This window comes from Kitasatospora sp. NPDC048545, from assembly GCF_040651155.1.
Classification (GTDB): domain Bacteria; phylum Actinomycetota; class Actinomycetes; order Streptomycetales; family Streptomycetaceae; genus Kitasatospora.
This window is the reverse complement of sequence record NZ_JBEZIQ010000069.1, coordinates 1-49,136: the sequence shown is the minus strand read 5'-3', so window position 1 is coordinate 49,136 and position 49,136 is coordinate 1. Positions and strand designations below refer to the sequence as shown.

Annotated in this window: 55 protein-coding genes; 36 read left to right on the top strand and 19 right to left on the bottom strand. The window is 72.8% G+C overall.

All coding sequences use genetic code 11. From position 1 onward, the window contains the following. Positions 1–641: 641 nt before the first annotated feature. The 6 genes from AB0D10_RS39955 to AB0D10_RS39930 form a co-directional block, all read right to left on the bottom strand. On the bottom strand, positions 642–992 hold the full coding sequence (locus tag AB0D10_RS39955) for a type II toxin-antitoxin system PemK/MazF family toxin (protein ID WP_360265933.1): 351 nt from the start codon (positions 990–992) through the stop codon (positions 642–644). Beyond that, positions 989–1,234: a hypothetical protein gene (locus AB0D10_RS39950; protein ID WP_360265930.1), complete on the bottom strand. Its 246-nt coding sequence runs from the start codon at positions 1,232–1,234 to the stop codon at positions 989–991. The genes AB0D10_RS39955 and AB0D10_RS39950 overlap by 4 nt, the downstream gene beginning before the upstream one ends. A 504-nt stretch (positions 1,235–1,738) precedes the next feature. Further along, positions 1,739–3,334, bottom strand: coding sequence for a replication-relaxation family protein (locus AB0D10_RS39945; protein ID WP_360265927.1), 1,596 nt, complete (start codon positions 3,332–3,334; stop codon positions 1,739–1,741). A 469-nt stretch (positions 3,335–3,803) separates the two neighbouring features. After that, positions 3,804–4,229: a hypothetical protein gene (locus AB0D10_RS39940; protein WP_360265924.1), complete on the bottom strand. Its 426-nt coding sequence runs from the start codon at positions 4,227–4,229 to the stop codon at positions 3,804–3,806. Positions 4,230–4,837: 608 nt separating this feature from the next. After that, positions 4,838–5,833, bottom strand: coding sequence for a hypothetical protein (locus AB0D10_RS39935; RefSeq protein ID WP_360265921.1), 996 nt, complete (start codon positions 5,831–5,833; stop codon positions 4,838–4,840). A 200-nt stretch (positions 5,834–6,033) separates the two neighbouring features. Further along, on the bottom strand, positions 6,034–7,308 hold the full coding sequence (locus tag AB0D10_RS39930; RefSeq protein WP_360265918.1) for a hypothetical protein: 1,275 nt from the start codon (positions 7,306–7,308) through the stop codon (positions 6,034–6,036). Between the two features lie 519 nt (positions 7,309–7,827). Here AB0D10_RS39930 and AB0D10_RS39925 point away from each other — a divergent pair. Beyond that, the gene (locus tag AB0D10_RS39925) at positions 7,828–8,025 is read left to right on the top strand and encodes a hypothetical protein (RefSeq protein ID WP_043478193.1); all 198 of its coding nucleotides are present in this window, start codon (positions 7,828–7,830) and stop codon (positions 8,023–8,025) included. A 155-nt stretch (positions 8,026–8,180) separates the two neighbouring features. Here the strand turns inward: AB0D10_RS39925 and AB0D10_RS39920 are convergent, their stop codons facing one another. Continuing rightward, positions 8,181–8,408, bottom strand: coding sequence for a hypothetical protein (locus tag AB0D10_RS39920; RefSeq protein WP_360265915.1), 228 nt, complete (start codon positions 8,406–8,408; stop codon positions 8,181–8,183). A gap of 103 nt (positions 8,409–8,511) precedes the next feature. Here AB0D10_RS39920 and AB0D10_RS39915 point away from each other — a divergent pair, with 103 nt between their 5' ends. Next, positions 8,512–9,198 carry a hypothetical protein gene (locus AB0D10_RS39915; protein WP_360265913.1) on the top strand — a complete coding sequence of 229 codons (687 nt, stop codon included), beginning with the start codon at positions 8,512–8,514 and terminating at the stop codon, positions 9,196–9,198. Positions 9,199–9,406: 208 nt separating this feature from the next. Here the strand turns inward: AB0D10_RS39915 and AB0D10_RS39910 are convergent, their stop codons facing one another. From AB0D10_RS39910 to AB0D10_RS39860, 11 genes are all read right to left on the bottom strand, one after another. After that, complete coding sequence (locus AB0D10_RS39910) at positions 9,407–9,850, bottom strand: helix-turn-helix domain-containing protein (protein ID WP_360265910.1); 444 nt, start codon at positions 9,848–9,850, stop codon at positions 9,407–9,409. Beyond that, the gene (locus AB0D10_RS39905; protein ID WP_360265907.1) at positions 9,850–10,446 is read right to left on the bottom strand and encodes a hypothetical protein; all 597 of its coding nucleotides are present in this window, start codon (positions 10,444–10,446) and stop codon (positions 9,850–9,852) included. The genes AB0D10_RS39910 and AB0D10_RS39905 overlap by 1 nt, the downstream gene beginning before the upstream one ends. A gap of 996 nt (positions 10,447–11,442) precedes the next feature. Then, complete coding sequence (locus AB0D10_RS39900; protein WP_360265905.1) at positions 11,443–11,607, bottom strand: hypothetical protein; 165 nt, start codon at positions 11,605–11,607, stop codon at positions 11,443–11,445. Then, positions 11,604–11,855, bottom strand: coding sequence for a DUF6213 family protein (locus tag AB0D10_RS39895; protein ID WP_360265902.1), 252 nt, complete (start codon positions 11,853–11,855; stop codon positions 11,604–11,606). Before AB0D10_RS39895 ends, AB0D10_RS39900 begins: the two co-directional genes overlap by 4 nt. A gap of 130 nt (positions 11,856–11,985) precedes the next feature. After that, a complete protein-coding gene (locus tag AB0D10_RS39890) occupies positions 11,986–12,528 on the bottom strand; it encodes a helix-turn-helix transcriptional regulator (RefSeq protein ID WP_360265899.1) in 543 nt (180 codons plus the stop codon). 90 nt (positions 12,529–12,618) lie between these two features. Next, entirely contained in the window at positions 12,619–15,099 is a 2,481-nt protein-coding gene (locus AB0D10_RS39885; RefSeq protein WP_360265896.1) for a helix-turn-helix transcriptional regulator, read from the bottom strand. Positions 15,100–15,722: 623 nt separating this feature from the next. Then, positions 15,723–17,204 carry a replicative DNA helicase gene (gene dnaB, locus AB0D10_RS39880; RefSeq protein ID WP_360265936.1) on the bottom strand — a complete coding sequence of 494 codons (1,482 nt, stop codon included), beginning with the start codon at positions 17,202–17,204 and terminating at the stop codon, positions 15,723–15,725. Between the two features lie 122 nt (positions 17,205–17,326). Continuing rightward, a complete protein-coding gene (locus AB0D10_RS39875) occupies positions 17,327–18,481 on the bottom strand; it encodes a hypothetical protein (protein ID WP_360265893.1) in 1,155 nt (384 codons plus the stop codon). A 572-nt stretch (positions 18,482–19,053) separates the two neighbouring features. Beyond that, positions 19,054–19,803 carry a glycosyltransferase gene (locus AB0D10_RS39870; protein ID WP_360265890.1) on the bottom strand — a complete coding sequence of 250 codons (750 nt, stop codon included), beginning with the start codon at positions 19,801–19,803 and terminating at the stop codon, positions 19,054–19,056. Continuing rightward, complete coding sequence (locus tag AB0D10_RS39865; protein WP_360265887.1) at positions 19,800–20,567, bottom strand: glycosyltransferase; 768 nt, start codon at positions 20,565–20,567, stop codon at positions 19,800–19,802. Before AB0D10_RS39865 ends, AB0D10_RS39870 begins: the two co-directional genes overlap by 4 nt. Next, positions 20,567–21,379, bottom strand: coding sequence for a GntR family transcriptional regulator (locus AB0D10_RS39860; RefSeq protein WP_360265884.1), 813 nt, complete (start codon positions 21,377–21,379; stop codon positions 20,567–20,569). Before AB0D10_RS39860 ends, AB0D10_RS39865 begins: the two co-directional genes overlap by 1 nt. Positions 21,380–21,752: 373 nt before the next feature. On the opposite strand from AB0D10_RS39860, the gene AB0D10_RS39855 reads away from it, so the two are divergent. The 34 genes from AB0D10_RS39855 (at position 21,753) to AB0D10_RS39690 (ending at position 45,598) form a co-directional block, all read left to right on the top strand. Beyond that, positions 21,753–22,298, top strand: coding sequence for a hypothetical protein (locus AB0D10_RS39855; RefSeq protein ID WP_360265881.1), 546 nt, complete (start codon positions 21,753–21,755; stop codon positions 22,296–22,298). A 164-nt stretch (positions 22,299–22,462) separates the two neighbouring features. Continuing rightward, on the top strand, positions 22,463–22,885 hold the full coding sequence (locus AB0D10_RS39850) for a hypothetical protein (RefSeq protein WP_360265878.1): 423 nt from the start codon (positions 22,463–22,465) through the stop codon (positions 22,883–22,885). Positions 22,886–23,109: 224 nt separating this feature from the next. Then, a complete protein-coding gene (locus AB0D10_RS39845; RefSeq protein ID WP_360265875.1) occupies positions 23,110–23,262 on the top strand; it encodes a hypothetical protein in 153 nt (50 codons plus the stop codon). A 120-nt stretch (positions 23,263–23,382) separates the two neighbouring features. Then, a complete protein-coding gene (locus tag AB0D10_RS39840; protein WP_360265872.1) occupies positions 23,383–23,640 on the top strand; it encodes a hypothetical protein in 258 nt (85 codons plus the stop codon). A gap of 127 nt (positions 23,641–23,767) precedes the next feature. Then, a complete protein-coding gene (locus tag AB0D10_RS39835) occupies positions 23,768–24,025 on the top strand; it encodes a hypothetical protein (protein WP_360265869.1) in 258 nt (85 codons plus the stop codon). 44 nt (positions 24,026–24,069) lie between these two features. Next, positions 24,070–26,175, top strand: coding sequence for a hypothetical protein (locus AB0D10_RS39830; RefSeq protein WP_360265866.1), 2,106 nt, complete (start codon positions 24,070–24,072; stop codon positions 26,173–26,175). Positions 26,176–26,409: 234 nt separating this feature from the next. Beyond that, positions 26,410–26,946, top strand: a complete 537-nt coding sequence (locus tag AB0D10_RS39825; RefSeq protein ID WP_360265863.1) for a hypothetical protein — start codon at positions 26,410–26,412, stop codon at positions 26,944–26,946. After that, positions 26,943–27,179: a hypothetical protein gene (locus AB0D10_RS39820; protein WP_360265860.1), complete on the top strand. Its 237-nt coding sequence runs from the start codon at positions 26,943–26,945 to the stop codon at positions 27,177–27,179. Before AB0D10_RS39825 ends, AB0D10_RS39820 begins: the two co-directional genes overlap by 4 nt. 129 nt (positions 27,180–27,308) lie before the next feature. Next, on the top strand, positions 27,309–29,549 hold the full coding sequence (locus AB0D10_RS39815; RefSeq protein WP_360265857.1) for a hypothetical protein: 2,241 nt from the start codon (positions 27,309–27,311) through the stop codon (positions 29,547–29,549). Between the two features lie 3 nt (positions 29,550–29,552). Beyond that, entirely contained in the window at positions 29,553–29,981 is a 429-nt protein-coding gene (locus AB0D10_RS39810; RefSeq protein ID WP_360265854.1) for a hypothetical protein, read from the top strand. 83 nt (positions 29,982–30,064) lie between these two features. Next, positions 30,065–30,187: a hypothetical protein gene (locus AB0D10_RS39805; RefSeq protein ID WP_360265851.1), complete on the top strand. Its 123-nt coding sequence runs from the start codon at positions 30,065–30,067 to the stop codon at positions 30,185–30,187. A 15-nt stretch (positions 30,188–30,202) separates the two neighbouring features. Next, complete coding sequence (locus AB0D10_RS39800; protein WP_360265848.1) at positions 30,203–31,024, top strand: hypothetical protein; 822 nt, start codon at positions 30,203–30,205, stop codon at positions 31,022–31,024. After that, positions 31,024–32,505, top strand: coding sequence for a transfer protein (locus AB0D10_RS39795; protein WP_360265846.1), 1,482 nt, complete (start codon positions 31,024–31,026; stop codon positions 32,503–32,505). Before AB0D10_RS39800 ends, AB0D10_RS39795 begins: the two co-directional genes overlap by 1 nt. 68 nt (positions 32,506–32,573) lie before the next feature. After that, a complete protein-coding gene (locus AB0D10_RS39790; protein ID WP_360265843.1) occupies positions 32,574–32,768 on the top strand; it encodes a hypothetical protein in 195 nt (64 codons plus the stop codon). Between the two features lie 48 nt (positions 32,769–32,816). Then, positions 32,817–33,164, top strand: a complete 348-nt coding sequence (locus AB0D10_RS39785) for a hypothetical protein (protein ID WP_360265840.1) — start codon at positions 32,817–32,819, stop codon at positions 33,162–33,164. An 82-nt stretch (positions 33,165–33,246) separates the two neighbouring features. Then, positions 33,247–33,987, top strand: a complete 741-nt coding sequence (locus AB0D10_RS39780; RefSeq protein ID WP_360265838.1) for a hypothetical protein — start codon at positions 33,247–33,249, stop codon at positions 33,985–33,987. Positions 33,988–34,131: 144 nt separating this feature from the next. After that, positions 34,132–34,773, top strand: a complete 642-nt coding sequence (locus tag AB0D10_RS39775) for a hypothetical protein (protein WP_360265835.1) — start codon at positions 34,132–34,134, stop codon at positions 34,771–34,773. Between the two features lie 124 nt (positions 34,774–34,897). Continuing rightward, positions 34,898–35,278 carry a hypothetical protein gene (locus tag AB0D10_RS39770; protein WP_360265832.1) on the top strand — a complete coding sequence of 127 codons (381 nt, stop codon included), beginning with the start codon at positions 34,898–34,900 and terminating at the stop codon, positions 35,276–35,278. A gap of 103 nt (positions 35,279–35,381) precedes the next feature. After that, a complete protein-coding gene (locus AB0D10_RS39765) occupies positions 35,382–36,323 on the top strand; it encodes a hypothetical protein (RefSeq protein WP_360265829.1) in 942 nt (313 codons plus the stop codon). A 37-nt stretch (positions 36,324–36,360) separates the two neighbouring features. Beyond that, entirely contained in the window at positions 36,361–36,756 is a 396-nt protein-coding gene (locus AB0D10_RS39760) for a ferrous iron transport protein A (protein WP_360265827.1), read from the top strand. Positions 36,757–36,773: 17 nt separating this feature from the next. Further along, positions 36,774–37,985 carry a DNA polymerase III subunit beta gene (gene dnaN, locus AB0D10_RS39755; RefSeq protein ID WP_360265824.1) on the top strand — a complete coding sequence of 404 codons (1,212 nt, stop codon included), beginning with the start codon at positions 36,774–36,776 and terminating at the stop codon, positions 37,983–37,985. An 89-nt stretch (positions 37,986–38,074) separates the two neighbouring features. Next, positions 38,075–38,818 carry a hypothetical protein gene (locus tag AB0D10_RS39750; RefSeq protein ID WP_360265821.1) on the top strand — a complete coding sequence of 248 codons (744 nt, stop codon included), beginning with the start codon at positions 38,075–38,077 and terminating at the stop codon, positions 38,816–38,818. Positions 38,819–38,856: 38 nt separating this feature from the next. Beyond that, positions 38,857–39,090 (top strand): hypothetical protein, encoded by a 234-nt coding sequence (locus AB0D10_RS39745; RefSeq protein ID WP_360265818.1) that lies wholly within the window; start codon positions 38,857–38,859, stop codon positions 39,088–39,090. Positions 39,091–39,179: 89 nt separating this feature from the next. Next, positions 39,180–39,419, top strand: coding sequence for a hypothetical protein (locus tag AB0D10_RS39740; protein WP_360265815.1), 240 nt, complete (start codon positions 39,180–39,182; stop codon positions 39,417–39,419). A 149-nt stretch (positions 39,420–39,568) separates the two neighbouring features. Next, on the top strand, positions 39,569–39,808 hold the full coding sequence (locus tag AB0D10_RS39735; RefSeq protein ID WP_360265813.1) for a hypothetical protein: 240 nt from the start codon (positions 39,569–39,571) through the stop codon (positions 39,806–39,808). A 125-nt stretch (positions 39,809–39,933) separates the two neighbouring features. Then, on the top strand, positions 39,934–40,416 hold the full coding sequence (locus tag AB0D10_RS39730; protein ID WP_360265810.1) for a hypothetical protein: 483 nt from the start codon (positions 39,934–39,936) through the stop codon (positions 40,414–40,416). Then, on the top strand, positions 40,416–40,880 hold the full coding sequence (locus tag AB0D10_RS39725; protein WP_360265807.1) for a protein kilB: 465 nt from the start codon (positions 40,416–40,418) through the stop codon (positions 40,878–40,880). The genes AB0D10_RS39730 and AB0D10_RS39725 overlap by 1 nt, the downstream gene beginning before the upstream one ends. Before the next feature lie 114 nt (positions 40,881–40,994). After that, entirely contained in the window at positions 40,995–41,486 is a 492-nt protein-coding gene (locus AB0D10_RS39720) for a hypothetical protein (protein WP_360265804.1), read from the top strand. A 35-nt stretch (positions 41,487–41,521) separates the two neighbouring features. Next, positions 41,522–42,037, top strand: a complete 516-nt coding sequence (locus AB0D10_RS39715) for an AAA family ATPase (RefSeq protein WP_360265802.1) — start codon at positions 41,522–41,524, stop codon at positions 42,035–42,037. 113 nt (positions 42,038–42,150) lie between these two features. Next, complete coding sequence (locus AB0D10_RS39710; RefSeq protein ID WP_360265799.1) at positions 42,151–42,486, top strand: hypothetical protein; 336 nt, start codon at positions 42,151–42,153, stop codon at positions 42,484–42,486. Positions 42,487–42,529: 43 nt separating this feature from the next. After that, positions 42,530–43,279 (top strand): hypothetical protein, encoded by a 750-nt coding sequence (locus tag AB0D10_RS39705; RefSeq protein ID WP_360265796.1) that lies wholly within the window; start codon positions 42,530–42,532, stop codon positions 43,277–43,279. Positions 43,280–43,381: 102 nt separating this feature from the next. Then, positions 43,382–43,825: a hypothetical protein gene (locus AB0D10_RS39700; RefSeq protein WP_360265793.1), complete on the top strand. Its 444-nt coding sequence runs from the start codon at positions 43,382–43,384 to the stop codon at positions 43,823–43,825. Between the two features lie 250 nt (positions 43,826–44,075). Beyond that, positions 44,076–44,813 carry a ParA family protein gene (locus AB0D10_RS39695; protein ID WP_360265790.1) on the top strand — a complete coding sequence of 246 codons (738 nt, stop codon included), beginning with the start codon at positions 44,076–44,078 and terminating at the stop codon, positions 44,811–44,813. Then, positions 44,813–45,598: a hypothetical protein gene (locus AB0D10_RS39690; protein ID WP_360265788.1), complete on the top strand. Its 786-nt coding sequence runs from the start codon at positions 44,813–44,815 to the stop codon at positions 45,596–45,598. Before AB0D10_RS39695 ends, AB0D10_RS39690 begins: the two co-directional genes overlap by 1 nt. Positions 45,599–46,020: 422 nt before the next feature. Here AB0D10_RS39690 and AB0D10_RS39685 read toward each other — a convergent pair whose 3' ends face one another. Further along, entirely contained in the window at positions 46,021–48,612 is a 2,592-nt protein-coding gene (locus AB0D10_RS39685; protein ID WP_360265786.1) for a Helicase associated domain protein, read from the bottom strand. Positions 48,613–49,136: the final 524 nt, after the last annotated feature.

The following is a 49,136-nucleotide window of genomic DNA, read 5'->3' as shown; positions in this document are numbered from 1 at the left end:
CGTGACCTGACCTCCGGTCAGGTCGGCCCGGCTTCGCTCGGGCCCGTCGGTCACTCCGCTTCGCTCCACTCCCTCCGGGACGGCTGATGTCGGATCACATGCCTGAACTGGGTTTTTGGTTGATCTCACTACAGGCTGACTAGGGGGAGGGTGCGCTCCGGGGGTGCGTGCGGGTCGGCTTCACTCCTGAACTGACGAGGGGTCAGGGGTTCGCGCGGTGGACCGAGGGGCGGGCGGCTAGTCTCGGTCGAGTGACTGACAAGATCGAGTGTATCAGTTCTGCTGCGCTGGAAGATCCCGCCGCAGGTGCCGTATGGACCCGCCGATCGCGGGTCTTTTCGCAGTGCTATTGGGCGACCGGAATTGCCGCTCTCATTCTAGCATTGCGCTTTTTCTGGCGCTCCGAATTTGCGCCTTTCGGAGCGCGCGGAGGTGTTTCGAAATTCGGTTGCTGGAGAATCCCGCCGGTTCGCTGGTGTGGCTTGGCGGGGTCCGGTCGCCACCGTCGGCCCGGTCGTGACGGCGGCCGGTAGCCCTGCCCGGGTCGGCTTCCTGGCGGCGCCGGGGTCCCGGCAGGCGCGCTGCGCTTTCGGTCGGCCTTGCCGGGCGGGCCGCCCTTCGCCCGCTCGCCCGGGGCCCGGTCAAATGTCGAGCATGAGCCGCAGGTAGGTGCGGATGTCGGCGGCTTCCTTGTCGGTGACCGTGCCGAGGGGCCGGCTGCCGGTGAGGCGTTGCTCGGAGATGGTGCGCACGTCGTCGGTGCGGGCCCAGCTGGGGCGGTTGAGGCCGGACTGGGGGGAGGTGACGGGGACGTGGTGGGGCAGGCCGCGGTGCTGGGTGGTGAGGGGGACCACGATGGCCATGGCGGTGGGGAAGGCTGCGAAGAGCGAGGAGGAGACGACCACGACGGGGCGTCGGCCTGCCTGCTCGGAGCCGATGACCGGGGAGAGGTCGGCCATCCAGACCTGCCAGGGGGCGGACTTGCGGCTCACACCTCACCGGCCAGGCCGTCGTCGGCGACGCCGTCCCACTCGTCCAGCTCGTTCTCGTAGTCGGCCCATGCCTTCGGGTCGGCCTCCAGGCGGGCGTAGGCGGTGAGGATCTGCGCCTTGCGGTGCTCGGTCAGCAGGTGCTCCAGGGCCGTTCCCAGGGTCACCCCGCCGAGGTCGTCGGCCGCCAGGCGCGCGAGTTCGTCGCGGACCTCGGCCTGCACCTTTATCGTCGTCATCGTCATACCAGCCAGGATACCCAGAGGTATACCAGAGGGCATCCAGGCGGCGGGGGTGGCCGCCCCGGCACCGGAGCGCCCCGCCACGCCCCATGAGGCCGCAGGCCCGCCCGCCCGGCCGCGAGGTAGAGGAAAGAGGCACAGCGCAGCGTCGGCGGGCCGACGTGCGCACCCGCCCCCATCCCTCCCACCACTTCGTTCAGCAGGGCAGGGGGCGCACAGAGGTAAGTCGGCGTCGGGATGGCGGAACTAACCGGGCCTGAGCTGTACGAATGCCATGCAGAGGGCAATGGGGGGTGTCTCTAAACGAAACCAGAGACGAAACCAGATACGAAACTAGAAAGGGAACCAGAGACGAAACCAGATACGAAACAGTCGGGTGCGAGGCCGCGAAGGCACTTCTCCTTTCGACGTCATCAGGATGTGCGTTCCGTTCGGCCTGTTCTGGAATGCCGGAAGGGCACCGCGACCGGGTGGTCGCGGTGCCCTTCCGGCGGGTGCCTGCCTGGCCTAGTTGGAGCTGCGGACGGGCCATTTCTCGGCGTGGAGCAGGCGCATTTCCCACCAGGGATCGTCCGGGGTCTGCTTCTTGGCTTGGCGCCGTTCGCTGAAGGTGGGCTTGGGCAGAAGGAGTCGGCCAAGTCCGTTGTTGCGGCGGTCGATCTCGCAGGAGGGGCACTCCAGGGCTTCGGCGGGGGCTTCCTCGGTCAGTTCCAGGCCGGAGTCGAACGCGCCGCCGAGAGGGCCCTTGCAGGTCCAGCAGGGCCAGCGCTTGGCGTGGGCGTCACGGACGGCCTGCTGCTTCTTCTCGGCCGCGTCGGCGGCGGCCTCCTGTCGGCAGTCCCGGCAGGGCTTGGTGCCGTCGCTGGCGCATCGCTGGTCGTCGAACTCGTCCGCGCGGCGATCGCAGGTGGGGCAGCGGGTGGCCTCCAGGCGCTTTTCCTTGGCGTTGTGGGCGTCCTGGGCTTCGTCGTCGAGGCGGGCCTGGACGCGGGCGCGGTACTCGGTGTGGGCGAGGGCGTCGTCGAGGGTCTGCCACTCGTTGGCGCCGAAGCGCCACCAGATCTCGGCGCGGGGGCCGTGTTCCTTCAACTGGTCGAGGTGGCAGGCGAGGATCGGGATGCTACCGGTGAAGTCGAAGGGGTCGCCGTGGCTCCAGCGGTCCAGGCTGGTGGGCCGCCAGTGCTTGCGGGTGAGGTCCTTGACCTTGTCGATCAGGTTGTTCAAGCCCCGGGGTCCGGCGCCGGCCAGGACCAGGGCGATGGGCGGCAGGGAGTCGGGGCCGGCCATCGGGTAGCGGCGGCGCCAGGTCGGGAGCTTGTCCGCTTCGCAGTGGTGGCCCTCGTGGGTGGGGTCCTTGTAGGTGAGGGCGAAGTACTCGGCGTACCGGTCGAACTTCTCCGCGATGAACGCCGGGGTCTCGTTGTGGAGGTCGACTTCGACCAGGAGCAGCGGGATGCCGTCGGTGGGGGCGGTGAGGACGGCGTCGGCGAACTGGGTGCGGTCGCCGGGCAGCGGGTGCGGGGCTTCGGTGACCCAGTCGGTGATGGTGCCGATCGGGGTGCCGGGGGTGGCGGGGCTGGTGAAGGCGACGATGGTGTCGTTGACGGCCATGGCGTGTGGGGCGCCGGTGGCGCGGCCGACCGAGCGGGCCCGGCCGCCGACCTTCCGCGAGGACGGGAGGGTGGACTTCGCGGCATCCAGGCCGAGATCGGTCAGTCCCCAGATCACCGCCCCGGCTCCGACGGGGCGCACCGGCTTGCGCTTCGGCGTGCCCTTCGGTCGGGCCGACTTCGGCTCCGGTGCTGGCGTCGGGCCGGTGTCGGACGGGTCCGGCTTGGACGGCAGCCCGGAGGTGGTGCCGCGCTGCTCGGTCAGCTTGTTCTTCATCAGGTCGCGCAGTCCGCCGGCGACCGTGTTCGGGTGCTCGTGGTCGGGCTGGGCCAGCAGCCAGGTCTGCTTGACGGTGGCGACCTTCAGCACGCCGAGCACCTGGAGGATGCTGTGGCGCAGCGGGCCGGTGGAGCCGTTCTGGTAGGCCTTGGCGCGGACGAAGTGGACGCGCTTCTTCGGTGCCGGCTGCTGCTCGTCCTCGTCCTGGCTCATGCCGGTGCTCCCCGTGGTTGGTGATCTTCCGGGTTCTTCGATACCTCATGCCACCGACAGCCGGGCCCGCCGCCCGCCCTCGCCGCCGCCCCATCACCCAGCCCGATCACCGAGCGGGCAGGCCGAGAGGCCGAAGAGACGGGAGGGCCACTCAGCGGCCCTGGAGCGCGCAAAACACCGCACGCCCCAGAACCGCCAACCACAACTACCAACAGACAGGGGCACAGAGGGGTTGCCGGGGTTTCGGCGGACCTTGGATTCGGTGCCTGACCTGCAAAAATGTGCCGGTTCCGGTGTTGACCGGTGGTCGGGGAGGTAGAGGGGGAGCAGGTCGGGGAACTGGAGGGGGAGTCCAACGTCCTCCGAGGGGCTCCAGCGGGGCGAAATCACCGCTGCCGGGCTCCTGGTGAGCGTACCCGTGCCGGGGCCGGCGGACACCGGATTCCGCCGCGCACCACCCGCGGCCGGGTCAGGCGAGCAGCCGCCCAGTGCCGGCCACCGTCGGGTCCGGATCCGGGGCGGGTGCCGGGGCCGGGCGCAGCCGGGTCGGCGGGGCCGGTGGGGTGCGGGCTGCGGCGAGGTGGTGGGGGATGACGGCGGCCAGGCCTTCGGCGGCCTCCAGGAGGAGGGGGTCCTCGCCGGGTCGGTCGAGGAGGGCTTGGGCGAGGTGGAGGGCGGCTTCGAGGACTGCGGCGGGGGCGCGGACCATGCGCAGCGCGGCGATGGCGTCTACGGCCCGTTCGGCGGGCTGCTGGGCGTCGGGGTGGTCCGGGAGGTCGGGCAGGAGTGCGGGGAGGCTCCAGGGCGGCGGCTGGCGGCCTGGGGAGCGCTGCGGGCCGAGGGCGCGGCCTGCGCCGGGGCCGAGCGCGCGCCGGGCGGGCGGAGGGGTGCTCACGCGCGGTTCAACGAGTCGGGTTCGTCGCGGTGGCGGCCGGCCTGTTCGCGGGCATCAACCGGGCCGTACGGGCCCCGGGGTACGGCTTCGCTGCCGCCGGGGGTCGCACAGGGAAGTTGTCGGTGCTTGCGGGGCCCCTTGTCCACGGCTGTGACCTGGGGATTCGGCGCCGGTCCGCTGGTCGGGAAGGGAACCTGAAAGAGAACCTGAAACGGGACCTCAAAGAGGACTCCGAACGGAACCTCAAACGGCACTCCAAACGGAACCGGGCCGGGACTGCGGCCGGAACCGTCCGGCCGGCTCGACCGCGGCGTCGGCACCAGGGCGCCCGCCGGCCGCCCGCGCGCAGCCCTCCACACCACCGGCCCCGGGCGTACAGGACACCCTGAGTACTGCTTCGCTCTCGTGCCGAAGACCCCGTGCAGAGAAGTAGTCGGCGTTGCGGAGAGCGGTTGTCCGCCTGCTCTGACCTGCGGCATCAAGGTGTCCGGGGGACTATCTCGACGCAACCTCCGAAGCAACTCGTGAGGCAACCTCCGGAGCAACGTCCGGGGCAACCTCCGACGCAACCTCCGGAGCAACCAGCCGTGCGGCGCCCTGGCGGGTGGTCAGCGCGGGTTCGGGTGCTGCCAGGCGCCGACGGGCAGGGCCTTGGGGTCGCGGTCGCGGTGGGCGGCCCGGAGGGCGGCGATCGCGGCCAGGGCGGTGGGGTGGAGGGCGACCTGGTCGTGGCGGGGCTCGCGGACGAAGCGGTCCGGACCGTCGGGGCCGCCGTGGAGGACCGCGGCCCACTGGGGGACGTCGTGGATGCCGGCCTCGACCCAGCCGACCGGGCGGCCGTGGTGGAGCAGGACGTGGACGGGGCGGGCTTGGGGCCGGGCGGCGTCGGTGTCGCGCCACATGGTGCGGGCCCAGCCGTCGGTGAGCGGGCGTTCCCACTCCCACGGCCCGTACCGCTCCACCGGCCGGGCGGGCACCTCGGCTTCGCGTGGGCGGCTCATCAGCTCGCGCCAGCGGTCCTCGGCCGTCTGCTCCGGTGAGTGGCCTCCAATGCTTTGACCTGCGTCGGCAAGGTTCGCCGGGGGCGGTGCGTCACGATCGGCGTCACGGTCTTCGTCACGAATACCGGGCCGAGGAGCAGCGTCGGCGGGCAGGCCGGCGGCGGGCTCGGGGCCGGCGACGGCGCCGTGGTGGCGGTGGTGGAGCTCGGCCTGCTGGAGGATCCGGGCCAGGACGTCGGGCAGCACCTGGTGGAGCAGCGCGAGCGCCTGGTCGGCCTCGGCGGCGGTGCCGGCCTGGACGGTGTGGAGGTAGTCGTGGACGGCGTCGTCGATGTCGGCGGCCAGGCGCAGCAGCTGCTCGGCCGGCGCGCCGGTGGAGGCGGCGTCGGGCGGCACCGGGAGCAGGGCCGGAGCGGTGGTGGCCGCCGTGGCAGCCGCCAGGGCCGGGGCGGTGGTGGTCTTGCGGCGGCGGTAGGCGGCGCTGCGGCAGTTGGTGTTGCAGTACTGCGGCTGGCGGCCGCGCCTGCCGGTGGTGGGGGTGAGTTCTCTGTCGCACGCCAGGCAGCGCGGGATGTCGGGCGGGCCCGGCTGGTCGGGGATCACGCGACAAGGCTAGGCGCGGGTGGTGGACATCGTGACGCCGCCGCCGACCTTTCGTGACGCCAACCTTGGAACAGCCCTGTCACCAGGAAGAACGCGGGGCGACCTGGCGCCCCGGCGTCACGGAATCACGATTCACGCCGGGCCGGCGGCCGGGCCCCGCAGCCCACCTTGATGGCCGCCCCGCGGCCCGCCGGGCCGGTTCAGGCGCGCTGCTGGTCGAGCGCGGCCACGAGCAGGGAGACGGCGTAGGTCGCGTCCCGGGAGAGCCAGGGATCGCCGTCGACCGCGTCGATGACCAGGCTGCCGTCGATGTAGCTGCCCCAGGCGTCGCCGGCCCTGGCGACCCAGCCCACCAGCTGGCGGTTCGGGCCCCGGACCGCGAACAGGTCGGGGGCGGCGGCCCAGCCCTCCACCACCAGGTCGCTGTCCGGCAGCCTCCAGGAGTCGCTCGGGGCGCCCAGGCCCCGGGCGAGCGGCGACACGGACGTACGCTCCGCGGCGAGCGCCAGCTGCAGCTGCTCGGGAAGAACCGAGGCCTGCTCACCGTCCGGGTCGACCGGGGCGGCCGGGGCCGGCTGCTGCACCAGCCGGGCGGCAGCCGGCACTGCGGAGTGCAGCGCGGCCGGGGCACTGCGCACGGGCTCGGCGAGGGGGCGCAGCGTCTGCGCGGTGCCGAGTGCGGGTCCGCTGGTTTCGACGCGCGGGGAAACAACGAGCCGCGGCCCGGGCGGTGCGGCAGCGGGATCGGGGACAACCGGCGGGGCGGCGTCGAACGTTGCGGGGCGGTCCGGGACAACCCGCTGTCCGCCGGGGACAACGTCAGCAACCGACGCGGTTGATTCGACGCGCGACGATTCGACCTGATCGGCGGAGCCGGTGGTTTCGACGCGCGACGAATCCGCCGAGAGGGCAGCGGGTGCAGCGATCGGTGCCGGATCGGCGAGTGCAGCGGCGGCGGCTTCGCGCTGCGCCCGGCCCCGGGCGGAAACCATCTCGAAGCGCAGCACGTGGGCCTGGCGCAGCAGGCGCTGCGTCGCGCCGGTGACGTTGGCCTCCAGCAGTTCCAGCGCGCGGCCTGCGCCCGGGTCCTCGCCGCCCTGGCGGGCCTGCTCCAGGCGCTGAAGGTAGCGGGCCGCGCCGCGCTGCACGGCGGCGGCCAGCTCCAGGAACTCGCGGGCGGCGGTGTCCGGTGCGGCCGGGATATCGACGCGCGAGGTAATGAGGGCGTCCGCGACGGCGTCCTGCTGGTCCTCGGCGCGGCGCCGCCGGTACGCCTTCGACGAGCACGCCCGGCCGCAGTAGACCGGCCGCCGGCCCGGTCCTGTGGCGCGCAGCGGCGTCGCGCACTCGGGGCAGGTCGGCGCCTGCGGCTCCGGGTTGATTCCTCGCGCGTCGGTTCCACCCCCGACCGCGATTCCTCGCGCGTCGGTTCCGTCGAGGTCGCCGTTTCGTCGCGCGTCGAAAACCTGTTCCATGATCCGGATCGTAACGGGCGGCGCGGACAGGCCCTCCCCGGGGCGCACCGCACCGGTCGTACGCGCGTGCGCAGAGCACCTTGCGCACCCCGTTGCGCAGCGCACCGGCCGGTTGCGCAAGACCCGCCCGGGGGCGGTTGCGCAGTCACCCTCCCGGGGAACTGCGCAACCGCCGCGCAGTCACCCCGCCCGGCGCGTACGCACCGCGCGCTGCGGACCGTAGGGTCCGCGCCGGGCGGTCCGGCCCCGGATGCGGCCGTGGAAGAGCGAGGCGGCCGACGGGCAGGAGGACCAGGAGCTCCATGGCCTCCCAGTGCGTAGCGGCCCGCACCACCCGTGACCTGCGATGGGGAGTTTGGACTGTGAAACTCACCGGTGCTCCCGCACCGAACTCACCGGCCCTGGCGGGCGGTGCGTGAGGCAACTGCGTGCCCGCGCGCAGTTCCGCCGGACACCGAGTTCGGCTGCGATCAGTGGCGGGTAGGGCTGTGCGTGTCCAACGACCGGGAGGGGAACGCAGTGAGCGAGAACGAGCGGCTCAAGTCGCTGATCATCAGCGCGGCGCAGGAGCTGTGGGACGACAAGGAGGCGCTGGGGAAGTTCCTCGGCGTGGTGCGGCGCGGCGACGGGTGGACACAGCTGGCCGACGAGCTGGAGAAGAACCGGCCGGCGAACGCCACGTTCTACGGCGTGAAGAGCGCCGAGTTCCAGGCGTAGCCGTCCAGCCGGTGGCCCGCCGCTCCCCGTCCAGGGAGTGGCGGGCCACTGCCGTGACCTGCGGTGGGGAGTTCCGGCGGGCGAAACTCACCGGTCGAACCACCACCACCGAGGGCGTTCTCACCGGCCATACCGGGGTGCCCGCAGGCTGAAGGTCAGTTCCGGTCATCCGATACCGCGGAGACGGCCAGGCCGCCGGGCCCGAGCAGCCGACGACGGGAGGCCGGCACCGCGGGCACCTCGGGCACCTCGGCGGCGGCCGGCTCCAGGAACGGGGCCCGCTCGACCGCGAGGAGCCGGGCCCCGCCGGACGGCTGGACGGCGGTGTCGGTGGCGGGCTCGGAAAAGGGCTGCCACAACGGGCGCCGGTCGGAGGAACTCATGATCGCCAGTCTTCCAGGTCCACCCCGCCCGGCCACACCGAACAGGCCGCCCCACCGCATCAGCCCGGGCACGATGGAGACAGGAACCGGCAAGGGAGCAGCGATGCGCACCGCAGACGTCGTGGTCGGCGAGACCTACATCGCGAGCATCCCCCAGCGACTCCCGGAGGAGCTCCGGCGCCCGGGAGACACACCCGAGCAGTGGCGGGCGAACATGCAGCTGCACCTCGTCCGCGGCCGGCGCATCACGGTGACCGTGACCGGCTTCGGCGAGGAACCCGGCACGGTGCAGGTCAGCCGTAACCTCCCGGCCGGGCGCGTCGCGCTGCGCCTGACCGCCGAACAGGCCGCCGCCCTCGACCTCGCCGAGGGCCAGGAATACGAGATCACCGGCGTCGTCACGGACGCGGACGGCGAGGCCATCACCTTCTCCGGCGCGGTCGTCCACACCATCCCGGCCCGCTGGCTGCGCCCGCCCGGCGAGCGCCTGGTGCTCCGCCCGGACACGGCCCACTTCCATCGCGCTCTGGTGTGCCGGGACGCGGACGGGATGACACCAGCGGAGATCGACCGGGCTGCGGGAAAGGCGCTGGAGCAGCTCCACCACGTCCGGGGCCTGGCGCTGGAGGACCCGAACGTCGACCATTCGGTGCTCACCGCCGAGGCCGACCACCAGGAGTGGCTGCGGATCGCCGAACAAGTGGGAAAGGCCGGCCGTGCCGTCTACGACCCGCGGACCGATCCCGACGCGGTGGAGCACCCACCGCTGATCCGCTTCCGGCAGAACTGAAACGGCCAGGCGGCGGGTTGTCCCACCCATGTCCCAGGTCCGGTGCGCAGCACCGCCACCTGCGCAAACGTGGGTGGCATGTCCTAGGACCGTCCCAGAAAATCGGGTCATACCGGGCATGCTGGGACAGGGGTGTCTCAGCCTTGCCCCAGGCCGACAGGTTATGTCTGGCGATAACTTCTGTGGGCTTCCAACCCCCACTCGTTGGTCAGCCGGTGGCTGCCAGGCCTCCACGCCCGCCGCGGGGTGGCCTGCGGTGGTAGGCCGGGAGGATCACCTCGGGGACGTCGACCGGCACCTCGGAGAGCGCCTCGACCCACTCCTCCTGGCTGCCCTTGAAGGCGATCCTGGGGTTGATGCGGTGCAGGCCGTTGGAGACGCGCCAGATGAGGCCGAGCTCGGCCAGGCGCCCGAGAGCCGGCGAGATGTTGCTCTTCTTGGTGCCGAGCCGATCGGCGATCTCATCCAAGGTGAGGGGGACCCAGCCGCCGTCCGTCATCTCACTGAGCACCGTGTGCCAGACGTCGTACTGCAGAGTCGTCAGCCGGTACAGGGGGAGGGCCCGCGAGAGATCCTGCGCTGTGAACACCGAGTCCTCGGCAGTCAGGAAGGTCGCGGTCTCCTGGTCCTGGTCGTGGTGTTCGGCGGTCATCACAGCGACTCCAGCTTAGGTCGACGGGTGCGGCGCGGCGGGCGGACCTCGCCCTCGGGCAGACGGATCTCGGGGATGCTGTCGGGCATCAACGCCAGCGCGCGCTGCTGCTCGGCACTGCTGCCCCAGAACGCGATCCGCGGGTTGATCCGGTAGCGGCCGCGCTTCTCCAGCCACATGAAGCCCATGTCGAGAAACTTCGCCAGGGCCTCCCCGGCTTCCTTGCGGCCGATGCCCAGGCGCTCGCCGAGCTTGATGACCGTCGTCAGGACGATTCCACCCTTGAGCTGGGCGCCGAGCATGGTGTGCCACACGTCGTACTCGGTGGCGGTCAGGCCGATGAACGGCAGCTTCGCCGACAACTCCTTGGAGGCCATGTAGAAGGTGTGCCCGAGGAAGTCGAAGTCCTCACGCCGACCGGCCGCCAGCTCCGGCGCTGGAGCCGGGTTCACCGACACGGACTCGCCCGGCTCCAGGCGGATCGCGACGACGTTCTGCCCGCCCGCGGTCTCGGGCGGCGGGGGCTTGGCGGGCTGCCTGCCCGGCCGGGACGAGGGAAGGCGCACCACACGGCCGCCCGTTGAGGGACTGATCACCACCAAAGGTTATCCCAGGAGATAACTTTTGTGGGTCTAGGACCCTCATTCGGCGCGTCGAATCCGGAGTGTGGGGCTACAACCCTCAGTTACTCGCCAGTAACGGGGGTTATGACCCCACATTCGTTCCACGTTCCCCCAGGTCAGAGCGCTGCACCTCTTTACATACCCAGAACCACCTGCCGCCCATCACGCTCTCCCATCGGGCTCCGCCCGATCCTGCTGGCTGTGACGCCGGGCACCAGCAGTGGATCTACCGCCGAGCCTCCGGCGGGCTTGCTGCCCGTGCCGCTCCCGCAGCCCGGGCCGGCGCCACAGCCAGCCTGCTGGCCGCTGTAGCTGGGGTGTACAGCGCCGATCACGGAAGTCCGGCTGCCGCCGGACCCGGGCCTTGACGGCCCTTTCCGCGCTCATCAGTCACCAGGCGGGCACCGGTGCCGGGCGGGCCCGGTGGTGGCGGGCTCGGGCGATCCTCCGGTTCGCATCGGCGGGCCACAGCTCTCTAGCAGGTCGTCCTGGTGGTACGCGGCGATCTCGTCCAGGTGGTGATGACCTGGTCGGGTGCCCGGTAGCGGGCAGGTTGGCACGGTCGGGGCTGGCCGGTGCGGCAGGCGCCCGGGCCCGGCACGGGTGTCCGCCACCGGGCGAAGGGCAACTGGACAGGGCAAGGGCCGTCAGGCCCGGCCCGGTGCGCTGTCGGCGCGCAGCGTCGATGGCGCAGTCCAGGCGGCAGCTGGATGGTCCAGCGCATCCGGGCGCTGGCCACGGGTGCGGGGGCGGAGCACGCCGCGCCCAGCCAGGCCCGAACCGGTGCCCCGCGGCGGTGGCCCGGTTGCCGCCCGTACCCGGGCGTTCCGGCAGGGCAGGCGGGGCACCCGGCCGGGGTGGGGAAGAGCGAAGGGGAGGGTTCGGATCGGAGGCAGGCGGCCCGTAGGCTCACGCCGAGGGGCCCTCGCGATTCGAGCGCGAGGGCCCCTCTTCCCTGTGGGCGCCGGGTCAGCCGGCGCCCCAGTCGTAGACCTCATCCTCGCCGTAGTCAGCGAGGATCTCGGCGGCGGCTTCGGACAGTCGGCGGGTGATGTCGGCGGCGACGTCCGGGTGGCAGTGGACCTCCACGCCGACGCTGCGGAAGTCGCCCTGGTCGTCGGTGTCATCGCTCACCGGGCTGCCTGGCCTTCGGCGGGGCCAGTGGTGCGGGCGATGGCTTCGACGTCGAGTTGGTCGGCGAAGTCGCCGAGCGCGGAGCCGAGCCGGCCGACGGTGTAGGGGTCGAGGTCGGCGTGGCCGGCGGCGGCCCAGCCCTGCCAGATCGAGCCGAAGCTGCGGAGCATCGAGGTGACGTCGGCGACGGCGAGGTGCTGTTCGCCGTCCAGGTCCCGTAGTTCGAGCTGTACTCCGGTGGCGCTCACGGTGGAATTCCCTTTCGTCGGGAGAATTCGGTGCTGGTCGGCGGCCGAGGGATTATGGAAATGGTCGCCGACGCAGCCTGGGATGGTCGTTCGGAATTCGGATCGGCGACACGATGGCGCTGAGCAGGGGTTACAGCTCGACGTCCATCCACGCGATGTCGTTCAGCTCGACGTCGATGCCGGCGGCGCGGTGGCCGTTGTCCTTGAAGTAGTGCTCGCGCAGGCCCTCGGCGAGGATCCGCTCCTGCTGGGCCTGGGTGGCTCCGGCGTCGCGGGCGGCGTAGAGCTTCTGGGCGACGGAGCCGGGCATCTTCTGGGTGATGGTGCGGGCCCGGGGGTCGTCGGTGGAGCCGCCGGCCGCGCTGTAGCCGAAGGTGCCGGAGATGTGGAGCATGAAGCCGTTGGTCTCGGCGGCCTTGCGGGTGCGGTCCTTCACCCTGGGCTGCCACTTCGCGCGGACCTGCTGCTCGACCTTCTTCGCGGCCGCGGGCTTGGGGACACCCTGGCCCTTGAGCCAGCGCTGCACGGTGCGCTGGGAGACACCCAGCTCCTGGGCGAGCTGCTTGGTGGAGCCCTTGGCGCCCTTGAGCAGGAATCGCATCCGCGCACCGAGCGACTGCGGAATCGGGCGGGTACGCTCCGCGCGCTCCAGGCCCTCGTCGATCTCCCCCATCGGACTTCTCCTTCCTGACGCCCCGAAGGCGCCGCGGTTACTCGGGCACGGGCGGCCCGCCGGACGGGTGCCGGCGGGCCGGGGTGGGGACTACTCGTCGGCGGAGACGACTCCGCCGGCCTTGATGTGCCGGGCGGGGTTCGCGTCGTCGGCGAGCAGCTCGGCGATTTCGGTCATGGGCCTGCTGCCCTCGAACTTGACCATCCCCGGGCTAACGCCCAGGCGCAGCGAGGTGGTGAGGGTGCCGTCGGGCTTGGTGAGGACGTCCAGGGCGCCGGGTCCGGGCGAGGCGAAGACGGCGCAGTCGGAGAGCACGGCGAAGGCGTGCAGGCCGGTGTCGCCGGTCATCTTGCGGAGTTTGCGGTGGAGGTTGACGGTGGCGGTGTCGATGACCAGGGCGCGCATCAGCGGGTCCCAGGTCGGCCGGTCCAGGGCTGCCCAGCGCTCGCCGGGCTTGTAGCCGTGGCCGCGGGGGCGCTCGCGCATCTTGCCGATGGTGCCCTTGGCGGTCTGCTTGATCGCGGTCAGCACCGCCAGCTCGGCCGGATCGCCCTGCTTGACGGCGGCCATGGCGTCCAGGAACGCCACCGGGTCGGTGACGGTGAGCGGCACGCCGAGGGCTGTCATGGTGTCCACGTAGGCCTGGCGCAGGCGCTTGTGCCACGGGTCGAGGTACGGGCCGCTCTCGTGGCGCAGCCAGCCCTCCAGCGGCTGCGGACGGGCGCCGAGCTCGGCGGCGTAGGCGACCTTCGCCGTGGTGTACCAGGCCGGCCCGGTCGGGCGGGAGCCGTCGGCGGTGAACGGCGAGGGGAGCAGCGGGTTCGTGTCGACGGCGGACAGGTCGACCAGCCAGGAGCCGGGGGTCTTCGGGTCGAAGTCCGGGTTCAGCTCGTGCACTGGACCGGACAGCGGCAGCACCAGGCGGCCCGCGGCGGCGAGGAAGGCCATGTTGACGTCGAGGCCGACCGCGAACGGCGCCGCCTTCTCCGCGTCGGTCAGGTCGCGGTGCCAGTCCCACGCCTCCGTCACCAGGGCGTCCCCCGGCCTGCGGTCCTGGGCGAGCGGGTGCATGTCGGGGACCTCCGACGGCGCGGGGTCGAAGGCGTCCTTCGGCCGGGAGCCTTCCACCGTGCCCGATGTCCAGCCGGCCTCAGTGCGCACCGCCCGGGTCGGCGGGCGCAGCGCGGTGACGAGCTCCAGGCCGCTCACGGCGGTGGAGCCGCGCGGGGTCAGGACCCGCTTCGCGTAGGTGCCGAGCAGGCGCGCGAGGTCGGAGGCGGGCAGGCCGTCGGGGATCTGCCAGCCGCCAGAGGCCAGGGCGCCCCAGGCCGGGATGCACAGCTGGACGCACTGGCGCTTGCCGTCCTCGGGGGTGCGGTAGATCCGCGCCCACGGACCCAGGCCGCGCTGGGTGAACAGCCAGCCGGCCTTCTCCACCGCCTTGACGGCCTTGTGCGTCTTCGGCAGCTGACCGAGGCGCTGGACGAACTCGGTCTTCTCGTCCCGCCCGAGCGGGGGCAGGCCGAGCTCGGCCAGGGCGGCGTCGGTGAGCACGACCAGGGCGTCGCCGTCCTTGCCGTGCCGGTGCAACCGCGGCGAGCCGAACTTGCTCTCCAGCGCCCACTCGACCACGGCGGCCAGGGTGTGCTTGGCCGGGGCCGTGGCGGCCGCCGTCCCGTCGGCGAGGTAGGCCACCAGGCCCTTGCCGTTCGGGGCGACATCGAGCACCGCGAGCGGACCGGCCGGGAACCGCGCGGCAGCGGCCGCCTCCCAGTCCGACGGACCCTCAGCAGCGGAGGCCGCCTTCGCCGGAGCCTTCCGAGTCCGCGACGAAACCGGGCGGCGCGGCGCAGCGGCCGGACCCGGCCGGGTCCCTTGGGCGGCGGCCGGCCTCATGGGCGCGGCTGGTACAGCGACGGGGGCCGGCGTGGCGTGCTCGGCCGTCGTGGCCTGAACGAGCGCGGCCACCGCCTCCGCCGGAGAACCCTGGACGAGACCGGCCACCGACGGCGCCGCGGTGGCCGGGACGCACCAGCCGCCCATGTGTACCGGGCGCCCGCCCGAGCGGTACGGCGTCGGGCGCCCGCACCGCACGCACGGCTGCGGCTGACCGGAGACCAGGTCCCCAGCCGCGTCGCGGTCGAGCTCCACGGCCTGGTCGCTGTCGAACGTCGCCGGCACCGGCACCGGCGCGGGAGCGATCGGGGCTGCTTCGGCCGGGGCGGCCACCGTCGGCTCGGCCACCGGAGCCGGAGTCTGGATGGCGGCGGGAGCGAGGCCTGCGGCCTGGGCCCGGCGCAGCCACTCGGTGGGCTCGACCGTGCCGTGGCGCAGCGCCAGCGTCGCGAGGAACCGGATGTACACCTCGCGCTTGGGCGGGCGCGGGTCGGTCGACCCCGCCTCCCAGCGCACGATCGTCTCCCGCCGGGTCTTCAGCGCCTTCGCCAGGTCCTCCTGGGTGTACTCGGCCGCCTTGCGCAGCCGCTCCCGCTCGGCGGGCACCGGCAGGTCGTCAGCCGGCTTCGGCCGCTCCAGCAGCGCGTCGATCGCCGCGAACAGGTCGTCGCTCATGAACACCTCCCCTTTCACCAACCAATCTAGCACGAAAGTAACTTTTGAGTGTAACTTTTCCTGTCACTTTCACTCGTTTGGGGATGCCGGTCGACGTCCGCAGGCGAGGGGGGTCTGTGCACCAGCCGGACGGGGGTCTCCCCACCACGCGGACGGGGGTCTCCCCATGAGCCGGACACCCTTAAGAGAAGTAGAGAGAGAACGCGGCAAGCCCCTCCCGGACGCCCGAAGGGCATCAACAGGTGGTCTTCGCGCGCGAGGCACGAGGCCGCCGCGCGGGCCGGCCGACGGGACTTCACGGGCCGGGGGTGGCAGCACCGGTGCTGCCAGGGGTAGCAGCGTGGGTGCTGCCACCCTGGCAGCACCCACGCTGCCCAATATCTAGAACCCGTATCCAGAACCCAGGTCCAGACGCCTCCCGGACGGCCGTAGGCCAGGTGACGGGTGGCTGCGCGCGCGAGGCCGCACGCGGCCCGGAACTGCCGCTTCGAACGGACGTCCAGGGCGAGGCTCTAGATCGTCCCCTGACGGTCGATCTTGCCCCCGAACGGAGCGACGGAGCCGGGAGGGGGATTCAGGCCGCCAGAGGGGCCGCCAGGCCCCTTCCCGGGCACCTCTGGTGATCAGGTCACGTCGCGGGTCATGTCGACGAAGCGCGAATAGTGGAGCTGCGCGGCCAGCGTGATCGTCGCGGTCGGCCCGTTGCGGTGCTTGCCGACGATCACGTCGACCTCCCCCGCGCGGGGGTGCTCCTTCTCGTAGGCGTCGGGGCGGTGCAGCAGGATCACGATGTCGGCGTCCTGCTCCAGTGAGCCGGATTCGCGCAGGTCGGAGACGGCCGGGGTCTTGTCGGTGCGCATCTCGGGCCCGCGGTTGAGCTGGGCCAGGATGATGATCGGAATGCCGAGTTCCTTGGCGAGCAGCTTGATCGAGCGGCTGATGTCGGAGACCTCCTGCTGGCGGCCATCGTCGCCGCGCCGCTTGCTGCCGCCGGTGATGAGCTGGACGTAGTCGATGATGATCAGCGACAGCTCCGGCACGCGGTGCTTGAGCCGGCGGCACTTGGCCTGGATCTCGGGCAGCGACTGCGCGCTCTCGTTGATGTAGAGCGGCGCGTCGCTGTAGCGCGGCGCCGCAACGGCCAGCTTCTGCCAGGACTCGTCGGTCAGGGTTCCGGCCCGCAGGTGGTGCAGCGCGACCTTGCCCTCGGCCGACAGCGCCCTCATGTTCAGCTCGTCGACAGACATCTCCAGCGTGATGAACGCGGCTGGCCGCCCCGCACCGTCGATCGGCTGGTCGGCGGAGTTGCGTGGCATCGTGCAGGCCCGCGCGAAGTCCATCCCGATCGTCGACTTCCCGTGTCCAGGCCGGCCCGCCACGATGATGACCTGGCCGGACTGCCAGCCCTGGGTGAGGGCGTCCAGGTCGGCGAATCCGGTCGGCACGCCGGTGATGCCCTCGCGGGTGCCGGCTGCCTCGATCGCGTCGAGGGTGCCGCCGACGGTGTCGCGCGGCAGCACGAAGTCGTCCTCGCGCCCCCGGGTCTCCACCACGGCCGCGATCTCGGCGGCAGCAGCAGCGGATACCTCGTCGACCTCGCCCTCCCCGGCGTAGCCCATGCCGACGATGCGGGTGCCAGCCTCCACCAGGCGGCGGAACACGGCCTGCTCGCGGACCTGCTCGGCGTAGTACTCGGCGTTCGCGGCGGTGGGCACCGAGTTGACCAGGGTGTGCAGGTAGGAGGCGCCGCCGACGCGCTCCAGCTCGCCGCGCTTCTTGAGCTCACCGGCCACGGTGATCGGGTCGGCCGGCTCCTTGCCCTTGTGCAGGTCCAGGATCGCGCGGTGGATCGTCTGGTGCGCCGGGCGGTAGTAGTCGTCCGGGCTCAGCGTGTTGGAGACGTCGATGATCGCTGACGCCGCGAGCAGCATGCCGCCCAGCACCGACTGCTCGGCCGCCAGGTCCTCCGGCTGGCCGCCGGGCGGCACCCGCTCGAAGCCGGTGGCGGCCGGCTCGGCCTTCGGCTTACGGCGCCCGCTGCGGGGCCTGGGCACCGACTCCTCGGCCGGCGCCTCGGCATCCGCCCAGTCGATCTCGTCCGGCATCGGCTCGGTAGGTACGCTCACGGTGGATTCCACGGGTTACTCCTGGGGATTCGGGCACGGCCGCCGGGGCCTGGCGAGGTCTCTTCCGGCGGCCGTGCCGTGCTGTCTGGGGTCGGGCAGGGTCAGATGTTGGGCTTGCGCAGCCCGGCGAGCAGGTTCGCCACCTCGGCCGGAGCCGGGACCGGCTTGAAGTCCGGGCCCTCCTTCGGCAGCTGCGGCGGCCGAGACTCCCCGCCGCTCTGCGACGGGATGCACGCCGTACCCAGCACGATCTCGGCCAGCGGCAGGTTCGGAATCCGGTCGCGCTCCAGGACCGAGCTGTGGTTCTTGATGCCGCCCGGGTTCTTGGTCAGCTGCTCCACCAGGAGCCGCCGCGTGCGGTCGTCCAGCTCGGTGACCTTCGGCCAGCCCTGATCGGCCATCGCCTCCAGGAGCGCCTGAGCGAACGCTCTCGCCTTCGCCCTGCCCACCGACCACGGAGACGGGAGCAGCTGGAGCAGCCGGACGGCGGCCGCGGTTTCCTCGGGGTCGAAGACCGCCACCTCCTCCTCCCCCGGCGCAGCCGGCCCGCGACCGGAGGTGTCCATGAGGGGGAAGGGGGAGGAGGTAGTTACCTCCTCCTGGAGGTGTGGAACCAATCCGGCATTGCCGGAAGCTGCTCCCACCTGCGGGAACGCCGTTTTCCGGCCCCTGCTTCCGGCAATGCCGGATCCGGCAATGCCGGAAGCTGCTCCCACCTGCGAAGATCGCCTGTTTGTGGCGTTTCGTCCCCTGCTTCCGGCATTCGCGCTTCCGGCAATGCCGGAAGCTGCTCCCACCTGCGGAGACTCGGCGTCGGCCGGATCGGCGGCAGGACGGTAGTCGGGGTTGTAGGCGGGCCACTCGTAGTACTCGTACGCCACGCCCGCGGAGTGCCGGCCGTCCTCGGACCGCAGGTTGATGAGGCGGATGTAGCCCTTGCTCCGCAACCGCTTGAACGAGTCGTAGACCGAGTCCCGGGAGACCAGCCGGGAGCCGTTCGCGCTGACGACGCCCTGGCCCTGCAGTCGCTCGATCAGCGAAACGGGGGTGACAACGAGCAGCGGAGCGTCCTTCGGTCGACGGGCCTGCTCGCCGAACATGAAGCCGAGCTCCACCAGGATCAGCAGGTCCAACGGGTACTCGACCCGGGTCGGACCGCTGCGCATGTGGGCATGCACCGGCACCGAACTGACCGGGCCACGTTGGCTGATGGCCGCGTGGTCGCTGGACTCCTGGAGGGTGGTCTGGATACTCACTTCGTCACCCCCGACCCGGTGGCAGGCAGGTCGGCCTGGACGACCAGGAGGTGGGTGGACGTGGTCTGGGTATGGGTGTGACGCGTCATGCCCATAGAGGCCAGGAATCCGGGTTCCGTGTGACCCGTGATTGCGTGACGTGCGTCACGAAGGGCCAGGCGATTGCCCGACCGGAACGGCGAAGTGGCGGCGGCCGGGGCAAGCCGGCCGCGCCGCAGGACGGCGGGGGTGGTCAAGGGGGTGGCTCTCTTTCCCGCTGTCGCCAGTCCATCGGCACCAGGCGATTCCCCGGCCGAGCGACGAGACAGGTGTCTCTCGCCCAGACTTAGGTCTGACTGGTACCGTCGGACCAGCGACAGCTAAATAGGTAGTTGAGTCAACGAGAGCGGCCCGGAATCTTGGCGGATTTTGAGGGGCCGCTTTCGCGTTCTCAGGAACAAGTCGTGCAGTGCCTAGCAGGCACCGATCCGGAGCCTAGCCCCGGGCTGGGGCCGATCTCCCATGTCGGATGTCGCCGGGCGTGTCCGCCGAATGCAGCATCAGACGGCCTGCCTGTGGATAGAATTCGCGGCCTACTTGCGGTTGATCCACGAGTGCAGAGCCTCGGCCCGTTCGCGCATCACCTGCATCCGGGCCTCCCACTCCTCGCCCGAGGAGTGATGCGGGTGGCGGGTGATCTGGTGCGGATGCAGGCGGTACATCATCCCGACCTCGGCGTTGAACCACCCGTTCGCGACCGCATCGAGGCCCAGCAACAGGCCGGTATCGCCGGAAGCCGGCAGGGCCAGCCAGCCTCCGAGCAGGGCGACCAACTCGCGGCGCGCGCACAGCGTCGCCGGGTGCACCTGGGCCCGGCGGTGGGTCCGCCAGTGCTCCAGAACGGCGCCCTGGACGATGACGCCGGCGGGCGGGTCCATGTCGAAGCCCTTGGTCGAGCCGTCCTCCAGGAGGTCGAGGACCCGGGAGGTGACCCAGCCAGCCTCGGGGTGGTCCACCAGCGCGGTGATGTCGCGGGCGAGTGATCCGTCCGGCAGCAGGTCGTCGGAGTCGAGAGCCTTGATCAGTTCACCAGTGGAACGGCCGAACGCCATGGTGCGGGCCACCTGCGGACCACCACGCCGTGAGGCGGAGATGCGGATTCGCGGATCGTCCTGCGGCAGGTGGGCGGCAGCGCTGACCCCGTCCCCGTCCTCCTGGACCAGCCATTCCCAGTCCCAGCCATCCGGCAACTCCTGGGCGAGCAGGGACTGGTAGGCCTCCGGAAGATACTTCACGCTCTCGCCGAACACGGGGGTGACGACGGATACCAGACGGTGGGTCACGATGATGCCTCGATCAGTTCAGGGTGGGTCCAGCGCCACCCAGTGCGGCGCAGGGCGTCAAGACGGGTGAGGAGCACGGAGGCCAGCGCGGTGCGCTCGGCGTTCTCCCAATGGGCAGCCTGTGCCGTGACCTGCCCGGGGTGCTTGCGGTAGATCTCGCCGGGCTCCGAGAGGAACCAGCCAGGGGAGACCGCTTCCAGGAGGACCAAGAGTGCGGCGTCCTCGGAGGCCGGCACGGCGGGCCAACCGCCAACCGCGTGGAGCAGATCGGTGTAAGTGGTCACCGTCGTGCCCATCACGGGAAACTGTCCGGCGCGGTAGCCGGCGGCGATGATGCCAGGCTCCAGCGGGCCTGCCGGCGGGTCGATGGTCGATCCGCGCAGCGTGCCGTCGGGCAGTAGATCGACAGCGGATGCGACGGTCCAGCCGATCTCGGGGTGTGCCGACAGGGTGTCGATGCCGTGGCGCAGCGCGTCGGGGGAGAGCAAGTCGTCGGCGTCGAGAGGGCGCACCAGCGTGCCGGTGACTCGGGCGAGTGCCATGGTGCGGGCCATGGCGGCTCCACCGCGTCGACCCGTGCCGTACGAGATCCGCGGGTCCTTCGGCAGCGCTGCGCCTGGGACGCCGGTCTCACCGTCCTCCTGTACGACCCACTGCCACTCCCATCCGTCCGGCAGGCTCTGCGTGCGGAGCGAGTCGTACGCCTCGCCGAGGAAGTGGTGGCCGCCCTCGTACACCGGGGTCACCACACTGATGATGGGCACTAGGACCACCTCTCCAGGGGGGTGCGAAAGATGAGCTCCACGCGGTCGGCGGGCATGGGAATGTCAGCGAGCTCCACCGGCCGACCGTCAGCGTCGTAGCTGATCTTCCGGATGCGGAGCAGCGGGATGCCCGGGGGGATGTCGTAGTCCCGAGCCTCGTCCGGGGTGGGCATGGCTGCCGTGACGTGGTCAACGATCTCGCAGACCTCGATGTCCACCGTGCTCAGCTGGTGCATCATGCCGCCGGCCCACGGTTCCTTGTCCGGGGTGTGAAGGTCGGGATTCGCCTTGATCAGTTCCCACGGCACGTAGCTGTACGACCGGCTGACGCCGGCCTTCTCGCGGTGCTGCCGCTCGTAGGTGATGAGGCGAACCCGCGAACCGGCCGGGATGTGGAGGAGCGAAGCGACGTCTTCGGGTGCGTCGATGAAGTCGTAGTCGGGCTGGTCCTTGTACAGGTCACGCACCGGGATGCCCATGTCGTACTCCGAGACACCACGTGCAGCGCGCTCGGCCTCGCTGGCCCGCACAGCCGCCTTCTCGTCGTGGTAGCGCCGGGTGTCGCGCCGGATAGGCGCGGGGGGAACGCGGACCCAAGTCTTTCCACCAGCGACTCCCGACAGCAGGCCCAGGCGCTTCAACTCCTGCACCACCTTGCTGGCGGTGGGGCTGCTGATGTCGTGCTGTTTGGCGAACGTGGCGATGGTGGGGAACTGGTCGCCGGGTCGGAGACCTTCCTGATCCCCTTGGGCGATCGCCTCTGCCACCTCAGCGATCAGCCGCTGTGTGGGCCGTGGGTCACGAGTGTTCATGAATGAACCTTCGCATCCCTGCCGCCACGAAGGCAAGACCTTTCAAGAAAGGTCTTGCCTGAGCCCTGATCGTGTGTCAGTCTTCTTCTCAGCGGCGAGCTTTCAAGAAAGGTCGGACATCCGGCCTGACCTTGGGAAACGCTGCAAACAGCGGTTGTCAGCCGCCTTCGGGTGGTGGCGAGGTCCCGGGGTTGATGCTCTAGCTCCCCCAAGCGCCGGACGGCTGTACCTCATAGCAACACCAGAACGATCTTTGAGCAGCGTGCTGCGCTGCCTGTCCGCCAGGACCACCCGACATCGGGCCGGCCCTGGCGGGCGGAGAGAGCAGCAACCTCTCGCCCCTCTCCCCCTCGACCTTCCCGGGAGGAACCCGATGTCGACCCGCACCCGTTCCCGCCGCACCTACGGCCGGGCACCGCTCAAGCTCAGCTCGCTCAACCCCGCCAACATCGACCTGGCGCAGGCCTCGATCGTCTGCCCGGAGTGCGACACCTGGCGCCGCGTCGTCGGGAAGACCGACCTCAAGGTGATCGGCCACGAGCGCGGCAAGACCGACCACTGCCCCGGCGGCAACCGCCAGGTCCAGGTCGACCTGACGCCGGACCGGTGGCTCGCCCGCCTGCGGCGCCAGCAGCTCGACGCCCTGTCGCCCGAGACGCGCCGGGCGGCCACCCAGCACTACAAGCCGCTGCCCGCGCAGCCCGGCCCGGTGCACCTGATGGCCACCGCCCGGCCGGAGGCCGACGAGCCCACGGCCGCTCAGCTCAAGAGGCAGGCCCAGCAGCGTACGGCGCAGTGGAAGAAGGTGGTGCAGGTCATCAAGGAGACCGACGACCTGCGGGCCAAGCCGCTGGTCGGTGCCATCGGGCCGATCCGCGGCATCGAGGCCCCGAGGACGACGCTGCACCCCGCCGCCTGACCCACCACCGGCACGAACCGCCACGGCCGCCGCCCACCCCACGCACGACGGGGTGGGCGGCGGCCGTGGCTGCTCGTACGCAGCACAGAGCAGCAAGAAGGCCCCAGGGATTACGGCCCCGGGGCCTTGTCGGTCGCACCGCACCATGACGAGAGGACACGACCGTGGACACCATGATGGCACTCGTCGGCACCCCGGCGAGCAACCCGCACGACGGCGACTTCGACGAGCTGTACGGCCGCTACGCGGTCCGACTGCTCGCCGCGGCCGCCGAGCAGCTCGCCGAGATCAGCCCGGCCGCCGCCGACCTCGACGAGGACCTGGCCGACGCGGTGTGGGACGCGGTCGAGGCCGGCCACTACCCCGAGGGCCGCCGCGGCTTCGCCGGCCTGCTGGTCCTGCTGCGCGACAAGGTCCGCCGAGTCCGCGCCCGTTCGATCGCCGCCAGCGAGGCGATCCGCGAGGTCGTCATCGACCTGGACGACATCGCCGACGAGCCGGTCACCGTGCTCACCACGGTCCGGCCGCTCCCGGCCACCGTCTCCGCCGCCGTCGCGGCCCTCCGCGCGCTCCCGCTGGCCGGGTGACCCCGTGGCCAGCGAGGCCCTGATCAAGCTGCTCGCCGCCAAGGCCGCAGCCGCTGCCGCCAAAGCCGCTGCGCGGGCCGCCGCCGAAGCCCTCAAGGCCGCCACCCCGAAGGGCCGCTAGTGATCACAGACCTGGCCGTCTGCCGCTCCTACATCGGCGGCGGCACCCCCGTTCCCCAGCCCACCCCGCCGGTCCCGCCGGCCACCCCGAAGGACGGCACCCGATGAGCGCTGCCCTGGACTCCACCTACGACACCGACCTGCTGCTGCGCCTGTCACGGCAGGCCACCGCCCGTACGGTCCACCGCCGCCCGGAGGAGGCCGCCCCGGCCCGCCCGCCGCAGCAGCCGGCGCCCGCCCCGGCCCCGACCAGCTGACCGCCTCGGTTTCTGTCGTTCGCCACCGCGCCCACCCCGTACCTCGGGGCCGGGCGCGGCGGTGTTCGAAGGTGCCCGACGCACCCCATCGCCCCGCCCTTCCAACCACGGGAGAAGCCCATGTCCCAGACCGCCGCCCCCGCCCAGTCCCCCGCCGCTGCCGCGCCGTCGCAGGGCACCCACCACTTCATCCTCACCCTCCAGGCCTCCCTCGGCTCCGGGTTCCAGGTGTTCACCACCCAGGGCACCCACACCCCGCCGCAGGCCTGGACCCGGCAGGACTTCTACGAGCAGGTCCGCAGCAGCGTGGTGCGCGAGCACCCGGAGCTGAGCCGCGCGAACGTCCTGTTCTTCGACGTCCAGCCCAACCGGCTCTGACCGTCGGTTTCTGTCGTTCGCTGCCGCCCCCGCCCAGTTCCACCGGGCGCGGGCGGCAGCGTTCGAAGGTGCCCGACGCACCGACCGCCGGAACGCCGGCGGGACCGATCAGGAAGGACCGCCGCACATGTTCAAGCGTCTGCGCAACGCCGTCACCGACACCGCCGTCGAGCTGAAGGGCCACGCCGAGTTCACCCGCGACATCAAGGCCCAGGCCGCCGCCGGCGACCGGGAGGCCGCCGGCACGTTCCGCACCGGCACCCTCGCCGCCGCTCTGACCAGCCGGGGCCGCAACGCCCGCGGCCGCGAGGTCGTCGACTACGTCCAGCAGGTCATCGACACCGACGGCAGCGCCACCCGCGTCGGCTGGCTCCACCGCCGCTGAGCCCACCCCCGCGTTCCCCGCGCCCGTATAGAAGGAGAGCCCCTGTGGCCGCCCGGACCCGCACGACCGCCGCCCGCACCCGCGCGGCGGCCAAGCCCGCCACCCCGACGAAGCCCACCACCGCCCCGGCGGCCGACACCGTGCCCGCCCCCCGCGCCGACGCCACCCCGGCCATTGACCAGGCCGCGGTCGACACCCTGCTGGAGAGCGCCCGTGCCGACGCCGACCAGCTGCGCACCGCAGCGCAGGCCGACGCCGACCAGCTGCTCGCCGAGGCCCGCCAGGCGGTGGCCGACGCCGAGCAGCGCGCCCAGGAGGTGCGGGCCGAGGCCGACGCCGTCCTGGCACAGGCCGAGGAGCAGGCGCAGACCACGGCCGTCGACCTGGACAGCCGGCTGACCACCGCCCGCGAGGAGCTGGCCGACGCGATCCGCCGGCGCACCGCCGCCGAGCAGCACGTCGCCCGCCTGGCGGCGCTGACCGAGCAGCAGATCGCGGCGGCCGAGGACACGGTGGCCCGGCTGCGCACCATCGCCGACGGCGACCTCGCCGCCGCCGAGCAGACGGTCGCCCGACGCCGCCAGGCCGCCGAGAAGCTGCAGGCGGAGGCGGAGGCCGAGAGCGAGCGCATCGTGGCCGCCGGCCGCGAGCGGGCGCAGCAGATCATTGCCGACGCCGAGCAGGTCACGGAGCAGGCGCGCGCGGAGGCCGAGCAGGTCGCCGCGCACGCCGAGCACCTGGTCGTCGAGGCCAAGCAGCGCGCGGCCGACCTGGTGGCCGTCGCCGAGCAGGACGCCGAGGCCCGCCGGGCGTCGGCGGCCAAGGCGCGCGAGGAGTCCGACAGCGACGCGGAGCGGCTGCGGGTGCAGGCGCGGGCGGCGGTCGAGGCCGCTGAGGAGGAGTCGGCGCAGATGCTGGACCGTGCGAGGGAGCAGGCCGGTGAGCTGCTGAAGAGCGCCGAGGCGCAGGCCGAGCAGCTGGAGCGGGAGGCGGCCGAGGTGCTGGCCGCCGCCGAGGGCCAGGCCGAGGAGGCGGTCGCCGAGGTGACGGCGCGGGCCGAGGCGATGGCGTCCGGGGTGGTCCGCAAGGCCGAGGCTGACGCGGCCACGCTCCAGGCCGAGGCCGGGGAGCAGGCTGGCCGCCTGGTCGGCGACGCCGAGGACCGGGTGCGCGAGGTGCTCGGTGCCGGCGCCCGGCAGCAGATGGACGCGCAGGCCCGCCTGGCGGCGATCCGTGAGGAGGCCGAGCAGGCCGAGGCCTTGGTCGCCAAGACGAGGGTCCGCACGAAGTTCGTCGACACCTGGGGCCCTCGGGTCGCGCTCGCCGCGACGATCGTCCTCACCGCGTCCGGTGAGTTCGCGCTGGCCCGCCTGTCCGGCTGGCCCTGGCAGGTCGCCTGGGCGCTGCCGCTGGCGATCGACGTCTACGTCGTGCAGAGCTTCCGGCGCCACCGCGACGTGCTCGGCGCGATCGTGCTGATGGTCGTCTCGAACGCCGGCTACCACCTGGCGGCCGCCGGCCTGGTCGGCGTCCACACCGGCGGCCCCGACAAGGGCAAGCCGCTGTGGTGGCTCATCGTGACGGTCGCGGCCATCGCGCCGTGGGTGATGTGGCGCCTGCACCACATCACCGCCGACGCTGAGAGCGGCCATGGCGACGACGGAACCGGGCCCGGTGAGAGTGAGAGCGACCCGGACGACGATGAGACCACCGACGGCGTCTACGTCGATCTCACCGACGACCTTGCGGCACTCTCACCCGAGACCGGCACCGACCCTGACGGTACGCGAGACCGGCGTGAGATCGGGGCCGGGCACGGTGAGACCAACGGCCGTGAGACCGGACGCCCGATGCGACTGGTTGAGACCGACGGCAGCGAGCGTGAGACCGGCAGGTCAGAGCGCGAGAGCGACCGTGAGACCGGACCAGGCAGCGCGCTCGCCAAGCGGGCCGGTGAGACCAAGCGCCGCGCTTCGGCCCAGGACGCCGAGATCGAGGGCGAGATCACCGCGCTGCTCAGTCTCATGCACCGCCGGGGCGGCGCGGACCTGGTCTCACTGGACGACGCCGAAGAGGTCACCGGCAAGTCCCGGGCGACGGCCGCCCGGCGCCTTGAGACCGCGCGCGGCCGCTTCCGCAAGACCGGCTGAGACCGGCCCGCCCGCTGACGCTCCGACAGGGCGCGCGGCGGCGGCCCGGTCCCACCGCAGCAGTCACAGAGAGCAACGGAAATCGTCGGGTTCTCCGGTGGCCACCAGGGCGCAGACATCGCCCTGGTGACCGCCGAAGGTGCCGACGGCACCGAGCACCACCTTATGACCCGTGCATCCGGCCGGAGCCCGGGTCGACCAACCTTCCCCCCAGCGTGTGAGAGGACGGCCACCGTGGCCCACGACGACGACAACGAGTACGGCTGGAAGGCGGACCAGCTCCGCGCCCCCGGCGGCATGGAGATGTACACCGACCAGATCAAGGGCATCTTCCGCGACCACCGCGACGACTTCCGCGCCCTGGCCAACGACCTCCAGGGCGAGCTGAAGTTCAACCCGCCCGCCGGCGACAACGGCCTCCAGGCCGGCTACCACGCCTGGAAGACCGCCCGGCTGCTCCACCAGATGGAGGGCCACGCCCAGGCCATCATCACCCTGGCCGCGAAGCTGCGCGCCACCCACCACGCCGTCTACGTCGAGCTGCCCAAGCGCCGCGCGGAGAAGGCCGAGACCAAGGCGCTGGAGAAGAGCAGCCAGGGCGCGCAGGTGGCCCGCTCGGCGGGCAACGTCAACGACCTGGTGCGCCGGATGGTCGAGCACGCGGGCCAGAACGGCGCGGCCGGGCAGGGCGACAGCGGGCAGCCGGCCGTGCCCGCGCAGCCCGCCCACCCGCCGGTCTTCGACATGTTCAAGACGGGCACCGGGCAGTGAGCGGCGGGGTCCTCGACAAGGCGGCGCGCCAGGCGGTCGAGCGCCGCCTGGCCAACCTGCACAAGTTCTACGACGACCGGCAGCAGGCCGCCAAGACCGACCAGGAGCTCGCCGCGGTGATGCTCGACCGGGCTCGCGCGATCGCGAAGAACGCGGAGAAGGCGGGCGATCCGAGCAAGTGGTACCTGCTCGCCCAGTACCTCGACGCCTGGTGCAACCAGAACGGAGGGTGACCGGCCGGGGCCCCGAAATCATCATCACCGGCTCCGCGAGCTCATCACGGGGCCCCAAGGCGCGCGCGCGGCGCGCGCGCGTGAGGCTCCCAGATCCGTAACTGACTGTCAACATCGAGAGGAGGCGCGGTGAGCGACTCCGACGACGGAAACGTGGTCACCCTCCACCCCCGAATCGGCCTGCGCCCGCCCATCGGCCAGGCCCCCAACACCCCCGCGCCGGCCCCGGCCCCGACGCTTCCGGCCCCGGCCGTACCGGCACCGGCGGCCGCCTTCCCGCAGCTGCGCCACCGCCGCCCGGCCGCCCCGGCCGTGCTGCCGGTGGCCCTGCCTGCGATCGCCTCCACCGCCCCGGCGGTGACCGCTTCCGGCTCGTCCGCCGCCCCCGCGCTTCCCGCGCCGGGGGCGGCGGGCGGTGCGGCCCCGGTACGCGACGCGGTCGCGCTCGGCATGCTGACGCTGTCCGCGATCTCGCTGGCGGCCGTGCGCGGAAGCGCCGGCATCGTCTCCTGGATCGCCGCGAAGGCCGAGCACGTGAAGGCGGTGCGGGACAAGGCGAAGGACGCCAAGCCCGCCCCGGGCGCCGGCGGCCGGGTCCAGTCCGGACCCGAGTGGGGCCAGCAGACCCGCCAGCGCCAGAACACCTCCGGGCCCACCGGCCGCGGCGGCTCCTCCGGCGGCCCGACCGGGCGCGGCGGCTCCGGAGGGTCCGTGCCCGCGTCCTTCCGCTCCGGGCCGTCCGGGGGCGGCAAGGGCACCGACCGGCCCGGTGCGCAGTCCAAGACCGACAGTCGGACCGACCGTCGCGGCGGCGGGGCGCAGCGGCCGGACCCCGGCCTGTCCACGCGGGCGGGCCGGGCGGGCGACCGCGGCCTGGCGGACCGCTTCAAGAGGGACCAGGAGAAGGACAGGGCCAGGAGGGACAAGGACAAGGAGAAGGAGCGGAGGGAGAAGGAGAAGGAGAAGGAGAGGAAGGACAGGGAGAAGAGGAAGGACCCCGCCTCCACGGGCGGAGGGAGCAGCAGCACGACGCCGGAGAAGAAGTCGGCGGGCGGCTCGTCCGGCCCGGCGGCCGGTGCCGGGAAGAAGGGCGCGGGCGCCGGGACGTCCGGCGGGTCGGCCGGGGCGAAGGGCCCAGCCGGACCGGGGGCGAAGAAGGGCGCTGGTGCTGCCGGCGGTTCGTCCCCCACGGCCCCCGGCGGCGGGAAGAAGGACAAGCCCGGGACGGACCCGGCCGGGCGCACGACGCTGGGCGCGGCGATCAGCGAGGAGGCGGAGCGGCGCCTGGACAAGCGCCGCAAGAACCACACGCCGGTCTGGCGGGCGCCGAAGAAGCGCAAGCCCAAGAAGAAGGGGAAGAAGAAGCCCGCGGCGGGCACATCCTCCGGGGCGCCGAAGACGGCGGCGGCCAGCACGGTCAAGCCCGGGGTGAAGCCGCCCACCAAGGGCAAGACGTCCGGCTCGACCGCGAAGGCCGCCACCGCGAAGGCGAAGAAGGCCGCCCGGGCGAAGAAGGCCGCCGCGGGCGCGGCGGCTGGCACGGCCGGTGCCGCTGCCGGTACGGCCAAGGGGGCGGCTGCCGGGAAGGGCTTCTGGACGAAGGCCAAGGCGAAGGCCGCCCGGCTGAAGGGCCGGGCGAAGCGACGGGCCGGATCCGGCCCGTCCTCGGCGGGGCCGTCGTCCGCGAACGCGGGGAAGCGGGCCCGCTGGGAGCGCACCAGCGCCCGTACCTCCGCCGCCGGCTCCACGTCGTTCTCGGCGTCGTCGGGTGCGCGGACCGGCACCGGGCCGTCGGCCGGCCGGGGCCGGGCGGCCCCGCCGCCCGGCATGGTGCACGAAACGAACGTGAAGCTGGAGGTCATCCGGCCGCCCAAGCCCCCGCCGCCGCCCGCCCCGTCCGTCGCCGCCCCGACGTCCAGGCCCGCCCTGGCCGCCGGGACGGCCTCCCCCACCGCCGCGAGGAACCACAGCATGAGCGATGTCTACGCCCCGTCGGCCGACTCCGAGCTGACCATCTACGACCTGCTGGAGGCCGACAACGACGCCGCCGAGGAGATCCTCGACCGCGTCGACGACGCCAAGGAGGCCGCCCCCGCCTGCGAGGACCTGGAGCACCACCTCGAAAGCCTCAAGGCACAGGTCCTCAACCTGAAGATCCCCGGTCGCCTGCTCGGCTACGTCGACCGGCTGATCGAGAAGGCCGGCCGCGTCAAGAGCGAGGCCGAGGCCCTGGCCGCCGCCCTCCCGGCCGCGTCCGAGGCCATCAAGACCGCCGCCGACCACGCGGCCGCCATCCACCAGCGGCCCGCCGACAAGACCCGCGACCACGGCTACGCCGCCCCGGCCGAGACCGACTACCACAAGGAGTAGCGCGTGTCCGATCTGCTTCCCGCCACCCGCCAGGCCGTCGGCGCCGCCATCGAGGTGGTCTCCGACGGCGTCCGCTACGGCATCCTCATCGCCCGCCTCGCCAAGGCCGGCCTGGCGCTGCGCCACATGGCAGCCCTCGCGAAGTCGACGTTCGAGTACGTCGGCGAGGTCGCCGCCAGCGTGGACCGGCTCGCCGAGATGGCCTCCGGGATGAACGTCGACGCGGGCACCGTCGCCGAGCACCACCAGGCTGCCGACATCATGCGCGGCGCCCTCGCCAACGCCACCACGATGGCGGCCGAGTGCGAGGAGATGTCGAGCCTGTTCGACGAGGCCTCCGACGCGCACCAGGCCGACTACGGCGACGTCGCCGAAGCCTTCCAGGCGATGCCCGTCGAGCCCGCCGACCGCGGCTTCTACGCCAACCGCTGACCCGTCCTCAACACCGTCCGCTGCCCGGCACCGCACCCCGCGGTGCCGGGCAGCGCCGCACCCGACCCCGGAAGGACCATCCCGTGGCCCCCGACAACCGCGGCCCCGAGCCGTCGTCCCTGCCCGCCCGCCTGCTGGCGGCCCTCGTCATCACCGCCGGCGTCCTGTGGCTGCTCGGCGAGTTGTACGCCCGCCTGACCCACTAGAGAGGAGAACACCCCGTGTCGAAGCTCGACCGGGCCCGCCACTGGGCGGGCCGCACCGCCACCGTGGCCGGCGCCGCCGCCCTGACCGCCGCCATCTTCACCCCGCAGGTGCTGCCCCTCGCCACCCCGGTCGTCCTCGGCACGACCGTCGTCTCCGCCGCCGTCTCCATCCGGCCCTGGCGGCGCAGCACCCCCGGCGCGGTCAGCGCCCTGTACGCCTCGCCGTCCGCGTTCCTGCTGGGCGAGATGCTCGCCTTCCGGATCGTGCCCGGCGCGCACTGGGGCGAGGGCGTGGCCGTCGCCGTGTGGGCCGGGCTGACCTGGTGGCAGCGCCCCTCCCGGCTCGCCCGCGAACTGGTGCGCCCCAGCGCCCTGGTCCCGGCCGTCCCCGACTACGCCCCGGTGGTGCTGCTCGCCGGCACCCCGGAGGAGCAGCTGACGCTCGACTGGGCGCGGTGGGCGCAGACGGACAAGTGCCCGGCGGCCGGCACCTACCTGGAGCACGCCGTGGTCGAGGGCCGCACCGAGTGGCGCGCGCAGATCGTCGCCGTCGGCGGGCGCCCGGTGCCGGACATCCCGATCTCGGCGATCTCGGCGATCACCAACATCCCCGAGGAGCTGATCTCCATCACGGCGGTGAAGGGCCACGGCGCCGGCCGCCGCCAGCTCACCGTCACCGACCGCACCGAGAACGCCGGCGGCCTGGAGCAGATGGACCCCTTCACCCGCTGGGACAAGACGATCGCCCCCGTCGCCATGCCGCACTCCCAGCTCATCGCGATTCGACGCGGCAACACCAAGACCGGCCAGATGGAAGAAGAAAGGCTGCGCCCCTGATGAACCTGCCCACGGCCCCCGGAGGCTTCGAGATCGACGTGATGGAGCTGGAGGTGGAGGTCCCGCCCGGCAAGCTCCTCACCTACGACCTGCGCTCCCTCGCCTCCTCCCTGCACATCCTGGACACCGCGTGCATGGCGGTGGAGACCGACGGCCTGACCCGCGCACTGGTCACCGTCTACGCCGCCCCGCCGCTGGACAAGCTCGACCCGGTCCGCCCCGAGGACCTGGTGATGGACAATCAGGGCTGGCTGACGGTGGGCCGCTACCACGACGGCCAGCCCGCGCAGATCCGCCTGTACGTCCCCGGCTCCGGCGCGCAGCGCGGCGCCCTGTTCGGCACCACCGGCGCCGGCAAGTCCCGCGCCCTGCAGCTGATCCTGGCCGCCGAGAAGCGCTCCGGGATCGTCACCTGGCTCGCCGACCTCAAGGGCGGCCAGTCGGTGCCGGAGGCCGCCGGCCAGGTCGACTGGCGGGTCACCACCCAGGAGGGCCTGCTGGCCATGCTCCAGGCGGCGGTGCGCGTCGCGGAGGAGCGGATGAGCCGCTACTCCGCGATGGGCCGCAGCTCGTTCCTGATCAACCGGCCGGACCCGCTGCTGAGCGTGCGGATCGACGAGGCGAACCGCGCCCTGGAGAAAGGCGCCCCGTACCGGGACAAGATCGCCGCCCTGATCAAGGAGCTCGGCCGCACCGGCCGCTCCGTGGGCGTCGGCATCAGCATCGCCGCGCAGGCCTCGCACGTGGACGAGCTCGGCGGCTCCGACACCCTGCGCGGCATGCTCAAGGAGGGCGACACCATCCTGCTGCGCTGGTCCAGCTCGATGATGCAGTCGCTGGTCTCCGACGGCCTGCTGCCCCCCGGCACGCACATCGTGCCGATCCCCAAGCGCACCGGCCCGCCCGTGCTGCGCAGTCGGTTCGCCACCGTGCGGCCCGGCGCGAAGGTCGCCCGCGGCAACACCGGCGGCATGGCCTACCTGCTCGGCTCCGACCGGCCGACCGCGATGATGCGGTTCTTCCCGGTCGGATCCATGCACGAGGTCGAGGGCCTGGACCCGCTGATCCTCGACCTGTACGGGCCGGGCGAGCCCGCCCACCTGGAGGCCACCTCGTACGAGGCCGCCGGCCCCGCCTACCTGACCCGCGACGGCGACGGACCGGCCGAGCTGGTGGCCGCCGCCCAGGAGCAGACGCAGGCCCTGGTCGAGGAGGCCGCCGCCGAGCAGAAGGCCTCCACCAGCGGCAAGGCCCCCATCGCGGTGCGCATCATGCGCGCCCTGGAGGAGGCCGCCGAAGCCGCCGACGGCGACGACAGCGAGGGCGCCGGCTCCCTCGACTTCGACGAGATCCTCGCCGCCGTCAACGCCGACGGCGGCAAGGCAGTCGGCGCCGCCAGCGTCCGCAACAACCTGTCCGTCCTCAACCGCAGCGACCGGATCACCGCCCTCGGCAGCGGCCGCTACACGCTGCCCGCCTGACCCCTCCACCACCCCGGCCGGGGCGCCGCCCACGCGGCGCCCCGGCCCCTGCCCGCCTGGAGCCCACCGTGGTCGTCTCCGCCTCCCTCGCCGTCGTCTTCGGCATCGCCACCGTCTTCCTCTTCCGCAGCGGAGCCGTCCGCGTCCTCTCCGGCCTGACCCTCATCCTGTTCGGCTTCACCCTCGCCTCCACCGGCCTGGGCCCGACCATCACCCAGCTCCTCACCGGCCTGGTCCACCTCCTCGGCAGCATCCGCGTCTGACCGCTGCCGCACCGCCCGCCCGCACCACAGACCGGAAGGACCACGCCCGTGAACACCCGCCCCGCCCACTGCCCGCAGCGCTTCGGCCCGCTCGACCAGCTCCTCGCCGAAGCCGCCCTCGACCCGCGCGTGCGACCCCAGGCCAGGCCCACCGCGGAGGACAGCCTCACCCAGCTCAGGGTCCTGCACGCCGCGATGGAACTGCGCCACCGCCGGATGCTGCCCGCCGCGCCCCGGCGCCGCGAGCTGACCCGCGGCCCGCGTCGCACCGTCGTCCTGGTCGACGAGGCCGCGCAGCTGCTCACCCGGCCCGCCGGCAGCGCGCTCTCCCCCGAGGCGGCCCGCCTGGTCCGCGAGCTTCTCGCCGTCGGCCGCACCACCCGCATCAACGCCTGACCGCCACCGCCACCGCCATCCCGATCGTGCCCGCCGCCTCCGCCCCGGAGCGGCGGGCACGACCTCTCCCGAAGGGAACGCCATGACCTCCGCCCACGCCGCCGAGCACCACGCCGAACTGACCCGCCAGCACGAGGAGACCGCCCAGCTCGCCGACCCGGCGCCCCGGCCGCCGACCGACCAGCTCCTCGACACCGCCACCGGCACCGCCGCCATCGGCCGCTACGCCGACGGCCGCCTGGCCCGCGTGCCGCTGTGGAACGTCAACGGCGCCGTGCACCTGCACATCAGCGCCCGCACCGGCGCCGGATCCAGCACGTTGATCGACCACCTGCTGGCCGCCGAGCACGCCAGCCCGCTCGTCCGGTCCTGGGTCGCCGACGCGAACGGGACCCGGCCCAGCCACCAGTACGCCGACCGCGCCACCACCACCAAGGACGGCGCCGCCGACCTGCTGCTGGAAGCGGTCGAGCTGCTGCGCGAGCGGCTGCTCGACACCGACGCCGACGGCCCCTACGCCCCCACCCCGCAGCGGCCGCTGATCAGCATCACCCTCGGCGACTGGCCGCACCTGTCCACCCGGGGCGACGTGGCGCGCCTGGCGGACGAGATCGCCCGCACCGGCCGCCTGGCCGGGATGAGCCTGCGCGTCGAGACGTGGGGCGTGGACTTCCAGCCGCCGCTGCCGCTGGTCGACACCGCCCTGCGCGACGCCCACCAGGTCGTCATGACCGCCCGCCTCACCCCGGGCCTGGGCACCCTCGCCGAGCACCCCCACGCCCCCGCCCACCTGTTCCGCACCTTCGCCCCCACCGAGGGCTGACGCCAGCTCAACCGCCCCTCTCCCGGCCTCTCCGGGGGCCGCCGGACCCGCCCGCCACCGGGTGCGGTCCGGCGGCCCCAGAAGGCGCCGCGGCGCCCCGCAGACCCCTCCCCGACCGCCCCTCGCACCCCTTTGGAGCACCCCGTGGACAGCATCTACACCACCTCCGTCACCGCTCCCCGCGCGGACACGGCGATCGACCTCAACGCCTACCTCCTCCAGGAGGGCTTCGTGCCGGCCTCGCTCGACGGCCTGGTCGTCGCCGTCCCGCTGCGGCCCGCCGCCGACACCCCGGCCCTGATCCCCGCCCTGGTCGACGGCAAGGTCGTCGCCGTCCCCGTGCACAACCCGCTCGCCACCCAGGCCGCCCAGGCGCAGCCCGCCCCTGCGGCCGTCGCCCCGATGCAGCCGCCGGCCGACCCGGGCCTGCCGCTCGCGGTGCGCCATGGCGTCCTGTACGGATCGGCGGCGGCCCTCGCGGCCGGCGGCTTCGTGTGGATGGTCGGCGCGGGGATCGGCCTGGTCGCCCCACACTCCGGCGACATCGCCGAGGTCCTCAAGTGGATGGCCATCGCGGTCGCCACCGTCGCGGTCGGCGTGGCCGCCCTGATCGGCAAGCTGCGCGCCGTCGCCTCCAAGGCCGCCTCCGGGGCGAGCGCCACCGCCACCGGTGACGGCGCGAATGCGACCGGCACCGTCCTGGCGCTGGTTCACCGCACCGTCAACACCAACATCGCCAAGCAGTCCGCCGGGTGGCGCGGCTCCGTCACCAACAACATCAGCTGACCGGCCGCTCGGTCTCGCCCCCGGCAGTACCCCGCCCGCCCCGCCGACTCCGGCCGGGCGGGCGGGGCGCGTCCGGGGGCGGGGCCGGCCGACCGGCCGACACCGCCGAGAAGGGAACCACGCCATGCAGCAGCCCGCCATCCAGCCCGCCACCGCCCCGGCCCCGCTCAGGCTCGCCCCTGGCGACTACGTGCTGTACCGCGACGCCGACCGCTACCTGACCAGCCACCCCGACCACACCCAGGTCTGCAAGGTCCTGCCCTACGGCCAGCACCTGCGCGGCCGCTCCACCGTCCAGGTCCTGGCCACCGGCGAGGTCCTCCCCCACGCCCCCATCGCCTACATGCGCGAGCTCGACCCGGCCGAGCTGATGCACGACATCGACACCGCCCCGCTGGACGCCCTCGGCGACGGCCGGCTGATGACCGCCGCCGGGGCCTGGCTCGCCACCCAGCGCCAGCAGAACGTCGGCTCCCCCGCCGCGCTGCCCGCCGTCCGCGACTGACCGACCCGACCCCGCCGCCGCCCGCCCCGCCGAACCCCGGCAGGGCGGGCAGCGCCGCACCTGGGCCCGCCGCTTCACCGACACCACCACCCCGGAGGACTCCGTGACCCTCACCACCACGCCGACCACCACCGCCCCGGCCCTGCCCGGCCCGGCCGTCGACCCCGCCCCCGTCGGCGACGAGAGCACCGAATGGGCGCTGTGGCTCACCGGCACCGGCGAGCAGCGGCCCATGCGCGACCACATCACCGCGCTGCTCACCGCCGCCCAGCACACCGCCCAAGCGGCCCTGCACGACACTGGCAGCCTCGGCGCACCGGTCGACCGGGCGGTGGTCCTGCACCGCGGCCGCGTCTGGTCCCCCGAGCCGCACGCCGCCTCTGGCGCCGTGCAGCCGGTTCTCCTCTGGTCGGCGCGCTGCAAGGTCTGCGGCGAGCCGTTCGACGAGGAGTACGGCCACCACAGCACCGTCGGCGAAGCCGTCGAGCAGGCCGTCGACGGCGAGTGGACGGACACCGGCGGCGGCTGGCTGATCTGCGGCAGCGACGACCGCGACCACGAGGCCGCCCGCGACAGCCGCCCGGCGCCGGCCGCCCCCATCACCGGGCAGAACCCGCTGCCCGGCATCCCGGCCGACGGCCCGGTGCACAGCTGGTTCGGCCTCACCTACGCCAACTACCTGGTGGTGCCGCGCACCCTGCTGCAGTCGATGCCCGCGAGCTGGCAGCAGCGCACCGTCGCCTGCCTCACCGAACTCGACCAGGCCTTCGCGCACGTGGCCCGCGCCGAGGCGTACGACGTCGTCCCCGGCACCGTCCGCGAGGTCGGCGAGCTCACCGACGCCCAGCTCGCCGCAGCCGGCGTCCAGGCCGAGACCCACGACGAGGACAGCACCACATCGGGCGAGAGCCGCTACAGCGACCGCGACGGCCAGGAACTGCAGCCCCACGACTGGGTGCTGCTGCCCGGCACCGACCCGGTCCCGCACTACAACCGCGGCCGCACCCGCATCACCCCCTACGGCCGCCGCACCGCCAGCGCCTGACCACCCGCCACCAGCCAGCAGACAGGGAGAGTCCGCCGTGCGCGCACCCGACCTCGACCCGACCGGCGAGCACCACGGCGGACTCCCCACCTGGCCCTGGCGCTTCGCCGACCCCGGACTGCACACCCGCCGCCAGCTCCGCGAACTCGGCCTCCGGCCCGGGGGACAGGAGCCAGCCGCGCAGGTGGTCACCCGCCGCGGCCTTCGCATCGCCTACCTCTACCGCCTCGACGGCGCGCTGCCGGTTCGGCCGATGACGCCGGGCCGGGCCGCCGCCCTGGACCGGGCGATGGCCGCCCGCCAGACCTGCCCGATCTGCCGCACCCGCTACGACCACTGCCTGCCGCTCAAGTCGCTCGGCTCCTGCCTGCCCTGCTCCGAGCTGACCGACGACGAGCGCGAACAGCTCGCCGCCCTCACCGCCACCGCCTGACCGTCCTGGAGGACACCGTGAAGCTCCGCCTGTTCGCCGGCCCCTTCGCCGACGCCGTCGCCCACGTCGCCCGCGCCCTGCCCACCCGGCCCCCGGTGCCGGTCCTCGCCGGGATCCTGCTGCGCACCGGCCCGGACGGGCTGCACCTGGCCGCGTTCGACTACGAGGCCTGCGCGACCACCCGCCTCGACGCCGAGATCGCCGACGACGGCACCGCGCTGGTCTCCGGACGGCTGCTCAACGACATCTGCAAGGCGCTCCCGAAGGCGGCCGAGGTCGACATCGAACTCTCCGGGGCCCGGCTGCTGCTCACCGCGGGCACCGCGCGCTTCACCCTGCCGACCCTGCCCGTCGAGGAGTACCCGGCCCTGCCCGCGGCCCCGGACACCGTGCTGAGCGTGGACGGCGACGCGCTCGCCGACGCGGTCGCCCAGGCCGTGGTCGCCGCAGGCACCGACGACACCCTGCCCGCCCTCACCGGCGTGCAGATGGTCCTGGAGGGCAGCCGGCTCACCCTGGCAGCCACCGACCGCTACCGCTTCGCCGTCCGCGAACTCACCGTGAAGCCCACCGGCACCCTGCCCGACACCAAGCCGGTGAAGAAGGCCAAGAAGAAGGGTGACGACGCCGGGCCGACGGCCGAGGAGCTCGACGCGGCGGCCCGCACCGTCCTGGTGCCCGCCAAGTTCCTCGCCGAGGCGGCCCGCGCCCTGGCCGGGGAACACCCTGTCAGCATCGGCTGGTCGGACGGGCAGCTCACCCTCTCCATCCCGGGCCGCACCACCGGCACCCGCCTCTTGGAGGCCGAGTTCCCCAAGTTCCGCGGTCTGTTCCCGAGTACGGCCGACGCGGAGCTGACCATCACCGTCCCCGTCGAGGAGGCGCTGGCCGCCATCAAGCGCGTCGCCCTGGTCGCCTCCGACAAGCGCCCGATCCGCCTGGCCGTCGACGGCGACCAGCTGCTCATCGAGGCCGGCGACGGAGACGACGCCCGCGCGGCCGACCGCATCCCCTGCAACTCCGTCGGCTCGCTCGACGACCGGGTCCAGGGGTGCGACGCCGCGTTCAACCCCGGCTACCTCGCCGACTGCCTCAAGTCCATGACCACCCCCGAGGCCCGCTTCCACCTCACCTCCTCCACCAAGCCGGTCCTGGTCCTCGGCCACAGCGGCGAGGACACCGGCGGCGACTACCAGCACCTGCTGATGCCGATCCGCCTCCAGGGCTGACCCCGCACGACCCCGCCCGCCCCGGCACCCGCCGGGGCGGGCCACGAACCGCGCACCACCACACCAACCTCACCAAGGAGCAGCACCCCGTGAACCAGCACACCGAGTACAGCGAGCCCGACAACACCGAGGCGCAGCCGTCCCCGAGCATCCGCGAGGCGGCCGGCCGCCGGGCCCGCGCCCTGACCGCCCCGGGCGGCTGGCTCGACAAGCGCCGCAGCGACGTCGTCGACGGCCTGGACGACTTCGCCACCGCCGAGCCGTGGGTGCGCGGCCTCACCTTCCTGGTCGGGACCGCCTTCGCGGTCCTGGTGCTCGGCACCGTCGGCGGCATCCTGCTCAACGGCGCCGCCGCCGTGATGGGCGCGATCCACCTGCCCGAGCACATCCCCGGCTCCGGTGACGGCCTGCGCGCCGCGATCACCGGCCCGATCCACACCTACCTCGCCGCCCACCTGCCCGCCCCGCTCACTGAGGCCACCGCGTACGGCGCGTGGAAGACGGTCGGCGTGGTCGTCGGCCTGCTCGCCTTCCTCAGCCAGGGCGCCGTCGCGCGTCTCGCGTGGTCGGCCTGGTCCTGCGCGACGCTCGCCATGGTGTGGCAGGCCGCCCCCGTGGCCGGCCGCCCCGTCGCCACCGGCCTCACCGCCGCCGCCCTTGCCGTCGTCTCCCTGTTCGCCCTGCGCGGCATCAGCTTCAGCCTGCGCCCGACCGTCATCAACCGCACCGACGTCGCCCCGCAGATCACCATCCAGGCCCCCGAGCCCAAGACGGTCACCCGGGCCCGGCCGACCGTTGTCCCCGCACCGACCGGCCCCTTCGACCAGCGCTGACCCCCGCCCCGGCCACGACCACCAGGAGCAGCCGACCCGTGCCCGAACCCGCCCTCCCCCGCCCCGTCCGGGTGGCCGACATCATCGCCCAGCGCACCCAGGCCCTGGCCGCCGACGTCGCCCAGCTGCGCGCCGACGCCGACCGCCTCGCTGCCGGCCTCGCCCGCGGGGTCAGCACCACCGACACCGAGCGGCTCACCGTCCTGGCCCAGCGCATCCACGGGCAGGCGTCCCGGATCGAGGGCCTGACCGACGCCCGCAGCCTCACCTGACCACCCGCACCGCCGGGGCCGGCGCCCACAGCGTCGGCCCCGGCCTCACCGCCCATCTGCCGAGCACCGCCCACCGGAAGGCACCCACCGTGGCCCTGGCCGTATCCCGCGACGCACAGATCGCCGCGCTCTACGAGAAGCTCTACCACCGCTCCGCGATCCTGGCCGGCCTCACCCCCGGCAGCCACTCCCACGCCGGAATCCAGGCCGAGTGCGACGCCATCCACGCCGAGATACGGCGCCTGGAGTCCACCACGAGCATCTCGCCGAAGGCCGTCCTCATCGCCGCCGCCGTGCTCCTGCTGATCGCCTGGAGCGCCCTGCACTGACGCCCGGGCACTCACGCTGCCCACCACCACGCCCGCCGTCCCCGCCCAGCCAGGCCGGGACCGCGGGCGCCGTGGTGCGCGGCGCCGGCGCCCGGCCGGACCACCCAATGAGAGACCGCCCGCACTCCCCCTGAGTGGAAGGACACCCGATGCCCACCAACGAGAGCACCGAGCCGCAGTACCGCGCGAACCTGGCCGACCTGGAACCGCTCGCGGCCCGGTGGGCCGCCCGGCGTGACGGCCGGCCCATGCCGCCCCTGGACCAGGCCGGCCGCCAGGTCCTCATCCGCACCCTCACCGAAGCCGCCGCCCGAGGCGCTGGCGCCAACCCCGAGATGGCCCGCCGCGCCCAGGCCCGCGCCGACGAGCTGCGCGCCGGGCTCGACTGACCGCCGTTCCGGGCACTGACGCTGCCCACCACCACCTCCGCCCCCTCCGGCCAGCCAGGCCGGCGCGGCGGGCGTGGTGGTGCGCGGCGCGGCCGCCCGGCCGACACCGACCACGGGAGGACACCGTGACCACCGACACCACCCCGACCGTCCACGCGCCGTTCGCCCGCCCGGGACGAATCTGGCGCCAGGACAGCATCGAGGAGGGCGCGACCGACTGGGCGCTGGCCCGCTTCGCGCTCTCCGAGCGATCCTTCGCCAGCTACGACGACGACCCCGGCGCCGAGGAAGCCCGGCGCCTCGCCGACAAGCTCACCGCCGACGAGGCCCGGCGGATCGACGCCTTCCTCGCGGCCGGCGTCCAGGACCGCGGCCGCCTGGACGTCGTCGCCACCGCCCCGCAGCTCACCGGCGAAGACCGCACCTGGCTGCTCGACCAGCTGCGCCTGGCCTGGCAGCGCCTGGAGAGCCTGCACGACGCGATCGACCGCTCCGGCAGCATGATGACCACCACCTACGCGGCGAGCTCCGTCGACTACGTGCGCTGGTCCCGTCGCCCCGAGGCGATCACCGGACGCCGCCCCGCCCCACAGCAGGCCGGTGCCTGATGGCCGCCGAACTCGCCATCGCCCTGGTCGGCGTCGTCGGCACGCTCGCCGGCACCCTGACCGTCACCGCGCTCCAGCACCGGGCCGCCCGCACCGAGCGCACCGAGCGCACCGACCAGGAGCGGCGCCGCGAACTCGTCCAGGCCGTCACCGCCCTGGTGACCGCCCTCGCCGCGCACCGCCGCGCCATGTGGGCCCGCGAGCGGCTGCGCCTCACCGGCGCCGACGACGCGGTATACGCGGAGGCGCGCAGCGAGAGCCACCGCACCCGCGCCGACATCACCGCCCCGCTGGTCACCCTCGCCATTCTCGCCCCCGTCCTTGCCCAGGCCGCCCAGGACGCCGCCCGCGCCACCTACGCCCTGCGCGGCGCAGCCGACCACACAGCCCTCGACCGGGCCCGCACCGAGGCCGCCGCCACCAGCGAGCGCCTGGTCGCCGCCGCCGCCGATCAACTGGCCTGACCCACCAGCTCGTGCCCTCACCCGGCTCTGCGCCGCTTCGCCCCCGATGCCCGCCCCGGCCCGGGGGCGAAGCGGCGGAGAGCCGCACACCCGCCACCGACGGAGGAACCCGCCGTGAACACCACCGCCCGCACGGACCGCGCCGCCCGCTTCGCCTCTTGCTACGCCCTGCTGCGCGCCGCAGCGGACATCGGGGACCACCTCGTGCAGTCGGATTTCTGTGCCCGCACCAAGGGCGCCACCGACGCCGCTCCCGCCGTCGGCGACGACGGCACCGTCCACGGCACGAAGGCTGGCCGAAAGGCGTGCGCGGTTCACTGCCTGACCTACTCCGCCACCCAGGCCGCGGCCCTTCTCCTGGGCTCCCGCGCGTTCGGCCTGCGCCTGCGCCCCGGCCACCTCGCCGCCGCCCTCGCCATCTCGGGACTCACTCACTACGCCATTGACCGAAGGGTCCCGGGCGGGCTGCTGGAGCGGTTCGCCGAGGCCACCGGCAAGGGCAACTTCTACCGCCTGGCCGACCACGGCATCAACGGCGCGGCGCGGATGGACGCCGCCGTCCACCACGGCTTCGAGACCATCGCCGCCGCCGTCCTGGCCCGCTGACACCCGCCCAGAGCCGCCCACCGAAGGGATCGCCCATGCTCTCCACCCAGCCCTCCGCCATCGACAACGTCCTGGCACCGGCCGAACCCGGCGACTTGGTCGTCATGATCGGGGCCAGTGGCTCGGGCAAGTCGACCCTGCTGCGCCACCTCCCGCCCACCCAGGTCGTCAGCCTCGATGGCCTGCGCGCTGTCGTCGCGGACTCGGCCGGCCAGCAGGAGGCGACCGCCGACGCCGTCCTGCTGCAGAACCAGATCCTGGCCATGCGGCTGCGACGTGGCCTGACGACCTGGGTGGACAACACGTCGGCCGAGGCACACCACAGGGCGCAGCTGGTCGAGCTCGGCCACCAGCACGGCCGCCGTGTGGTGGCGACGTGGGTGGACGTGCCACTGCCGGTGTGTCTGGCGAGGAACGCGCGGCGGCCGGCCGAGAGGCGGGTGCCGGAGGACGTCGTGCGCTGGCAGCACCGCATGGTCCGCTCGGCCCGCGAGCTGCTCGCGGGCGAAGGGTTCGACGAGGTCCGACTGCACCGCTTCTCCGGGTCCTGACGCTGCCCACCAGCGCGCGCCCCGTCCCCGGCACCCAGCCGGGGGCGGGGCGCTCTGGTGCGCGGCGCGGCCACCCGGCCGAGCCTCGCACTGGAAGCACGGAGCCACCCGAGATGACCTTCTCCCCCGACCTGGCCGCCCTGCGCGCCGCCGCTCAGCGCGAGATCGAGCGGCACGCCGACCGGCCGCTGCCCGGCACCTGGCGCCTGGTCCGCCTGGACGATCTGCCCGCCATCGCGCCGGCCTGCGACCAGGACCACCGGGGCCGCGCCCCGATCCACCCCGGCGTCGACGGCTTGTACGACTGCTGCCCGCAGCCGTGGATTCGCGTCGGCGTCCTCCAGGTCGCCGACCTCCTCCTGGCCCTCCTCAACCAGCCGGCCCCCGCCCCGGCCGCCGCGGCCGGACCGGAGCCGGTGAGCGACGACCCCACCGGCGCCTGGATCTGACTGCCCCGCACCCCGCACACCACCACCGGAAGGACATCCCGAGATGACCGAGACCGCCCGCACCCGCCTGCTCGCCACCGCCCTGGACACCGCCGACAGCGCCGCCACCGTCCTCGCCGGAGCCGCCGCCGGCCTCGCCACCTACCGCGCCCTGGCCGCCCGCCCCACCGAGACCCGCCTCACCCTCACCGCGGCCGCCGGCGCCCTCGCCCTCTGCCTCGCCGACCAGGCCACCACCCTGCTCCGCCGCCCCCTGCGCGGCCGCCTCGGCCTGCCCGCCTACGGCTACACCGCCACCGCAACCACCACCCCGGCCCCCTCGCCGGAGCAGCTCACGACCGAAGCCGCCGCCGACGCCGCACACCGCGCCGCCACCCGCGCCCACAGCCTCGACCACGGCTCCGGCAGCCTCACCCAGGCCGCCAACTGGACCGGCCAGGCCGACGGCAGCGCCACCTGCGAGCTGACCCCCGACGCCCACCTGCTGTGCCTGCCCGCCCCCAGCGACCGGTACGGCGCCGGCGCCCGCACCTACTACCTGGTCGCCGACGGCGAGCGCCCGATCGAGGTCCACACCCTCGCCGAGATCGTCGCCCTCCTCGACCGCCTCGCCGAGGCCGGCACCCTCGACCCGGAGACCGACGTCGACGAAGACGAGCACTACCGCGACGAGGACCAGTACGGCGACGACGAGCCGGACGACCACCGCGACCTGGACGACGAGGACGACCAGGACCCCGACGCCCGCCAGTCCACCTTCGCGGGCGGCTACTCCGAGGAGCCGCCCTTCTAACCCCCGCTGCACCTGACGACCCAGCAGTGCCCGGCCCGGCCCGCCCCAGCGGACCGGGCCGGGCGCGTTCTCCCCGAACCGCCCCGCAGCCTGGAGGACCCCGTGACCCGCTCCGTCATCGCCCCCAGCCCCGACAGCCCAGCCAGCCAGGCCGTCGGCCTGGACCTCGACGGCACACTCACCCAGCCCGGCCCCTGGCTCGGCGGCCGCATCGGCCTGCCCCAGCCCGGCGCCATCGACGCGCTGCGCACGCTCGCTGAGCACAGGGCGGTGTTCGTCTACACGGCCAGGCCGAGGCGCTGGCTTCCCGAGGTGGCAGATTGGGTCACCTGGTACTCCGGCCTGGCCGCGTTCGTCGACCCGGATCCTGAGCGGGCGTACTGGACATCGGTCGGCGGTCCGATTCTGGTGACCAACACCAAGTTGGGCGCCGCCTGCTACGTGGACGACCGCGCTGTCCATCACGCGGGTGACTGGGCCTCCACCCTCGCGGTCGTCACCCGGGCAATCGGGCTCGATCGCGTCGGCGGCCCCGTCCCGGCCTGAGCTCGCACAGCACCACCCCAAGGCCCTCCCGTCCGGTCTCCCGACCGGGCGGGAGGGCCTTTTTGCGTTTCGGGGCGGAGCGAATCCCCGCCGCTCGGCAAGGTCCACCGGATCGAGACGGTGCGGACCCGTCCGTGTCGGCCATAGGGGCGGCTACGCTCATTCCGGCCCGGAAAGCACGGAGCCCCGCCTGGCCGAGGCGGGGCACCGATGGGGCCGCACCACGACCAACCCGGTGAGGAAGAAAGCGATGACGACCACCAGCCCCGAGAGTATCCCCCGATCCGAAGCGCTGAGCGCCGCCCAGGCCGCCGCCCGGTCCACCCTGACATGGCTCGACCCGGAGAAGACGCGGAAGAAGAAGGTGATCGCGGTCGGCGGCCTGAAGGGCGGCGTCGGCAAGTCCACCATGAGCGTCTACCTCGCCCTGGTGTACGCCGTCGCCTACGGCCTCAAGGTGCTGCTGGTCGACGCCGACCCGCTCTCCCAGACCGCGTACGACTGGCACCGCATCGCGAAGAAGAAGGGCGACCCGCTCCCCTTCGACATCGAGACCTGGCCCCACGCCCGGGTCGGACAGCGCGTCATGGAAGACACCGATGGCTACGACGTCGTCGTCATCGACTGCGGCGGTGAGAGCTCGGACATCTTCGGGTCCGCTGTCGCCGTCTGTGATCACGTCCTGTTCGTGACCAGCCCGCGCAAGGCCGAGATGCGACGCATCAAGGGCTCCCTCGACGGTGCGCTCTCGGCGGCCCGGGACGCGGGCCGACTCCACGAAATCTCGGCGAACGTCGTCTTCACCCGCGTGAAGAACGCCAGGGCCTCCCACAACGAAGCAGCCCGCGGAAAGGTCAAGGACGCCGGCTACGACCTGCTCGCGGCCGAGATCCCCGACCTGGTCGACTACGAGGACGCCATGGAAACCTGCCCCAAGGAGCTCGGTCACTACCGGGCCCTGGTCGAGACGCTGGAGATGGCCGCCTGATGGGACGACTCGCTGACTTCGACCTGAACGACTCCAGCCCGGCAACCTCGCCCCACGCCGAGGACGGCAGCCCCGGCCCGAAGGCGGAGACGGCCCCGGTGCCGGCCGCGCCCCGCCCCTCCCTGCCCGACCCGAAGGCCAAGCCCGGCGAGCAGATCGCCGTCTGCGAGCGCGCGATCGAGGCGGCCAAGGCCCGCTGGCAGGAGACCGCCGAGAAGGCGATGGCCGAGTTCCTCGACGAGGCCGGCCCCTTCTTCGTCTGGGTCCACGAGAACAAGCTCTACAAGCACCTGAAGGACGCCAACGGCAAGCCCTACAAGTCCTTCAGCCGCTACTGCCAGGAGCGCTGGGGAATCTCCCGCGCCAGCGGATACCGCATCACCCGCGTCATCCCCCTGCTCCAGATCCTCCAGGCCGCCGAGCCCCCCGTCACCGAGCTGGCGGCACGCCAGGCACTCGTCCTGCACCCGCTGCGCCGCCAGAAGGGCGCGGAAGCGGTCCTCAAGGTGTGGGCGGCGGCATGGAGCGCGAAGAAGGGATCGGTCCCCAACCCGGAAGAGCTCACCAAGGCCATCACCGACTGCGGCTACAAGCTGCGGCCGGACGAGGACGCGGAGCGTACGGAGAAGGGCGAGCTGAACCCCGCGGCCGAGCTGGACAAGGCCGTCAGGATCCTCGAACCCAACACCGTGCGGCTGGCCGTCGAGCGCGACCCGGAGCGGGTAGTGCTCCTGGTGAAGACCCTCACCGCAGCGCTGGCCGACGCTGGCGTACCCCTCGACTGACCTGAAAAGTGTGTCACTGTGACACACTTTTTGACCCGCCTTCGGCCCGCCGCCCGACCCAGGGTGCCGGGCCGAAAGTGTGTCACAGTGACACACTTTTGAGCCTGGAGACCACCGGCGCCGACCAGGGGTCCCCATCGACCCGGACGTGCCCGCGGCCCGCTCCGCTCGTTGAACCAGCCGAGCGCCCCGACCAGGGCGCGGCACGGCACTGCTCATGCACCGGCCCGGGACGGACACCCCCACGCCCCAGGCCCGCCGGGCGGTGCCGGTCCCGGGGCGGCCGGCCGGGCGTACACACCGTCGGCCGCCCCCACCGAACGCTGCTGGCCGACCCCGCAGCATCGCGGGATCGGCCAGCAGGACCTGATGGAAACAGTGCTACAACCAGCTCATCAGCACGGCCGGAACCATGAGGCCGCTCACGCCCACGCCACGCCGTACTCGGCGAGCTGTGCGAGCTGACCGGCCGTCAGCTTGCTCCGACGGGCCTTCTGGTTGTTCAGCCAGGTACCCAACGCCACCACCGCACCAGCATCGACGTCGCCGCCCCCGTCCGGCCTCTCCATGGGCCCCAGCGCCTCCTTGTGGGCCCTGGGAACCCGGGCGTGGCCCTCGCGCTCCACGAACGCCGCCAAGGCCTCCAGGCCCTGCTGGAAACGATCCGCGTGGGACGTCTTCGGCTTCGCCGCGGCCGCCTCCCGCGCGGTCACCAGCTCCGGGTCCTCCTCGATGCCCAGCGCCGTCAACAGGTCCCGCTGGTCCTGCTCCAGCGTCGGCCACTCCGCCCGCACCCGGGCGATGAACTTCCCGAGCTGCTCCCCCTCGAACTCAGTGTCGGCCGGGAGGGCGGGCCAGTCGACCCGGCCGTCGCACTCCAGCCACCACGCCCTGGCGGCCACGTACGCGCGCTGCCAGGTGACCGGCCAGGTGGGGTTCCACCACGGGTCGATCTCCTCCAACCGCCGGCGCTTGTCCGCCTCCAGGGCGCCCTCCTCACCCTCCGGCAAGGAGGCGGCCAGCCGCATCGACGCGAGCCAGGCCCCCACCCCGAACCCGCCCACCGCAGCCCGAGTGGGCGCCGCCAGGGACCCGAAGTGCTCCTTCGCCCACACCCGCGCCCAGTCCAACCCGGTCTCGAACCGCAGCTCCGACACCGACCACACCATGCCCAGGTCATCCAGCATCCCGACACGGTGACGCGCCAATGTCCCCTCCGAATACTCCCCACGCCTGTCCGACAACCACCGTCCAAGCGGAAAGGAATCATCCTCACCGACCATCGTGGAATACGGCATGTCCAGCGATCCGTGCTCCTCGAACCAACGCCGCGCGTGCCCGATTCCAACCCGCCATGCCTCATTCTCACCCGTCAGAACCCGCAGACTCACAAACAGAGCCAGCACATTCGGATCGACCGGGTCCTGAAACCGAACCGGCAGCGTGAACGCAGGCGTCCCCTCCGGCGTAACCTCACCCTCACCAGGTGCGGCAACGGCCTCGGCGCTGCGCCCGGTGGTCCGCTTGCCGGACTTCTGCGGCACGGCGAGGTTCTCCACCACCTTGGCGTCGTGGGCCCTCAGCGCGGTAAGGATCTTGATAAGCGGCGCGTAGGAATCGGACTCCAGCAGGTCCCCGGATTCCTCCCCGGCCTTGAGGAAAACGGGCACGATAAGAGACGCCACTTTCCCCTCGCCGGGCTTCATGCGAAGGGCACGGCCGATGGCCTGGACGATATCCACCATCGACCCTCGCCCCTGGAGGAGAACCGCGTCTGCATTCGGAATATCAACGCCCTCGCCGAGAACCTTGCAATTCACCAGAAAGGCGTGCGCCAGGCCCTCCTTTTCCTGCGCCGTTCCGAAGCCCTGGATGGTCTCCTTCCGGTAATCCACCGAGTGCTCCCCGGAGAGCCACTGAGCCCATACCTCCTCGGGATACTTCTCGGGGTCTTCCTCGTGGAGGCGTTCGGCGGTCTGGCCGAGCGTCTCGGCGAAATAGCGGGCCTCGATGGTGCGGGAATGGAAGGTGATGACCCGGCCGAGCTGGCGCTCGACGGCGGTCTTGATGAGGCCGGCCTGGATGGCCGCCAGGCGCTCAGGGCGGACCTGGTCCTCCTCGCCGTTCTCGTCCTCGCCCACTCCCGGCCCCCAGGGCAGTGGCTGGCGCTTGGCGGCCTTGCGGTCCGATTCCGGATCGCGCAGCTCCAGCACCACCACCTCGAAGGGCGCCAGCAGCTTCCTGTCGATGGCTTCGGCGAGCCCGAGCGAGAAGATCGTCTTCCCGAAGACACGGGAATCTGACATGGAACACACAAGGTCGTCCGGCAGCGGCTGGTAGGCGCCCTCACGCCGTCGCACGGCCGCCTTCGGCGGGGCCCAGATGCGCGGCGTGGCGGTCATGTACAGCCGCCTGAGAGCCGGAATCTTGTCCTGGTCGTGCACCACCGTCCAGGTCTTCTCCAGGCTCCCAGAGGCCCGGTGCGCCTCGTCACAGACCATCAGGGCCAGCGGCGGCACCTCCTTGCCCAGGACCGCCGGCCCGGCCTGGTAGGCGTCCTTCAGGGCGCCGACGGAGGCGTACGTGGCGAACAGCGTGACCGGCCGCCGGCCTTCGCCCGCCTCGGTCAGCCAGTCGGCGATCTGCACCCCGTTGGTGCTGCCCCGTACCCCCAGTGGCAGGGCGCCCTGGGTCAGCGAGCACACGGCGTACATCGCCCCGGCCCGGCCCGCGGCCTTCCAGGCCCCGATCATCTGGAGCAGCAGATCCAAGGTGGGGACCACCACCAGGACCGCCCCGTGCGGCGCCAGCTTCTGGCCAGCCGCCGCCCCCACGAAGCTCTTCCCCGAGCCTGTGGCCATCTGCACGGTGGCCCGCAGCCCATGGGGCGTCAGCAGTCCCGGACGGGGCGTCAGCGCCCTCACGATGGCCGCCAGCGCCTCCTCCTGGTGCGCGCGCAGCGTGACCCCCGAAGCAGCCTTCGCGGCCTTCAGGCCCGGCTTGACGATGCTCACAGAATCTCTTCCCCTCACCCATTCCCGGAACCGACCCCGGGACTCCCGCCGGAATTTCGAGCAGTGCGTTTCTGATACATTGGCCGGACAATAGAGGCCGGACAATCCGTGAAAGCCGAACCCAATTGAACAGGAGAATCGGATACGCCGTGCAGAAAACCGGAGAGGGCCAAAACGGCCCCGTCGGGCAGCTTCCACACGGCATCTGCGGCGGGATCGCCCAGCGGGCCAAAACTGATACACTCGCTCTTGAGAGTCACCCCATCAGGGTAGCGGACCGGGACCGGCCGCGCAGCCGTTTTGCTGGTCTGGACCATGGTCTAGGCCAATCTGGCAGGAGTGAAGTCGACCCGCACGCGCCCCCGGAGCGCACCCCTCCCCCTAGTGAGCCTGTAGTGAGGTCAACCAAAAACCCAGTTCAGGCATGTAATCCGACATCAGCCGTCCCGGAGGGAGTGGAGCGAAGCGGAGTGACCGACGGGCCCGAGCGAAGCCGGGCCGACCTGACCGGAGGTCAGGTCACG

Excerpts from the sequence above, each read along its gene's own strand:
- AB0D10_RS39780 (WP_360265838.1), top strand. The coding sequence starts at position 33,247 with ATGACCTCCGCCCACGCCGCCGAGCACCACGCCGAACTGACCCGCCAG.
- dnaB (WP_360265936.1), bottom strand. The coding sequence starts at position 17,204 with ATGCCGGACGAGATCGACTGGGCGGATGCCGAGGCGCCGGCCGAGGAG.
- AB0D10_RS39950 (WP_360265930.1), bottom strand. The coding sequence starts at position 1,234 with ATGACGATGACGACGATAAAGGTGCAGGCCGAGGTCCGCGACGAACTC.
- AB0D10_RS39930 (WP_360265918.1), bottom strand. The coding sequence starts at position 7,308 with ATGGAACAGGTTTTCGACGCGCGACGAAACGGCGACCTCGACGGAACC.
- AB0D10_RS39725 (WP_360265807.1), top strand. The coding sequence starts at position 40,416 with ATGGCCGCCGAACTCGCCATCGCCCTGGTCGGCGTCGTCGGCACGCTC.
- AB0D10_RS39840 (WP_360265872.1), top strand. The coding sequence starts at position 23,383 with ATGTCCCAGACCGCCGCCCCCGCCCAGTCCCCCGCCGCTGCCGCGCCG.
- AB0D10_RS39705 (WP_360265796.1), top strand. The coding sequence starts at position 42,530 with ATGACCGAGACCGCCCGCACCCGCCTGCTCGCCACCGCCCTGGACACC.
- AB0D10_RS39695 (WP_360265790.1), top strand. The coding sequence starts at position 44,076 with ATGACGACCACCAGCCCCGAGAGTATCCCCCGATCCGAAGCGCTGAGC.
- AB0D10_RS39915 (WP_360265913.1), top strand. The coding sequence starts at position 8,512 with ATGCGCACCGCAGACGTCGTGGTCGGCGAGACCTACATCGCGAGCATC.
- AB0D10_RS39795 (WP_360265846.1), top strand. The coding sequence starts at position 31,024 with ATGAACCTGCCCACGGCCCCCGGAGGCTTCGAGATCGACGTGATGGAG.
- AB0D10_RS39715 (WP_360265802.1), top strand. The coding sequence starts at position 41,522 with ATGCTCTCCACCCAGCCCTCCGCCATCGACAACGTCCTGGCACCGGCC.
- AB0D10_RS39920 (WP_360265915.1), bottom strand. The coding sequence starts at position 8,408 with ATGAGTTCCTCCGACCGGCGCCCGTTGTGGCAGCCCTTTTCCGAGCCC.
- AB0D10_RS39945 (WP_360265927.1), bottom strand. The coding sequence starts at position 3,334 with ATGAGCCAGGACGAGGACGAGCAGCAGCCGGCACCGAAGAAGCGCGTC.
- AB0D10_RS39845 (WP_360265875.1), top strand. The coding sequence starts at position 23,110 with ATGAGCGCTGCCCTGGACTCCACCTACGACACCGACCTGCTGCTGCGC.
- AB0D10_RS39885 (WP_360265896.1), bottom strand. The coding sequence starts at position 15,099 with ATGAGCGACGACCTGTTCGCGGCGATCGACGCGCTGCTGGAGCGGCCG.
- AB0D10_RS39690 (WP_360265788.1), top strand. The coding sequence starts at position 44,813 with ATGGGACGACTCGCTGACTTCGACCTGAACGACTCCAGCCCGGCAACC.
- AB0D10_RS39910 (WP_360265910.1), bottom strand. The coding sequence starts at position 9,850 with ATGACCGCCGAACACCACGACCAGGACCAGGAGACCGCGACCTTCCTG.
- AB0D10_RS39890 (WP_360265899.1), bottom strand. The coding sequence starts at position 12,528 with ATGGGGGAGATCGACGAGGGCCTGGAGCGCGCGGAGCGTACCCGCCCG.
- AB0D10_RS39735 (WP_360265813.1), top strand. The coding sequence starts at position 39,569 with ATGCCCACCAACGAGAGCACCGAGCCGCAGTACCGCGCGAACCTGGCC.
- AB0D10_RS39860 (WP_360265884.1), bottom strand. The coding sequence starts at position 21,379 with ATGAACACTCGTGACCCACGGCCCACACAGCGGCTGATCGCTGAGGTG.
- AB0D10_RS39855 (WP_360265881.1), top strand. The coding sequence starts at position 21,753 with ATGTCGACCCGCACCCGTTCCCGCCGCACCTACGGCCGGGCACCGCTC.
- AB0D10_RS39710 (WP_360265799.1), top strand. The coding sequence starts at position 42,151 with ATGACCTTCTCCCCCGACCTGGCCGCCCTGCGCGCCGCCGCTCAGCGC.
- AB0D10_RS39770 (WP_360265832.1), top strand. The coding sequence starts at position 34,898 with ATGCAGCAGCCCGCCATCCAGCCCGCCACCGCCCCGGCCCCGCTCAGG.
- AB0D10_RS39835 (WP_360265869.1), top strand. The coding sequence starts at position 23,768 with ATGTTCAAGCGTCTGCGCAACGCCGTCACCGACACCGCCGTCGAGCTG.